This window comes from Enterococcus sp. C53 (assembly GCF_040887425.1).
Taxonomy (GTDB): Bacteria; Bacillota; Bacilli; order Lactobacillales; family Enterococcaceae; genus Enterococcus_B; species Enterococcus_B hirae.
This window is the reverse complement of the sequence record NZ_JBFOFT010000006.1, coordinates 1-57,671: the sequence shown is the minus strand read 5'-3', so window position 1 is coordinate 57,671 and position 57,671 is coordinate 1. Positions and strand designations below refer to the sequence as shown.

At 36.2% G+C, this 57,671-nt stretch carries 48 protein-coding genes and 1 pseudogene; 40 read left to right on the top strand and 9 right to left on the bottom strand.

What is annotated here, in order from left to right; all coding sequences use genetic code 11:
* Positions 1 to 624: 624 nt before the first annotated feature.
* The 10 genes from ylqF to AB3I42_RS08860 all read left to right on the top strand — a co-directional run bounded on the left by ylqF (position 625) and on the right by AB3I42_RS08860 (position 11,772).
* A complete protein-coding gene (ylqF, locus tag AB3I42_RS08905; protein WP_010719467.1) occupies positions 625 to 1,485 on the top strand; it encodes a ribosome biogenesis GTPase YlqF in 861 nt (286 codons plus the stop codon).
* Complete coding sequence (locus AB3I42_RS08900; RefSeq protein ID WP_010737378.1) at positions 1,478 to 2,245, top strand: ribonuclease HII; 768 nt, start codon at positions 1,478 to 1,480, stop codon at positions 2,243 to 2,245. The genes ylqF and AB3I42_RS08900 overlap by 8 nt, the downstream gene beginning before the upstream one ends.
* A gap of 61 nt (positions 2,246 to 2,306) precedes the next feature.
* Positions 2,307 to 3,164 (top strand): DNA-processing protein DprA, encoded by an 858-nt coding sequence (gene dprA, locus AB3I42_RS08895; RefSeq protein WP_368022444.1) that lies wholly within the window; start codon positions 2,307 to 2,309, stop codon positions 3,162 to 3,164.
* 120 nt (positions 3,165 to 3,284) lie between these two features.
* Entirely contained in the window at positions 3,285 to 5,363 is a 2,079-nt protein-coding gene (topA, locus tag AB3I42_RS08890) for a type I DNA topoisomerase (RefSeq protein ID WP_010719464.1), read from the top strand.
* Positions 5,332 to 6,705, top strand: coding sequence for an FADH(2)-oxidizing methylenetetrahydrofolate--tRNA-(uracil(54)-C(5))-methyltransferase TrmFO (trmFO, locus tag AB3I42_RS08885; RefSeq protein ID WP_051092533.1), 1,374 nt, complete (start codon positions 5,332 to 5,334; stop codon positions 6,703 to 6,705). Before topA ends, trmFO begins: the two co-directional genes overlap by 32 nt.
* A 281-nt stretch (positions 6,706 to 6,986) precedes the next feature.
* On the top strand, positions 6,987 to 7,886 hold the full coding sequence (xerC, locus tag AB3I42_RS08880) for a tyrosine recombinase XerC (protein ID WP_010737380.1): 900 nt from the start codon (positions 6,987 to 6,989) through the stop codon (positions 7,884 to 7,886).
* A gap of 39 nt (positions 7,887 to 7,925) precedes the next feature.
* Positions 7,926 to 8,474, top strand: a complete 549-nt coding sequence (hslV, locus tag AB3I42_RS08875) for an ATP-dependent protease subunit HslV (RefSeq protein WP_010719461.1) — start codon at positions 7,926 to 7,928, stop codon at positions 8,472 to 8,474.
* Positions 8,475 to 8,486: 12 nt separating this feature from the next.
* On the top strand, positions 8,487 to 9,887 hold the full coding sequence (gene hslU / locus AB3I42_RS08870; protein WP_010719460.1) for an ATP-dependent protease ATPase subunit HslU: 1,401 nt from the start codon (positions 8,487 to 8,489) through the stop codon (positions 9,885 to 9,887).
* 15 nt (positions 9,888 to 9,902) lie between these two features.
* A complete protein-coding gene (gene codY, locus AB3I42_RS08865) occupies positions 9,903 to 10,694 on the top strand; it encodes a GTP-sensing pleiotropic transcriptional regulator CodY (RefSeq protein WP_368022443.1) in 792 nt (263 codons plus the stop codon).
* Between the two features lie 202 nt (positions 10,695 to 10,896).
* Positions 10,897 to 11,772 carry an aldose 1-epimerase family protein gene (locus AB3I42_RS08860; protein WP_368022442.1) on the top strand — a complete coding sequence of 292 codons (876 nt, stop codon included), beginning with the start codon at positions 10,897 to 10,899 and terminating at the stop codon, positions 11,770 to 11,772.
* 163 nt (positions 11,773 to 11,935) lie between these two features.
* On the opposite strand, the gene plsY is transcribed toward AB3I42_RS08860, so the two are convergent.
* A complete protein-coding gene (gene plsY / locus AB3I42_RS08855; RefSeq protein ID WP_010719457.1) occupies positions 11,936 to 12,574 on the bottom strand; it encodes a glycerol-3-phosphate 1-O-acyltransferase PlsY in 639 nt (212 codons plus the stop codon).
* 103 nt (positions 12,575 to 12,677) lie between these two features.
* Between plsY and AB3I42_RS08850 the strand changes: the two genes are divergently transcribed.
* The 5 genes from AB3I42_RS08850 to pflA all read left to right on the top strand — a co-directional run bounded on the left by AB3I42_RS08850 (position 12,678) and on the right by pflA (position 21,222).
* A complete protein-coding gene (locus AB3I42_RS08850; RefSeq protein WP_010719456.1) occupies positions 12,678 to 13,112 on the top strand; it encodes a CoA-binding protein in 435 nt (144 codons plus the stop codon).
* A 199-nt stretch (positions 13,113 to 13,311) separates the two neighbouring features.
* Positions 13,312 to 15,336, top strand: a complete 2,025-nt coding sequence (gene parE, locus AB3I42_RS08845; RefSeq protein WP_010737383.1) for a DNA topoisomerase IV subunit B — start codon at positions 13,312 to 13,314, stop codon at positions 15,334 to 15,336.
* 11 nt (positions 15,337 to 15,347) lie between these two features.
* The gene (gene parC / locus AB3I42_RS08840) at positions 15,348 to 17,798 is read left to right on the top strand and encodes a DNA topoisomerase IV subunit A (protein WP_010719454.1); all 2,451 of its coding nucleotides are present in this window, start codon (positions 15,348 to 15,350) and stop codon (positions 17,796 to 17,798) included.
* Positions 17,799 to 18,071: 273 nt separating this feature from the next.
* The gene (pflB, locus tag AB3I42_RS08835) at positions 18,072 to 20,303 is read left to right on the top strand and encodes a formate C-acetyltransferase (RefSeq protein WP_010719453.1); all 2,232 of its coding nucleotides are present in this window, start codon (positions 18,072 to 18,074) and stop codon (positions 20,301 to 20,303) included.
* Positions 20,304 to 20,454: 151 nt separating this feature from the next.
* Entirely contained in the window at positions 20,455 to 21,222 is a 768-nt protein-coding gene (gene pflA / locus AB3I42_RS08830) for a pyruvate formate-lyase-activating protein (protein ID WP_010737384.1), read from the top strand.
* Between the two features lie 178 nt (positions 21,223 to 21,400).
* On the opposite strand, the gene AB3I42_RS08825 is transcribed toward pflA, so the two are convergent.
* Complete coding sequence (locus tag AB3I42_RS08825) at positions 21,401 to 21,625, bottom strand: hypothetical protein (protein ID WP_014834732.1); 225 nt, start codon at positions 21,623 to 21,625, stop codon at positions 21,401 to 21,403.
* 9 nt (positions 21,626 to 21,634) lie between these two features.
* On the bottom strand, positions 21,635 to 22,402 hold the full coding sequence (locus AB3I42_RS08820; RefSeq protein ID WP_306690469.1) for a DeoR/GlpR family DNA-binding transcription regulator: 768 nt from the start codon (positions 22,400 to 22,402) through the stop codon (positions 21,635 to 21,637).
* 465 nt (positions 22,403 to 22,867) lie between these two features.
* On the opposite strand from AB3I42_RS08820, the gene AB3I42_RS08815 reads away from it, so the two are divergent.
* A complete protein-coding gene (locus tag AB3I42_RS08815) occupies positions 22,868 to 23,779 on the top strand; it encodes a cache domain-containing protein (RefSeq protein ID WP_088771438.1) in 912 nt (303 codons plus the stop codon).
* Positions 23,780 to 23,796: 17 nt separating this feature from the next.
* Positions 23,797 to 25,101, top strand: a complete 1,305-nt coding sequence (locus tag AB3I42_RS08810) for a helix-turn-helix domain-containing protein (protein ID WP_151345265.1) — start codon at positions 23,797 to 23,799, stop codon at positions 25,099 to 25,101.
* Positions 25,102 to 25,377: 276 nt separating this feature from the next.
* Here the strand turns inward: AB3I42_RS08810 and AB3I42_RS08805 are convergent, their stop codons facing one another.
* The 4 genes from AB3I42_RS08805 to AB3I42_RS08790 form a co-directional block, all read right to left on the bottom strand.
* Positions 25,378 to 26,682: an alpha-L-fucosidase gene (locus tag AB3I42_RS08805; protein ID WP_081129376.1), complete on the bottom strand. Its 1,305-nt coding sequence runs from the start codon at positions 26,680 to 26,682 to the stop codon at positions 25,378 to 25,380.
* A 10-nt stretch (positions 26,683 to 26,692) separates the two neighbouring features.
* Entirely contained in the window at positions 26,693 to 27,178 is a 486-nt protein-coding gene (locus AB3I42_RS08800) for a hypothetical protein (RefSeq protein ID WP_034867543.1), read from the bottom strand.
* 15 nt (positions 27,179 to 27,193) lie between these two features.
* The gene (locus AB3I42_RS08795; RefSeq protein WP_368022441.1) at positions 27,194 to 29,062 is read right to left on the bottom strand and encodes a beta-N-acetylhexosaminidase; all 1,869 of its coding nucleotides are present in this window, start codon (positions 29,060 to 29,062) and stop codon (positions 27,194 to 27,196) included.
* A gap of 422 nt (positions 29,063 to 29,484) precedes the next feature.
* A complete protein-coding gene (locus AB3I42_RS08790; protein ID WP_010737390.1) occupies positions 29,485 to 30,129 on the bottom strand; it encodes a DUF624 domain-containing protein in 645 nt (214 codons plus the stop codon).
* Positions 30,130 to 30,385: 256 nt separating this feature from the next.
* Here AB3I42_RS08790 and AB3I42_RS08785 point away from each other — a divergent pair, with 256 nt between their 5' ends.
* The 8 genes and pseudogenes from AB3I42_RS08785 to AB3I42_RS08750 all read left to right on the top strand — a co-directional run bounded on the left by AB3I42_RS08785 (position 30,386) and on the right by AB3I42_RS08750 (position 39,320).
* Positions 30,386 to 31,732 carry an alpha-L-fucosidase gene (locus tag AB3I42_RS08785; protein WP_368022440.1) on the top strand — a complete coding sequence of 449 codons (1,347 nt, stop codon included), beginning with the start codon at positions 30,386 to 30,388 and terminating at the stop codon, positions 31,730 to 31,732.
* A 33-nt stretch (positions 31,733 to 31,765) separates the two neighbouring features.
* The gene (locus AB3I42_RS08780; protein ID WP_034867549.1) at positions 31,766 to 32,719 is read left to right on the top strand and encodes a sugar ABC transporter permease; all 954 of its coding nucleotides are present in this window, start codon (positions 31,766 to 31,768) and stop codon (positions 32,717 to 32,719) included.
* Between the two features lie 13 nt (positions 32,720 to 32,732).
* On the top strand, positions 32,733 to 33,641 hold the full coding sequence (locus AB3I42_RS08775) for a carbohydrate ABC transporter permease (protein ID WP_081125439.1): 909 nt from the start codon (positions 32,733 to 32,735) through the stop codon (positions 33,639 to 33,641).
* 32 nt (positions 33,642 to 33,673) lie between these two features.
* Entirely contained in the window at positions 33,674 to 34,978 is a 1,305-nt protein-coding gene (locus AB3I42_RS08770) for an extracellular solute-binding protein (protein WP_368022439.1), read from the top strand.
* Between the two features lie 54 nt (positions 34,979 to 35,032).
* Positions 35,033 to 35,296, top strand: coding sequence for a hypothetical protein (locus AB3I42_RS08765; RefSeq protein WP_306690464.1), 264 nt, complete (start codon positions 35,033 to 35,035; stop codon positions 35,294 to 35,296).
* A 302-nt stretch (positions 35,297 to 35,598) separates the two neighbouring features.
* A pseudogene (locus AB3I42_RS08760) lies at positions 35,599 to 37,009 on the top strand (glycoside hydrolase family 1 protein).
* 274 nt (positions 37,010 to 37,283) lie between these two features.
* Positions 37,284 to 38,210, top strand: a complete 927-nt coding sequence (locus tag AB3I42_RS08755; protein ID WP_010719439.1) for a manganese-dependent inorganic pyrophosphatase — start codon at positions 37,284 to 37,286, stop codon at positions 38,208 to 38,210.
* 228 nt (positions 38,211 to 38,438) lie between these two features.
* Entirely contained in the window at positions 38,439 to 39,320 is an 882-nt protein-coding gene (locus tag AB3I42_RS08750; protein ID WP_010737396.1) for a DUF1803 domain-containing protein, read from the top strand.
* Positions 39,321 to 39,485: 165 nt separating this feature from the next.
* Here AB3I42_RS08750 and AB3I42_RS08745 read toward each other — a convergent pair whose 3' ends face one another.
* Positions 39,486 to 40,106, bottom strand: a complete 621-nt coding sequence (locus tag AB3I42_RS08745; protein WP_010719437.1) for a hypothetical protein — start codon at positions 40,104 to 40,106, stop codon at positions 39,486 to 39,488.
* A 527-nt stretch (positions 40,107 to 40,633) separates the two neighbouring features.
* Here AB3I42_RS08745 and AB3I42_RS08740 point away from each other — a divergent pair.
* The 5 genes from AB3I42_RS08740 to AB3I42_RS08720 all read left to right on the top strand — a co-directional run bounded on the left by AB3I42_RS08740 (position 40,634) and on the right by AB3I42_RS08720 (position 45,219).
* Positions 40,634 to 41,023, top strand: coding sequence for a hypothetical protein (locus tag AB3I42_RS08740; RefSeq protein ID WP_010719436.1), 390 nt, complete (start codon positions 40,634 to 40,636; stop codon positions 41,021 to 41,023).
* A 4-nt stretch (positions 41,024 to 41,027) separates the two neighbouring features.
* Complete coding sequence (locus AB3I42_RS08735) at positions 41,028 to 41,792, top strand: alpha/beta fold hydrolase (protein WP_010737397.1); 765 nt, start codon at positions 41,028 to 41,030, stop codon at positions 41,790 to 41,792.
* A 521-nt stretch (positions 41,793 to 42,313) separates the two neighbouring features.
* On the top strand, positions 42,314 to 43,261 hold the full coding sequence (locus AB3I42_RS08730; RefSeq protein WP_034700335.1) for a LacI family DNA-binding transcriptional regulator: 948 nt from the start codon (positions 42,314 to 42,316) through the stop codon (positions 43,259 to 43,261).
* 98 nt (positions 43,262 to 43,359) lie between these two features.
* Positions 43,360 to 44,094, top strand: coding sequence for a hypothetical protein (locus AB3I42_RS08725; protein WP_010737399.1), 735 nt, complete (start codon positions 43,360 to 43,362; stop codon positions 44,092 to 44,094).
* Positions 44,095 to 44,166: 72 nt separating this feature from the next.
* Positions 44,167 to 45,219 (top strand): zinc-binding alcohol dehydrogenase family protein, encoded by a 1,053-nt coding sequence (locus tag AB3I42_RS08720; RefSeq protein WP_010719431.1) that lies wholly within the window; start codon positions 44,167 to 44,169, stop codon positions 45,217 to 45,219.
* Positions 45,220 to 45,258: 39 nt separating this feature from the next.
* Here the strand turns inward: AB3I42_RS08720 and AB3I42_RS08715 are convergent, their stop codons facing one another.
* Positions 45,259 to 45,924 carry a YitT family protein gene (locus AB3I42_RS08715; RefSeq protein ID WP_368022438.1) on the bottom strand — a complete coding sequence of 222 codons (666 nt, stop codon included), beginning with the start codon at positions 45,922 to 45,924 and terminating at the stop codon, positions 45,259 to 45,261.
* Positions 45,925 to 46,051: 127 nt separating this feature from the next.
* Here AB3I42_RS08715 and AB3I42_RS08710 point away from each other — a divergent pair, with 127 nt between their 5' ends.
* The 10 genes from AB3I42_RS08710 to AB3I42_RS08665 all read left to right on the top strand — a co-directional run bounded on the left by AB3I42_RS08710 (position 46,052) and on the right by AB3I42_RS08665 (position 57,612).
* Positions 46,052 to 46,339: a hypothetical protein gene (locus AB3I42_RS08710; RefSeq protein WP_010737402.1), complete on the top strand. Its 288-nt coding sequence runs from the start codon at positions 46,052 to 46,054 to the stop codon at positions 46,337 to 46,339.
* A 450-nt stretch (positions 46,340 to 46,789) separates the two neighbouring features.
* On the top strand, positions 46,790 to 48,328 hold the full coding sequence (locus AB3I42_RS08705) for an ABC transporter permease/substrate-binding protein (protein ID WP_010737403.1): 1,539 nt from the start codon (positions 46,790 to 46,792) through the stop codon (positions 48,326 to 48,328).
* Positions 48,325 to 49,290, top strand: a complete 966-nt coding sequence (locus tag AB3I42_RS08700) for an ABC transporter ATP-binding protein (RefSeq protein ID WP_034700339.1) — start codon at positions 48,325 to 48,327, stop codon at positions 49,288 to 49,290. The genes AB3I42_RS08705 and AB3I42_RS08700 overlap by 4 nt, the downstream gene beginning before the upstream one ends.
* On the top strand, positions 49,277 to 50,599 hold the full coding sequence (locus tag AB3I42_RS08695) for an NAD(P)/FAD-dependent oxidoreductase (protein WP_368022437.1): 1,323 nt from the start codon (positions 49,277 to 49,279) through the stop codon (positions 50,597 to 50,599). Before AB3I42_RS08700 ends, AB3I42_RS08695 begins: the two co-directional genes overlap by 14 nt.
* Positions 50,600 to 50,990: 391 nt before the next feature.
* Positions 50,991 to 52,475 carry a helix-turn-helix domain-containing protein gene (locus tag AB3I42_RS08690; RefSeq protein WP_034867558.1) on the top strand — a complete coding sequence of 495 codons (1,485 nt, stop codon included), beginning with the start codon at positions 50,991 to 50,993 and terminating at the stop codon, positions 52,473 to 52,475.
* A 381-nt stretch (positions 52,476 to 52,856) separates the two neighbouring features.
* Positions 52,857 to 54,329, top strand: coding sequence for a helix-turn-helix domain-containing protein (locus AB3I42_RS08685; RefSeq protein ID WP_181914557.1), 1,473 nt, complete (start codon positions 52,857 to 52,859; stop codon positions 54,327 to 54,329).
* 247 nt (positions 54,330 to 54,576) lie between these two features.
* Complete coding sequence (locus tag AB3I42_RS08680) at positions 54,577 to 54,915, top strand: LPXTG cell wall anchor domain-containing protein (protein WP_258924853.1); 339 nt, start codon at positions 54,577 to 54,579, stop codon at positions 54,913 to 54,915.
* Positions 54,916 to 54,970: 55 nt separating this feature from the next.
* Positions 54,971 to 55,600 carry a hypothetical protein gene (locus AB3I42_RS08675; RefSeq protein WP_010737408.1) on the top strand — a complete coding sequence of 210 codons (630 nt, stop codon included), beginning with the start codon at positions 54,971 to 54,973 and terminating at the stop codon, positions 55,598 to 55,600.
* A 304-nt stretch (positions 55,601 to 55,904) separates the two neighbouring features.
* Positions 55,905 to 56,411, top strand: a complete 507-nt coding sequence (locus tag AB3I42_RS08670; protein ID WP_010737409.1) for a hypothetical protein — start codon at positions 55,905 to 55,907, stop codon at positions 56,409 to 56,411.
* A gap of 289 nt (positions 56,412 to 56,700) precedes the next feature.
* Positions 56,701 to 57,612, top strand: coding sequence for a plasmid recombination protein (locus tag AB3I42_RS08665; protein WP_306690491.1), 912 nt, complete (start codon positions 56,701 to 56,703; stop codon positions 57,610 to 57,612).
* Positions 57,613 to 57,671 lie beyond the last annotated feature (59 nt).

Genomic DNA, 57,671 nt, shown 5'->3' with positions numbered 1-57,671 from the left:
AAAAGGATAATCGATAGTTGATGATTCCAAAATTCAGAATCGATAATAAAGTGAAAAAATATCTAAAATTATATTGAGTAATGGATCACGAAGAAGTCTTAAAGGATGTGTTATCTCACCAATTTGTAGCATGGAGGAATTAAGAACCCAGAGAACGGAAAATGCCAAAATGAGAGTGCGATTAGTAGGGAAATATGATAAAATACGGAACAGGCGCCTTTTTGTTATTTATAATGATGTATTTTCTTTTTATTAATAGTAATAAAAGTACAAAATATGTTTGATAAAGAAAAATACCCTAAGGCGTTGAGATTTAGTATCATGATAGAAGGATTATTCTGCCGAACCACTGATGAATAAAAAGCGGTATCCACTTTAAAAAATTGTAAAGTCAGGATAAATGCATAAAAATAATCGCTGATCTTAGGTTCATGGTAGTATGGATAGTTGCAGAGCTGCTTTTGAAAGAGTCTACCCAATAATTGTTTTGAATAATATAAGGAAAATGAGCCTAATCAACTTACTTGATGGTAGTAGACTTGTATGCATAGATTTACTAAGGTTAAATATGATAATGTAAGAATAAGGTTTGAAATCCTTATATGAAAGGAATGAATTTATTCTATGACGATCCAATGGTTTCCAGGGCACATGGCAAAAGCCCGTCGTGAAGTTTCTGAGAAAATGAAATATGTCGATATCGTCTTTGAATTAGTCGATGCACGATTACCTTTGTCTTCACGTAATCCAATGCTTGATCAGATCATCCAACAAAAGCCAAGGTTGGTATTATTAAATAAAGCTGATCTAGCAGACCCCCAACAAACGAAGTTATGGCAAACGTATTTTCAACAACAAGGTCATCAAGCATTAGCGATTACCGCTCAAGAGAGTAAAGGGATCAAAGCGTTGATTCCAGCAGCCAAAGAAGCACTGAAAGAAAAAAGAGCACGTGATGCCGCTCGAGGGATCAAACCACGAGCAATCAGAGCCATGGTTTTAGGTATTCCAAATGTCGGGAAGTCAACATTGATGAACCGCTTAGTTGGGAAAAAAATTGCGCAAACAGGTAATAAACCTGGTGTGACAAAAGGACAACAATGGTTGCGCCTAGGTAGCGAATTAGAGTTATTAGATACGCCAGGAATCTTATGGCCTAAATTTGAAGATGAAGAGATCGGTAAAAAACTAGCACTAACCGGAGCCATTAAAGACCAGTTAGTTCATTTAGATGATCTCGCTATCTATGGCTTAGATTTTTTCGCTCGTTACTATCCAGGAAGAATTGCGGAGCGCTATCAGTTGCCAGAAGAAGCAGAACAACAATTAGCACCTGAATTATTGATGACGATTACTGCAAAGCGTGGCTATAAAGATGATTATGATCGTGGTAGTGAAGTGGTAGTCTTCGATATCCGTCAAGGAAAACTTGGGCGCTACACGTTAGATCGATGTGAAGAAATGGGGAAAACAAGCGATGAGTGAATCGATCCAAAGTATCAAGGAACGATTAAAAACAGTGACGTCGTTAACTGATCCCTTCATTGCCGAACTAAAGCAAGATCAGCGAAAAGGGGTACAACAAGCGCTTCGATCCTTTGAGAAACAAGTAAAAAAAACGGCATTGATCCAAGAAAAATATTTGGAAATGTCATTATTTGAGAAGCAGGCATATGAACAAGGATATGAATGGATTGCGGGGATTGATGAAGTAGGGCGTGGGCCTTTAGCAGGGCCAGTAGTAGCGGCCGCTGTCATCCTACCTAAAGACGAACCGATCCTTGGATTAAATGACTCGAAACAATTATCAGAAAAAAAACGAGAACTGCTTTATGACCAAATCCAACAAAAAGCACTTGCTATCGGTATCGGCATCATTGATGAAAAAAAGATTGATGAGGTCAATATTTATGAGGCAAGTAAACTAGCAATGATTCAAGCTGTAGAAAAGCTGGCGATACGTCCAAATTATCTCTTAATTGATGCCATGACACTGGATTTGCCAATCCAGCAAGAAAAATTGATCAAGGGAGATGCTCGTTCAGTTTCTATTGCGGCAGCAAGTATCATTGCAAAAGTTTATCGTGATGATTTAATGAAAAAATATGATGAACTATATCCAGGTTATGGTTTTGGCCATAATGCTGGTTATGGAACGAAAGAACATCTACAAGGCTTAGCAACACAAGGAATTACCCCTATTCATCGACGCTCTTTTGCACCGATAAAAAATTATTTATCTTAAGATGTTTGACCGTCTCTTGCGTATTTTATTTAAAAGTAACTTCGAGAGGCGGTTTTCGTTCATGGATCAGATTGAAGGATTTTTACTTAAATTAGCTTATGCGAAAGGAATTAGCAGTCAAGGAAAATGGGCGGTTGTCCAGGCTTTATTGGAAGCTCAAACAAGCGAGTTGTCTTCTTATGAAATCATTGAAATCGCAAAAATTGTTCGTCATCGAGAAAAATTTCAAGAAAGTTGGCGGCAAATCAATCAAAATTTTGCGAAATTTAAAACAGCTCAGTCATTCATTACTTGTCTTGACCCGTGCTATCCCCCGCAACTTTTTCATCTTGCGACACCACCGATTCTTTTATTTTATTCTGGTGATCTTTCTCTACTAAAACAAAAGATGCTCAGTGTGGTTGGGGGCAGGAAAACCTCGGTCTTGGCAAAAAAAGTTGTACATGAACTTTTAACTCCGGTCATAGATGCTAACTATGTCATCGTTAGTGGCTGTGCCAAAGGAATCGATACATACGCACATTTGGCTGCGATTAAAAATACTGGAAAGACGATTGCGGTAATCGGTACAGGAATTAAAAAAGCCTACCCAAAGGAAAACCAATTTCTTCAAGCAGAAATTGGAAAGAATCATCTTTTACTTAGTGAATATCCACCATACGAAGGACCAAAACAATACCGCTTTCCCATGAGAAATCGAATCATTGCTGCTTTGTCACAAGGCACTTGTGTCATTGAAGCAAAGCAAAAGAGTGGTTCTTTTATAACAGCACAACAAGCGTTAGAAATCGGTCGAACTGTTTTTTCTGTACCTGGAAATATTTTGACACAATACTCAACTGGCTCCCATCAACTAATTCAAGATGGTGCTGTTTGTGTGATTTCTGGTGAAGATTTATTGTTCGAGTTGAAAGAATAACAGGAACTTCTCATTTGATTTTCTTGACAAACGTTTTCTGAATGGATATGATAAGCTACGATTTGTATGAGTCCGCTTAATATAGTAGGAACATGTCAATGGAAAGGAGTCCATTCAGTAATGGCATATAAATATTTAGTGATTGTGGAATCACCTGCAAAGGCCAAAACCATTGAAAAATATCTTGGTCGTAATTATAAAGTAATGGCCAGTGTCGGTCATATACGTGATTTACCTAAAAGTAAAATGGGAATTGATGTCGAAAACAACTATGAACCCCATTATATTTCAATTCGCGGAAAAGGCGATGTGATCAAAAGTTTAAAATCAGCAGCAAAAAAAGCGCAAAAAGTTTATCTTGCAAGTGACCCGGATAGAGAAGGGGAAGCAATTGCTTGGCATTTAGCCTATTTACTAGGTTTAGATTTATCAGAAAAAAATCGTGTGGTTTTTAACGAAATTACTAAGGAAGCGGTAAAAGCAGCTTTCAAGGAACCAAGAACGATCGACGTGGATTTAGTGGATGCCCAACAAGCAAGACGGGCGTTAGACCGCTTGGTGGGCTACTCCATCAGTCCAATCCTATGGCGCAAAGTCAAAAAAGGATTAAGTGCTGGAAGAGTACAGTCTATTGCATTAAAAATTATCATTGATCGTGAAAAAGAAATCCGTGATTTCATTCCAGAAGAATACTGGAGCATTGACGGTAATTTCAAAAAAACACGTAAAAAATTTAAAGCAAACTTTTGGGGAATTGATGGCAAGAAAAAGAAATTGCCTGATGCCCAATCCGTAAAAGAAGTTACTGATCGTATTGATGGACCAGATTTCACCGTTCAAAAAGTCGAAAAGAAAGAACGGAAACGAAATCCAGCAAACCCATTTACTACGAGTAGCCTACAACAAGAAGCTGCTAGAAAATTGAATTTTAGAACACGGAAAACGATGATGGTTGCGCAACAATTATATGAAGGGATCTCCTTAGGTAAGCAAGGGACTGTAGGTTTGATCACATATATGCGTACCGATTCAACACGGATCGCTGAGACTGCGAAAGCAGAAGCGGCTACCTTCATCGAAGAAACTTACGGGAAAGAATTTTCTAGTCATGCACAACGTAAAATCAAAAATGCGCAAGGTGCGCAAGACGCCCATGAAGCAGTTCGCCCGACAAGTGTCCTACGTACTCCTGAGGAAATCAAACAATATTTAGACAAGGACCAATTAAAACTCTACACCCTTATCTGGTCACGATTTGTTGCTAGTCAAATGACACCAGCGATATTAGATACCATGAAAGTTACCTTAGAACAAAATGGCGTACTTTTTATTGCGAATGGCTCTAAAGTTAAATTTAAAGGGTTCATGCAAGTCTATGTTGAAGGCAGAGATGATGGGAAAGAAGATAAAGAAAATATCTTACCAGAACTAGCACAAGGGGACATTGTTCAATCAGTGGACATTGAACCGAAGCAACATTTCACACAACCGCCAGCAAGATTCAGTGAAGCAACTTTAATCCGTGCTTTGGAAGAAAATGGTGTGGGACGTCCTTCCACTTATGCGCCAACGCTGGATACGATCCAACGACGTTACTATGTCAAATTGACACAAAAACGCTTCGAACCAACTGAATTGGGTGAAATCGTCAATTCTTTGATTTGTGATTTCTTCCCCCAAATCGTCGATATCCATTTTACCGCTGAAATGGAAGGTGATTTGGATAAAATTGAAGAAGGAAAAGAAGCATGGATCGAAGTGGTGGATCGTTTCTACAAACCATTTGAAAAAGAATTGACCAATGCAGAAGAAAAAATCGAAAAAATTCAAATCAAAGATGAACCGGCTGGATTTGACTGTGATATTTGTGGGCATCCGATGGTTATAAAATTAGGAAAGTATGGTAAATTTTATGCATGTAGTAATTTTCCTGATTGTCGAAATACGAAACCAATTGTTAAAGAGATCGGTGTGACTTGTCCAGTTTGTCATGAGGGTCAGGTGATTGAACGCAAGTCTAAGAAAAACCGAATCTTTTACGGGTGTTCACGTTTTCCAGACTGTGACTTTACTTCTTGGGACAAACCAGTAGGACGAAATTGTCCGAAATGTGACCAGTATTTAGTTGAAAAGAAAGTCAAAGGCGGAAAACAAGTCGTATGTATCAATGGCGACTATGAAGAAGACATTCAAAAATAAAATGAGAAGAGGTCTTTATTTGAAAACTGTTAATGTAATAGGTGCAGGATTAGCTGGAAGTGAAGCAGCTTGGCAAGTCGCTCAAGCAGGTGTTCCTGTTCGTCTATACGAGATGCGCCCAGTGAAATCAACAGAAGCACACCATACAAGTAATTTTGCAGAGTTAGTCTGTTCCAACTCCTTGAGAGGGAATAGTTTAGCAAATGCAGTAGGTTTATTAAAAGAAGAAATGCGACGGTTAAATTCAGTCGTGATCACTTCAGCTGATGAAACAGCTGTTCCAGCTGGCGGTGCCTTAGCAGTGGATCGGGATTCTTTTTCTGAGACGATCACACGTAAAGTCAAAGAACACCCGCTAGTAACAGTCATCAATGAAGAAATCACTGAAATTCCAGAAGGGATCACGATCATTGCTACTGGTCCCTTAACCTCTCACCCGTTAGCTGAAAGTATTAAAGCATTCAATGGTTCTGACGGATTCTATTTTTATGATGCAGCAGCACCGATCGTAGACAAAGCAACGATCGATATGGATAAAGTCTATTTAAAATCACGCTATGATAAAGGGGAAGCAGCTTATCTAAACTGTCCAATGACTGAAGAAGAGTTTAAAGCATTCCACGAAGCTTTAACAACAGCTGAAGTAGCCGAACTTAAATCATTTGAAAAAGAAAAATACTTTGAAGGCTGTATGCCGATCGAAGTGATGGCTCAGCGTGGATTTAAAACAATGCTGTTTGGTCCAATGAAACCAGTTGGATTAGAAGATCCAAAAACCGGTAAACGCCCTTATGCGGTGATCCAGTTACGTCAGGACAATGCCGCTGCCTCATTGTATAACATCGTTGGTTTCCAAACGCACTTAAAATGGGGAGAACAAAAACGGGTTTTCCGTATGATCCCAGGTTTAGAAAACGCAGAATTTGTCCGTTATGGTGTAATGCACCGCAACAGTTTTATGAATTCACCAGAATTATTGAAACCAACTTATCAATCAACGAAGCGTGAAGACTTGTTCTTTGCAGGACAAATGACTGGTGTGGAAGGTTATGTTGAAAGTGCAGCTAGTGGTTTGCTTGCAGGGATCAATGCTGCTCGTTTAGCTAAAGAAAGTGAGCCGATTGAGTTTCCACGAGAAACAGCGATTGGGAGTATGGCGTATTATATTACACATGCTGAAGGAAAACATTTCCAACCAATGAATGCGAATTATGGTTTGTTCCCTGAATTACCAGAGCGCATTCGTGACAAAAAAACACGTTATGAAGCGATTGCTCAAAGAGCACTTCAGGCAAATGAACAAATAAAAAAAGAATTAATTGATGAAGTAACAGCTCAGTAACATGAAGTGAGCCCGGGACAAAGGTGTTCCGGGCTCTTTACTAGGCATAAAACAAATATACAACGCATCTTTTATTTGCAGTGTTCCAAAAGGATTTTTTCTTTTGGTAAAAAATGAGTAAATATCAGATTAAAAAAAAGATCGTAATCTAAGAAATTTGTCAAATTAATTGTTTCAATTGTGAACAAACTTAGAAATATTGATTAAATTCTGACAATTTATTTGTTTTTTTAATTTTGCTATGCTAAATTTATCTCTGGGATTAAAAGGAAGGTGATAAAATGCTAGAACAAACGTGGAAAGATAAGTTTTTGCGTTATTTAATCGTGGAACGTGGTTACTCTGAAAAAACACGAGAAGCATACGAGGAAGACCTCACTAATTTTGAAAGATTTCTTACAGAATCAGGAGAGGATGATTTATTAAAAATCAATCACTTAGATGTTCGAGTGTATTTAAGTTACCTAACTGATGAAAGATATAGCAGAAATTCGATCAGTCGTAAGATTGCAAGTCTGCGCTCTTTTTATCAATACCTTTTAAAAGAAGAAGTGATCAAAGAAAATCCTTTTTCTTATGTCCACCTAAAAAAGAAAAATTTGAAACTACCTCGCTTTTTTTATGAGAATGAAATGCAAGTATTATTTGACAGTGTCAAAGGAGAAAAACCTTTAGATTTGAGGAACCAAGCGCTATTAGAAGTTCTTTACGGTTCGGGGATTCGATTAAGCGAGTGCAGTAATTTGAAACTAGCAGAAATCGATTTCGACTCCGAAGTCATGTTGATTCATGGTAAAGGGAATAAAGAACGGTATGCACCACTTGGTTCATTCGCACAAGATGCCTTACAAGAGTATTTTGAAAAAGGGCGAAAGGTGCTGATGGATAAATACCACAAGAGTCATGACTATGTTTTTGTGAACCATCATGGTGAACCAATTACGCCAACAGGGATCGAGTATGTATTGAATCAAGTGATTAAAAAGAGTAGTTTAGATAGTTCGATCCATCCACATATGCTGCGGCATACCTTTGCTACACACTTGCTGAATAATGGTGCAGATATGCGGACAGTTCAAGAGCTGTTGGGTCATGCTAATCTATCTACTACACAGATCTATGCTCACGTGACAAAAGAAAGTTTACAAAAAAATTATCGCTCGTTTCATCCAAGAGCGTAATAGAAAAGGATCAGTAATCTTAATTGGGAGGAAATAACTATGGTAGAATCACAATTTCATTCAACGACGATTTGTGCCGTTGAAAAAGATGGAAAATTTGCAATGGCAGGTGACGGTCAAGTTACAATGGGCGAATCCGTGGTGATGAAAGGAAGCGCAAGAAAAGTCCGTCGAATCTATAATGATGAAGTCATCGTAGGATTTGCTGGAAGTGTCGCAGACGCATTTACATTGGAAGAAAAATTTGAAGGCAAATTAAATGAATACAATGGTAATTTACAGCGAGCTGCAGTGGAATTAGCGCAAGAATGGCGGACACAACAGTCCATGCAAAAACTAGAAGCAATGTTGATCGTAATGAATGAAAAAGAAATGTTATTAGTTTCAGGTACTGGGGAAGTGATTGCACCAGATGATGGAATTTTGGCTATTGGTTCAGGAGGGAATTTTGCATTAGCTGCTGCTCGAGCAATGAAGAACTACGCACAAAACGACATGAGTGCCAAAGAAATCGCAGAGAATGCATTGAATATTGCAGCAGACATTTGTATCTTTACAAATCATAATATTATTGTGGAAGAATTATAGAGGTGAAGAAGAATGTATGAATTAAAACAAACACCAAGACAAATCGTTAATGAATTAGATCAATATATCATTGGACAACAAGCAGCTAAAAAATCAGTTGCGGTCGCTTTGCGCAATCGCTATCGCCGTTTACAATTAGATGAAAAAATGCAACAAGATATCACACCTAAAAATATGCTGATGATCGGACCAACAGGGGTAGGGAAAACAGAGATCGCTCGCCGATTGGCAAAAATCGTCAACGCTCCTTTCGTGAAAGTAGAAGCAACGAAATTTACAGAAGTAGGTTATGTTGGTCGAGATGTGGAGTCGATGGTTCGTGATCTAGTAGAAAATGCGATCCAGATCGTTGAAAAAGAACAATATAGTCGTGTATATACTGAAGCTAAGAAAAGAGCAGAAAAACGATTAGTAAAAGTGCTGGTTCCTGGAATTAAAAAAGAACAAAAACAAACAGGAAATCAATTTGAACAAATGATGAACATGTTCAATGTTGCGCAACAAAATACAGCAGAACCGCAAGAAGAAGTGACTGAAGAAATCCGTGTCAATCGGAAAACGGTTCTAGAACAATTACAAAAAGGTTTACTTGATAACCGTCAAGTAACAATCGAAATAGAAGAACAAAAGAAACCAGCTCCAATGATGAACAATGGTTTGGAACAGATGGGCATTGATTTAAATGAAACATTAGGGGCGCTAACACCGAAGAAAAAGGTTGAGCGCACGTTAGCAGTAAAAGATGCACTTGAACTGTTGATCAAAGAAGAATCAAGTAAACTAGTCAAAGATGCTGACATCCATAGTGAAGCCATTCAATTAGCACAATCAAGCGGGATCATTTTTATTGATGAAATCGATAAAATCACTTCAAAATCACAACAATCTGGTGAAGTATCACGTGAAGGCGTCCAAAGAGATATCCTGCCAATCGTTGAAGGTTCACAAGTGAACACGAAGTATGGAGTTATCCAAACGGATCACGTCTTATTTATTGCTTCTGGTGCCTTCCATTTATCAAAACCAAGTGATTTGATTCCAGAATTGCAAGGACGTTTTCCAATACGTGTAGAATTAGATGATTTAACTGCAGATGACTTTATTAAAATCTTGACTGAACCAAACAATGCACTAATCAAACAATACGTAGCATTAATTGGTACAGAAAATGTTTCAGTTATCTTTACGAAAGAAGCAATTGAGAAAATCGCTCAAATCGCTTATGATGTGAACCGCGATACAGACAATATCGGAGCTAGACGTTTGCACACGATCTTAGAAAAATTGTTAGAAGACTTATTGTTTGAAGCACCTGACATGCAAATGGGAGAAATCACGATTACGGAAGCTTATGTAGAAGAAAAATTAGGTTCGATTGTAGCAAATGAAGATTTAAGTCGTTTTATTTTATAAAATCGGAGGAAGAAAATGACGGATTTATTAACAAAAACCCGCAATATCAACAAATTATTACAACAAAAAAATACTTTCGATCTGCGAGCTGATTTACCTTACGATAAAATGGCTGTGACATTAGGTGCTATTTTAGATAGTAATGTCTATATCATTAGCAGTGAAGGAGTTTTATTAGGCTATGATGAACGTCATGATGTCAACAATGAACGGATAAAAATGATGTTTGTTGAAAAGCAATTTCCCGATTCTTATACTGACACAGTTGATCAATTGAACAAAACGGAAGCCAATATTCCGATCAGTAGTGAAATGACTGCTTTTCCTTTTGAAGCAAAAGAAAAATACCCATTTGGTTTGACGACAGTAGTCCCTATTTTTGGTGCTGGCGAGCGGTTAGGAACCATTATTTTATCAAGGATGGAACAAGCCTTTACCGATGAAGACCTAGTGTTAGCTGAATATGGTGCGACGGTAGTCGGCATGCAGATCCTTTATCAAAAATCACGTAGTATTGAAGCGGATGTCAGAAGTGCAACAGCTGTCCAAATGGCGATCAATACTTTGTCTTATAGCGAATTGAAGGCAGTTCAAGCGATTTTTGATGCCTTAGAAGGCGATGAAGGACGTTTAACAGCATCCAATATTGCGGATAAAATTGGGATCACTCGCTCAGTGATCGTCAATGCATTACGTAAATTAGAGTCAGCTGGGATCATTGAATCACGCTCCCTTGGGATGAAAGGGACGTATTTAAAAGTTCTAAATTCCAGATTCAAAGAAGAATTAACAAAACACAGTTACTAAAAATCTATGACCGATTGATTAGATGAATCTATTCAGTAGGAACGAAGTAAACAAAAAGAGTCTCCTTTGGGTTTTCTTTTCGCTGAAACACACGAGTAATGCCAAGGATGATTCGGATACTTCTTGTTGGAAAAAATAAGAATAGCTTAGGACCTGAGACTAGCTATCTCAGGTCCTAAGATTTAACGGTGGAGGAATTATAATGACTGTAATCATTCAAAATGATCAATTGATTGCTGAAATTGCTGAACATGGAGCAGAATTGGTCAGTTTAAAATCAAAGGATAATAATCTTGAGTATATTTGGCAAGCTGATCCAGCGTATTGGGGAAGACATGCGCCCGTTTTATTTCCATTTGTTGGAAGATTAAAGGATGACCAATACACGTACCAAGGAAAGACTTATTCAATGGGGCAACATGGCTTTGCGAGAGATATGGATTTTGAAGTAATCGAACATGGTCAAGAATTAGCCAGCTTTTTGTTAAGAAGCACATCCGAGACCAAAAAAAATTATCCTTTTGATTTTGAATTAGTGATTTCTTATGAATTAGGTGGAGATGGGATCACTGTTCATTATCAAGTGGCTAATACTGGAGAAGAAGAAATGTTCTTTTCGATTGGGGGTCACCCAGCCTTTAATGTTCCTCTGGAAGAAGGATTGACTTTTGATGATTTTTATCTTGCGTTTTCACCTAAAAAATCACGTTTGCGTTTACCTTTAAGTGGGCCATATATCGATATGGAACAAAAAACACTTGGACAAACAAATACCAACCTTGCATTAGTACACGATCTTTTTGAAAATGATGCACTAGTATTTGAAACGAAAGGATTGAACGCTTATGCCATCCGTAGTGAAAAATCTAGCCACAGTGTGACATTGAGTTATAAAGATATGCCATATGTTGGGATTTGGTCACCTTATCCAAAAGAAGCGCCTTTTGTTTGTATCGAACCTTGGTGTGGTATCGCAGATACAGTAAGCAGCTCGGGAGAATTGATGGAAAAAGCTGGAATCAATCAACTAGGCGCACATGAAATTTTTCAAACAAAATATTCGATTACGGTAAAATAGTGGTTATCCTAAAGTTGTTTGATTTCAATTAATCAGAGGAAATCAGGTATAATGATTCATGTTCCCTTTATTTTGCTAATCGTTTCTTTTCGCTTCTTAACGAATCAATCATTTAAAAGCTAAAAAAACAGTTGGCTGATTAGTCAACTGTTTTTCTCTCAGGTCAATTTTTTTTCTTACTACTATTCAATCCGAAGGGGATACGACTTTCTGTATGGTTTTTGATTCGTAGGATATTCTCTTTATGGCGATAGAAAATAAAGGCAGAAACTAAAAATGCAATGATCGTCAATAGCCAGTTTTGCTTAGGTAAGATACCAGGTGCGATGTAAGGAAGGATAATCGTTGATAAAGTGATCAAAGTTGCACTGATCATACTTGTTAAACTTACCATACTAGTACAAAAGAGCGTAACAACGAAGATGATACTGGAATAGATAAAAAATAGAGGATTGAATCCAAGTAACATTCCAGCACTTGTTGCAACTGCTTTGCCTCCTTTGAAGCCAGCGAAAATAGGGAATGTATGACCTAAGATCGCACAAACACCAAACCATAGGGGATTAATGGTTGTAACGTGGAAAATAACTGGTAAGCAAGTTGCCAAGGTTCCTTTCAAGATATCCATGAACAACACAATTGTACCTGCTGTTTTTCCTAAAACTCTAAAAGTATTGGTGGTGCCAGTATTTCCGCTACCATGTTGGCGGATGTCTTTTTTGAAAAATAATTTACCTATCCAAACCCCCGAAGGAATCGAGCCTAGAAGATAGGCAAGTACCAATAATAAAATTAATTTCATTGTTCTACCTCTTTCAATTTGAAACTAATATTTATTTTATCATGAATAAAGTACGTGAACAATTGGAAATACTTGAAAGAGTGAAGGAAAGGGAGTATTATTTATGTCATTTGAAAATCCAACACAAGAAAAAATCTTCGATTATTTAAAAACAGCAAAAACGATTGCAATTGTTGGTTTGAGTAACAAGGAAGAACGAACAAGTTACCAAATTGCTCGATTTCTGCAAGAACGGGGATATCGTATCATTCCAGTGAACCCATTATTAGCAGGAGAGATCATTTTAGGCGAAAAGGTCTATGCATCGCTACAGGAAATCCAAGAACCGATCGATATCGTGGATATTTTTCGGCGTAGTGAATTTTTGCCAGAGGTAGCTGCTGACTTTTTACAGACTCAAGCAAAAGTATTTTGGGCGCAATTAGGTATCGCAAATGAAGAAGCAGCAAACAAGCTTCAATCAGCAAATCGCAAAGACATCGTCATGGATCGTTGTATAAAAATCGAGTGGAACAATATGAACGAAAAAGATAACTAAATGTTTGCATTTTAAATAACGTGAAATATTTAATCGGCAAGACAAAAGCGAACAATAGAATAAAAAAGATGGTATTCTCAAAGGTTAGTTAGTAATTAAGTTTTAATTCTTTCCTAACCTCTTTTTTTTCATGCGTATTTCTAGTATGATTATCGTGATGCGGTTTTAACCGTAAAGTATTATTGAAGGAGCGTTTGCCTTGGCAAAAAAAGTAAAGAACGAATATAATGATGCATCGATCCAGGTTCTTGAAGGATTAGAGGCAGTTAGAAAACGACCAGGAATGTATATCGGGTCAACGGATAGCCGGGGCTTACATCATTTAGTCTATGAGATCGTTGACAATGCGGTTGATGAAGCTTTATCTGGATATGGAAATGAAATTGATGTAACCATTCATGAAGACAATAGTATCACTGTGACAGATAGCGGTCGTGGTATGCCAGTTGGGATGCATGCTTCTGGTATCCCCACAGTTGAAGTGATTTTTACTGTACTACATGCCGGCGGAAAGTTCGGTCAAGGAGGATACAAGACCTCAGGGGGACTACACGGTGTCGGAGCAAGTGTGGTCAATGCTTTATCAAAATGGTTGGTTGTTACAATCGTCCGTGATGGGATTGAATACCAACAAAAATTCAGCAATGGTGGTAAGCCTGATGGTACACTGAAAAAAATCGGGAAAACCAAGAAATCCAATGGAACGACAGTTCATTTCTTACCAGATGACACGATCTTTTCCACTACTAAATTTTCTTATGATATTTTATCTGAACGTTTGCGAGAATCAGCTTTTCTTTTAAGAGGAGTAAAAATCACACTTTCTGATCTGCGTGGTGAAGAACCAATCAAGGAAGTTTTTCACTACGAAGAAGGAATCAAAGAATTTGTTGACTACCTAAACGAAGAAAAAGATACGTTGACACCAGTTGTTTATTTTTCTGGTGAAAAAGACGGTATCGAAGTCGAAGTTGCTTACCAATATAATGATGGATATTCAGAAAACGTGTTGTCATTTGTGAATAATGTCCGAACGAAAGATGGAGGCACCCATGAAGTCGGTATGAAGTCAGCGATGACGAAAGCCTACAATGAATATGCCCGAAAAGTGGGCTTGCTGAAGGAACGAGATAAGAATCTCGAAGGTAGTGATTTTAGAGAAGGTTTAGCAGCTGTTCTCTCCATTCGAGTACCTGAGAATCTCTTACAATTTGAAGGACAGACAAAAGAAAAATTGGGTACACCAATTGCCCGTACGGCAGTAGATAATGTCATTGGAGAACAAATGGGCTTTTATTTACAGGAAAACAGTGAAATGAGCCAAATGTTAGTGCGAAAAGCAATCAAAGCCCGAGAAGCTCGTGAAGCTGCCCGAAAAGCTCGAGAAGAAAGCCGTAATGGGAAAAAACGTAAAAAAGGTGAATCATTACTCTCAGGAAAACTGACACCTGCTCAATCACGAAATCCGAAAAAGAATGAATTATACCTCGTGGAGGGAGACTCTGCTGGTGGTTCAGCAAAACAAGGAAGAGACCGTAAATTCCAAGCCATCTTGCCTCTTCGTGGGAAAGTGATCAACACTGAAAAAGCAAAAATGCAAGACATCTTGAAAAACGAAGAAATCAATACGATGATCTATACGATCGGTTCAGGTGTTGGACCTGAGTTTTCAATTGAAGATTGCAATTATGACAAAATTATTATCATGACCGATGCGGATACCGATGGTGCACATATTCAAGTGCTATTACTGACGTTCTTTTATCGTTACATGAAACCATTGATTGAAGCAGGAAAAGTGTATATCGCATTACCACCGCTTTATAAGGTTTCTAAAGGTCAAGGAAAAAAACAAGTGGTCGAATATGCTTGGACAGATGATGAATTAGCAGCGACCATCAAAAAAATTGGTAAAGGCTATATGTTGCAACGCTATAAAGGTCTTGGAGAAATGAATGCAGAACAATTGTGGGAAACTACCATGGACCCAGCCTCTCGAACGTTGATTCGCGTGAGGATAGATGATGCTGCTCAAGCGGAACGTCGCGTGACGACATTAATGGGGGACAAAGTTGAACCTCGCCGAAAATGGATCGAAAATCATGTGCAATTCACGTTAGAAGAAGATGGTAGTATCTTAGATAAAAAAGAAGATATTGAAAATACAGCTACGTCTAATGAATTGTTCGATGAAGAGAAACAATCTGAATTAGTAGAAGAATAGGAGGTCACCTAATGGAAGAACGTCAAGAAGTCCAAGAACTAACCCTAGAAGAAGTGATGGGTGACCGCTTTGGACGTTACTCAAAATATATTATTCAAGAAAGAGCATTGCCAGACATCCGAGATGGATTGAAACCCGTTCAAAGACGAATTTTATTTGCGATGAATAAAGATGGCAATACTTTTGATAAAGGATTCCGTAAATCTGCCAAATCTGTCGGAAATATCATGGGGAATTATCATCCTCATGGGGACAGTAGTATTTATGAAGCCATGGTTCGGATGAGTCAGGATTGGAAGCTAAGAGAAGTACTTATAGAGATGCACGGAAATAACGGTAGTATGGATGGTGACCCACCAGCTGCTATGCGTTATACAGAAGCACGGCTCTCCCAATTGAGTGGTGAAATGTTGGCAGATATTGAAAAAAATACGGTTGATCTTGTATGGAACTTTGATGATACTGAAAAAGAACCAACTGTGTTGCCAGCGAGATATCCAAACCTATTAGTCAATGGTTCAACGGGAATTTCCGCTGGTTATGCTACGGAGATCCCTACCCATAACTTAGCAGAAGTCATTGATGGTACGATTTACCTCATTGATCATCCCCAAGCGAGTTTAGAGAAACTAATGGATTATATCCCTGGTCCTGATTTTCCTACTGGGGGAATCTTACAAGGAAAAGCAGAGATCAAAAAAGCTTATGAAACTGGACGTGGAAAAGTCATTCTGCGATCAAAGACTAAAATTGAAGCGATTAAAGGGAACAAGCAGCAAATCGTGATTTCCGAGATCCCTTATGAAGTAAATAAAGCCACATTAGTGAAGAAAATGGATGAAATCCGTTTAAATAAAAAAATCGATGGCATTGCTGAAGTTAGAGATGAAAGTGACCGCACTGGATTACAGATCGTGGTTGAATTGAAAAAAGATGCTAACGCACAAGGTATCCTCAATTACCTGTTTAAAAATACTGAACTACAAATCAATTACAACTTCAATATGGTAGCTATTGATCACATGACACCGCATCAAGTGGGGTTAAAAGATATTTTAAGTAGTTATATTGATCATCGAAAACAAGTAATCACGAAACGAAGTCAATTTGATTTAGAAAAAGCACAAAAGCGCCAGCATATCGTAGAAGGTTTAATGAAAGCTTTGTCGATCTTGGATGAAGTCATTGCCACGATTCGAGAAAGTAAAGATAAGAAAAACGCGAAGCAAAATTTAGTCGAAGTTTTTCAGTTTACGGAAGAACAAGCTGAAGCAATCGTGACGTTGCAACTATATCGTCTAACAAATACGGATATTACGGAATTACGTAAAGAATCAGAAAGCTTAATAGCACAAATCACTGAATTAAACAAAATTCTATCTAATGATAAAGAATTATTCTCAGTCATGAAGAAAGAACTTCGTGAGGTCAAGAAAAAGTATGCTAATGCACGTTTAACGACAATTGAAGACGAAATCGAAGAAATCAAAATTGATACAAAAGTGTTAGTAGCACAAGAAGATGTGATTGTCAGCGTAACGAAGGAAGGTTATGTGAAACGGACTAGTCTACGTTCATATAGTGCTTCTAAACCAGAGGAAATCGGCATGAGAGAAGGGGACTATCTCTTGTATTCTGGTGAACTAAATACCTTGGATCATGTGTTGTTGATCACCAATAAGGCAAATGTCATTTATCGTCCTGTCCATGAATTGCCAGATTTAAAATGGAAAGATGCTGGAGAACATATTTCACAAACGATTGTCAATCTTTCGGTTGATGAATCGATTCTAGCTGTTTTTCCATACAAAAAAATCGAAGCAGAAAAAACATTGGTCTTCATCAGTAAAAATGGCTGGGTAAAACAAACTCGAATGACTGAATTTGAACCATGGCGTACTTATAAGAGTCGTCCGTTAAGTGGCATGAAACTCAAAAGTGACGATGATGAATTAGTTGCGTCTTACTTGGTAGAAGGTCAAACAGATTTAGATCTCTTTTTAGTCACCTACCAAGGGATGGGGTTACGATATCCATTAGAAGAAGTACCTGTGGTAGGAGCAAAAGCTGCTGGCGTTCGTTCAATCAACCTCAAAGACGAAGATACTGTCGTTAACGGGTTACTCGTTTTGACAGAAGGAGATACGCCAATCATCATCGTCACTCAACGTGGTGCGGTAAAACGGATGCTTGCGCAAGAAATTAGTCAAACCTCTCGAGCAAAACGTGGTGTTACGGTTCTACGTGAACTAAAGAAAAACCCACATCGAGTTATTCATATGTCTGAAGGAAACGCCAAAGAAATAATGATCATCAATCAAAAAGGTCAAGAGCTAATGATTGACCCAACGGATTATCCGATTGGCGATCGAACCTCTAATGGCTCATTTGCAGTTGACGAGAAAAAAGGTGGCGAAGTGATCAAAGTCATTGAGCCACCTGAAGTAGCCATTACCGATTAACTGTTATAGTTTTTTTGAAAGAAGGTAGATCTGTTTTAATACAGAACTACCTTCTTTTTTCTGATTATTAAAAAATTATAAATATTAAGATAAAAAATATGAAAGTGTTCACAATTGCTAAAGCTTGGTATATTAGCGTTTGTTGATATAAGCGAATAAAAACGCCATCTTTTGTTAAATAAAAAACAAGAAAACCCTTGCAAAGATGCTCGTCTGTGTTATACTAATCACGTAAAAACTGTTACATAAAACAGATAACGGGAGGTCCATACAATGGAGCAATGGAATGGATTTAAAGGAACGAAATGGAAAGAAGGCGTAGATACAAGAGACTTCATCCAAAATAACTACACTGAATACCGTGGAGACGACAGCTTTTTAGAAAAACCAACTGAAGCAACAGAAAAGCTTTGGGCAGAATTACAAAAACTAAATGATATTCAATTTGAACGCAATGGCGTTTATGACATGGACACAGAAATCGTTTCAACGATTACCTCACATGATGCAGGTTATTTAGACAAAGATCTTGAAAAAATCGTTGGTTTACAAACAGATAAACCATTGAAACAAGCATTTATGCCATTTGGTGGTATCAATATGGCTAACAATGCATTAACAAGTAATGGTTACACACCTAATGATGAGTTGACACATATCTTTAGCGATTGGCGTAAAACACATAACCAAGGTGTATTTGATGCCTATACAGCTGAAATGCGTGCAGCACGTAAAAACAAAATCATTACAGGCCTTCCAGATGCTTATGGACGTGGACGAATCATTGGTGACTACCGTCGTATCGCATTGTATGGTATTGACTATTTGATGGAACAAAAGAAAAAAGACCATGATATGACAGGTTTCCATACAATGGATGAAGAAGTCATTCGTCTTCGTGAAGAAATTACAGAACAATATCGTGCTTTAGCACAAATGAAAGAAATGGCTGCAAAATATGGCTATGATATCTCTAAACCAGCTGCTAATGCAAAAGAAGCAGTACAATGGTTATACTTCGGTTATTTAGCAGCCATCAAATCACAAAATGGTGCAGCAATGTCAATCGGACGTATCTCTGCTTTCCTAGATATCTATATCCAACGTGACTTAGATAATGGCGTGATCACCGAACAAGAAGCACAAGAATTGATCGATCACTTAGTCATGAAATTACGTATGGTGAAATTTGCCCGTACACCAGAATACAATCAATTATTCTCAGGATTCCCAATCTGGGCGACTCTTTCAATCGCTGGAATGGGCTTAGATGGACGCTCATTAGTAACTAAGAATGATTTCCGTCTATTGCACACATTGACTAACATGGGTCCTTCTCCTGAACCAAACTTAACAGTTTTATATTCAGAACATTTACCAGAAGGCTTCAGAACTTATGCAAGTAAAATTGCGATCGAAAGCTCATCTATCCAATTTGAAAATGACAATCTTCTTCGCGAACAATGGGGTTCAGATGATTGCGCTATTGCATGTTGCGTATCTGGAACAGTTGTTGGAAAAGATATGCAGTTCTTCGGGGCTCGTGCGAACTTAGCAAAAGCATTATTATACGCAATCAACGGTGGGGTTGATGAAGTAACTGGTGCCCAAGTTGCTCCTGAATATCGTCCAATCACAGCTGATGTATTAGACTTTGAAGAAGTAAAACACAAATTTATGAATGTGATGGACTGGTTAGCTGAGTTATATGTGAATACATTAAACATCATCCATTATATGCATGATAAATATTCTTATGAAGCAGCTCAACTAGCATTGATGGATTCAGATTTGAAACGTACATTTGCAACAGGGATTGCTGGAATCTCTCATGCAGCGGATAGCTTGTCAGCAATCAAATATGCAGATGTGAAACCAATCCGTAACGAAAAAGGAATTGCCGTTGATTTCGAAGTAACTGGCGACTTCCCTAAATACGGAAATGACGATGATGCAGCAGATGAGTTAGCAGAATGGATCTTAGAATACTTTATGACACAAATCAAACGTCATAAAACATACCGTAACTCCACACCAACAACGTCATTATTAACAATCACATCAAACGTGGTTTATGGTAAAAACACTGGTAACACACCTGATGGACGTGAAGCAGGTAAACCTCTTGCTCCTGGGGCAAACCCAAGTTACAATGCAGAACAAAATGGATTGTTGGCAAGTCTTAACTCAACTGCTAAAATCAATTATGGGTATGCACGTGACGGGATCTCTAATACGCAAACGATCAATCCTTCCGGTCTTGGAAAAGATGAAGAAACACGTATCGGCAACTTGCGTAATGTATTAGATGGTTACTTCTCTAAAGGAGCGTACCATTTGAACGTCAATGTATTTAGTAATGATCTATTACGTGATGCTATGGAAAATCCAATGAAATACCCTAACTTGACGATCCGTGTCTCAGGTTATGCTGTTAAATTCCGTGATCTAACGAGAGAACAACAATTAGACGTATTGATGAGAACATCACACGATAGAATGTAAAGCGGAATAAATAATACGATCTATCATTAAAAAGAACGATTGAAAAAGGTTGAGGGCAAGGCGGAGGTCTTTGCCCTCGTCTTTTCCTAGCAATCGGTTGATTCAAGTGTCTTTTGAAATAAAATGAAATCAAAGAAAAGAAGTGATCCTTATGGAAGAAAAAACAATTGGCTATGTTCATTCGATCGAAACGTTTGGTTCTGTAGATGGACCAGGCGTTAGATTCGTCGTTTTTATGCAAGGTTGTCGCATGCGTTGTGAATTTTGTCATAATCCTGATACATGGAATATAGGCGGAGGAAAAGAATATACGGCGGATGAACTATTAGACCAAGCAGAGCGCTATCGTTCCTATTGGGGTTCAGAAGGCGGTATCACTGTTAGTGGAGGCGAACCTTTATTACAGATCGATTTTTTGATCGAACTGTTCAAGAAAGCGAAAGAGCGTGGTATGCATACTACGCTAGATACTTGTGGGAAGCCTTTCACGCGTGACGAACCATTCTTTTCTCGTTTTCAAGAATTGATGAAGTATACTGAATTGTTACTGTTTGATATCAAACACATCGACAACGAAGAGCATAAAAAGTTAACACGTTGGGATAATGAAAATATTCTGGAGATGGCGCAATATCTTTCTGAAATCAATAAGCCAGTGTGGATCAGACACGTATTAGTTCCTGAACGCAGTGACTATGATGAATACTTGATTCGGCTAGATGACTTTATCAAGACATTGAACAATGTAGCTAAAGTAGAGATTCTACCTTACCATACGATGGGGAAATATAAGTGGGAAACACTTGGCTTAGATTATCCACTAGAAGGTATTGAACCGCCAACAAAAGAAAGAGTCGAGAATGCCAAACGACTACTTCACACAGAAGACTATCGAGGATATCTCAGCAATAAGAACTGAGTAGCTGTGTAAAATCAAATCTGGGTCAGAATGAATCATATTCTGTCTCAGATTTTTTGTTTCGCACAAAGCGCACGAAAATGTGACTGAAGAATCCTCCAGTCACATAAATGATAGAGACAATTAAGCAATGGCCTCAATACTGTATGTTCATTTTTTAGCGATACCAAAACACTTTTTATAGCGGATTGTCTTGTTTGAGGATCTGTGATTTCAGGTCAACCAATAGCTTGATGTAGGTGTGCTGTTTCTTTTGATGAAGCAAATAAGTGCTGTTTGATTCACCTGCTTTTTGAGAAGAAAAAGGGTGAGTAACAAGGGCGTTTATTTGGCTGGTTGCAAAAGTTCTATCGACAAGTTGGACAATGAGAAATATTGGATGCTCCAATCGTTTTTTGTCCATTTATATTTCTCATTCAGTGGGATACACCAAGTGAATGTCATTTTTTTCAATGATTCTATGATAAATCTTAGGCGGTTTTTTATTGGTAACAATCGCATCATAATCATAATAATCACCTATCTTGAAAAAATGAGTAGAGTCAAATTTCGTTTCGTCAGCCAATAAAACAATCTCTTGTGCTTTATTCATCATTTCTTTTTTGATTTGTGCTTGATTGAAGTTTGCTTCATAAATCCCTTCATGGTCGAGCCCGCGACAAGATAAAAAGGCAGCATTGAAACGAAAGAAACTGGTAATGGGATCAAGTGTATTTGAAATAACTGTACTAGCATTAAGTTTGACTTCACCGCCAGTCAAATAAATTTTTAAAGATTCGTTCTGACATTCACTTAACTTTAAAGCTGTACGCAAACCATTGGTAATGATAATTAAGTTAGGTATCTTAACAAGTAGTGGAATAAGGTGTAGAACCGTACTGCTGGAATCTAAAAAAATACACATACCTGGTGCAATAAAATCTCGTGCTAATTCACTGATGATCTTTTTTTCCGGGATATTACTGGCTTCTCTTTGAAGATAAGTATATTCTATGTTTGTCGTTTCGTTCAAGATCGCTCCGCCCCAAGTTCTGCGGATCAATTTTCGTTTTTCTAGCTCAAGTAATTCTCTGCGAAGTGTACTTATACTACAGTGAAGGTGAGTACAAAGTTCTTTGGAAGTTGCTTGTTTCTTTTTTACCAAATAGCTTAAAAGATCGCTTGTACGTCTAGTCTCCATTTTTTTCTCCAAGTTTTTCTTTTATTATAGCGCTTTCTTTTTGCGAATAAAATGCTTTTGAATAAAAATGAATGAGTTGAACAAAAATCTTGCTAATTTTTGAACAATGATCAAAATTTTAAGCAAGGATTTCCTTTGTTTAGAAAGCGCTTTATAATCGAGGCATACATACGTTGGAATAAAAGGAAACGATGGAAGAATAACAGATAAAAATTAGATTTGTGATATATGTAAATAAAATGTGGCGGCAAAAAGCTGGGTTGTCAGGATAATGAAAATGGTTCTATGAAGTTGATGGATCAGCTTTTTTAGGTATTTTCATCGGGATCAGCAGCCTGTAGATATCTATTCATTGACCAGTGCGGATGGAATTGTGAGGAGTAATTATAGAAATGAAAAGTTGCTATTTATAACTAAAGCCCTAGATAACACGACAGGATTAGCTAAAGAATCAAGGAGGGACATATGGTACGAGAAGTTGCTACTAACGGGAAAAATAAACAGCACAGACAGCTTTCTAAGTCGATTTTATCTTATCTTTTTGTCTTTCTAGTGCCATTTTTTATGGTATCGTTAATTTGGTTTCATACGGCTAAAGAAAGCATTAATCAGCAAGTTGTTTTGACAGCCAAAAATCAGTTACTCCAATTGAAGTACTCATCTGAAAATAAGTTTTTGCAATTGGATAATATCACTCAACATATTCCTTATAACACTAATCTTTCACCTGGAAGGCTTTCCCATAGTTATTATGCTCGTGAAGGACAGCTTAGCTTGCAACAATATAAGCTAAGTAATGATTTTGTTGAGGAAATTTATCTTTACTACAAAGAAAAACCAAATACATTGTTTTCATCTACCGGTAGCTTGTCAGTGGACAATTTTTTGCAACGAAAAATCAATAATCATTCGCTTGATAAAAAAGAGCTGCTTTCACATCTTGATAACGATATTCCAACTGGACTAACCCTGAAAAAAGAACCTAATTCCACACAACTTTTTTACATTGTTCCAATTAAAGATGCAGAAATGCATTTTTATGGCGCAGCAATCTATTCAATCAATCTTTCGATTTTGAATAAGCTGTTGAATCTTTCCAATAGTGATGGTATCAGTACCAACTATCTGATTGATGACTCGTATCGTATTCTAGCAGCAGATACCAGTAATAACAAACTAACGGCGCATTTGCATCAGCCGAAGCAAATTCAAATGATCTTGCAACAGGATAATTTTTACTACAACCATCGAAACTATCTTGTCCAGTCTTTGAATAGCAGGGATTTGAATATGTCATTTGTTTCTGTAATGGATCCATCACAAGCTTTGACAAAGATCAATACCATCCACCAAAAGTTTTTAAAACTTTTTTTGTGATATTTGTGTTTGGTCTAGTGCTTGTAGTGATTATAGGTACTCGTTTTTCACAGCCAATCCGCAACATTGAAAAATTGATTGATCAATATTATCGAAATAAAATCGGTGTAGCTGTTTCCAACGGGAATGTCTATGAAACGTTGGCGCAATTTTTGAACGAACATGAAGAGCTACATAAAGAAATTAAACGACAGACTCCCCATGCGAGAGAACAGGTCCTTAGAAAAATTTTAGGAGGGAAATTTAAGTCTCCAGAAGATTCATTAGTTCTACTGAACTCTGTCCAAGTACATTTTACCGGTACTTGCTATTTTGTCGTCGTAGTTGATTATCCTATCCAGAGCATTGACGACACAGCTAATGAGTTACCGCTGAAAGTAAGTGGAAAGAACTTTTCGGGATATGGTACAGAGATCCTATCTGCAGGAGTGACCGCCTATATCTTTAGTACCTATGAAAAAACTAGTCACAAGAAAGTTGTAATAGAGATGATTCAGCAACTAAAAAAAGCGTGTTACGGTACTTTTAGGATAGGAGTAGGAAATAGTACTGAAAACCTTACGAAGATCAATGCTTCTTATATTGAAGGTTTGGCCGCATTAGACTATTCAACAGTAGAAAATAACTTTGTTTTCTATAATGAAATTCCAGGTGAAGAGTCTTCAACCAGCATTAATTACCCAGATGGAGAAAAACTGAAATTGATTCAAAGTCTGCGTCAAGGAGACTTAACGATCGCTGCGGAAACGATAGAATCGTTGATTGAGCGGGGGATTAAAGAACATTTTTCTTATAGTGGACAAAAAATGTATGGTTTTTATCTATTAAATGCAGTTGCTAAAGTAAGTAGTAATTTGCAAAATAAAACAATTTTGAAAAAAGCAGAAAAAAGTGCCAAGTTTAGTAATTTACTCGAATTGAAGCAACAACTATTAATGCTCGCAAAAATGATCTGTGAGGTTATGCAAGTTAAGCCACAAAATCAAGAGTCTGTGCTGAAAAAAGAATTGTTCGAATATCTTCACAAAAACTATGCTTCTTCCCAATTATCTATGGAAAAGTTGGCAGATGAATTTCAACTTTCAGTTTCATACCTTAGCCGTTTTATCAAAAAAGAAACAGGTACTACTTTTTCAAAATATCTGCAAGAATTGCGGCTAGAAAAAATCAAGCAAGACTTAATAGAAACTGATTTGCCAATAAAAACGATTATTCAAAAGAATGGTTATTATGATGTTTCAAACTATACGAGAAAATTCAGGACGAACGTTGGTGTGACTCCAGGTCAATACCGAACAATGAATAGAGAAGGAACTTTATAAGCAATAAATAGGAGTAAACTAAGGGGGGCATCGAACTGGAGCAGGACGAAGAAGTCATTTTATTTCCAGTTTTGAGCTTCTAACTAAAAAAACAAAAGCAAATAATTGTAAAAGACTGAAATAACTACCCAAATTGTTGCTTTTTCAGCATATAACTTGGGTAGTTATTCAAATGTTTTACTATATTTCTCACTAAAAGTATGTTTTTACAAGCTTTCGATGCCAGTATTTTTTGTGAATCGACGAAGGAAGTATCATCTGCTTTATATTTGTTCTTTAATCGTCTTTCAAGGTAATTTCAATTACTGGGATCAGCACATCAGGCTTGATGATTGGCAAGGTGATGACAAGATCTTCTGGAGCAATGACTGCTTCTGTAGAAGTAATCACTTCGTCCGGATCAAATCCTCGATAAAAAATTTCCGAGCCATCATTGAGCAGACGAATAAACTCAACTTTACCTGCTAATCCTTTAAGACGAAGGTTGCGGTAAGGATAAGAAAAGAGATGCAGATAAAGCTTGTTTCCATTTTGTGTATATCGGCAATCGTCAGGAGCTTCAAAGGCGCTATATGAACAGCCAATGACAGATGCTTTGTGAAGGGTCATCCAATCCCCGATAGCATGAAGCCGTTCCAACGTTTTCGTATCAATCATTCCTCGTGGATTAGGACCAATATTCATCAAGAAATTCCCATTTTTTGAAACGGTATCAATCAGCATTTTCAAAAGCATCTCACTACTTTTCCATTCCATATTGTCACGGTCATACCCCCAAGTGCCATACATTGTCTGACAGGCTTCCCAGATAACAGGCATGCCGTTTTTCTCTAATGGTTTATCAGGTTGAAACTGTTCTGGAGTAGTGATGCCATGGCCTAAATCAAGCCGATCATTCAATAGGAGATGGGGTTGCAGTTCTAAGCAGAGCTTTTCTAGTGCTTCGCTATCCCAATCAATGTGCCCTTTTCCTTTTGACCAACCCCAATCGCGGTGGCTGTAAGAAAAATCGAACCATAAATAATCGATTTTTCCATATTCTGTCAGTAGTTCTTTGACTTGTTCGCGAAGATAGCGTTGATGAATCTTGATATCTCTTTCGGAATTTTTTTCTCGCAGTTTCTGGTTCTCTCTTTCAGGATGCAGTCCGTCCAGTGGGAAATGTTCATGGCGCCAATCGATCAGTGAGTGGTATAACCCGATTTTGATCCCGACTTTGCGAAAAGCCGGGAGTAGCTCTGCCAGAAGATCTCGTCCAAAAGCAGTATTGGTGATTTTGTAATCAGTTTGTTTCGTATCCCATAAGGCAAAGCCTTCATGATGTTTTGTTGTGAATACCATGTATTTCACCCCACAGCGAGCGGCTTCTTTTGCCCAAGCATCTGCATCAAACAAATCAGGGTTAAAATGCTGAAAATATTTTTTTGAATATTCCTTTAAAGAGACTTGTTCTGTGGTCATAAACCATTCGTGTCTAGCTCCCACACTGAACAAGCCAAAATGGATAAACAAACCAAAACGATCATGGATAAACCAGTTAGGATCAGGATAGTCGGTAGGCCAATTATTGAATTTTTTCATATGAACACTCCTAATTTAAAAATTGTGTATTTGTCATTGTTGTTTCTTTGATTTTCCATTTATTCTCTTCAAAAATAAAGGTGTGATATGCCGTTGTGATATGATCTCGATATGCCTTCTTCCCATGATTCACTGTTTTTTGTTCTGCCACTACTAACATCGATTGAGGTGCTTGTTTGATTACTTCGAAAGAAAGCAGTTCATGACTGACATCATAGTCTTTAAAAAATTGCTGCATTTCTTTTGTGGTCGCTTTATGTGCATCTTTGACTAGTGTTGCTAAATAGTCGTTCAGATTTTTATCCGTTGCAGCCTTTAAATTTTGTTGTAAAAGCTGATGGCAGATGTTCGCAGTTCTTTGATTATTGATTTTCCCAGTGATTTTAGTAGATGTCTGTTTTGCTTCGACACGAGGCACGTTTCTGACAAGCTGAGAAGCAGCAGTGACCAACAAAAAAATACTCAGAATGACCAAAAAAAGAGTTCTCTTTTTCATTTTTTATCCCTGCCTTTAGATATCTGATAGTTTACTAGCACTATAAATTCCATGGAACAAGTTTCGCCCGACACCGCTTGCTGTTTTGAAAGGAGCATCGAAGGGTAAAGGCGTTTGCTCAAGCTCAGGCAATTGCTTGATTTCTCCTGTTAAAAATTTCTTCAGTCGCCAAACGGTTGTTTCTATCCGACTTTTTAAGGCACCGTAACGAAGATCGATAATTTCATAGCCAAAGGGTTTATTCCATTCAAACCATAGCTGGCGATGGAGGTGTTGCAACTCATTGATCTTTTTGGTGAGAACTTCCAGTTCGTGAAGGATTAGTTGTAACTGGTCATTCCTTTTTGATTGGTAGGCTCGATAAGAGCGACCGATCAAATTTGTTTTTACAAAAAGGACTTGTGCTAATTTCTGATAAAAAGTAAACATCGTTTGTGTGTCCTCATTAGCTGTTATGCTAGATAGTTTCTCACTTAAGTCCTTATAATGCGAAGGAAGTTCTAAATTTTGCAGATCAACATCGTAAAGACCGTATAATAGATCTTGATAAAGTGCCAACTTACTACTATTTGATCCATCAGGGTTATTTTTTGCTACACCTTTCGTCTGATCAAAAGCATCTAGCAGTAAAAAATCATCAGCCTCAAGATGGTGGAAGAGACGGAAACGCTCTTTAATCAGTTCCAGGCTTACTTCAGGAGCAAATTGTTCCTCGCTGAATTGTTGTAATCCTAACAAACTTGCGATGATCGGTGTTTCAGCACTATCATCGCCCCATAAAGTAGCATAAACTTCGTTGATTTTTTCCTCTTTTGCGACAGAAAGGCTAGCACTGGTCGTTTCAAACGATTTTCCATAATTTGGTGCAAGACCATTCCACGTCCAGATACCGCCCGCAAAAACGATCGGTCGTTGCAATTTTTTATGATTTGAAAAATGCAATTGGTATTCTTCTTTTGAATGATGGTAATAATCCCAATAAACCATACTAATTTCAGGAATCTTTGCAATCAAATCTTCTGGAAAATATACGTCTTTATCGTAATAGTCTCCTGACTTTGAACCGATTCTAAAAAACATATCGCTCCACATCATGGGCTGTAACTGATAGTTCCTGCAAATTTCCATTACTTTTTTCAGATGCTTTTCCATAATATCAAAGCGATCGATCAAACCATGCTGGGTTAAATAATGACCACGTCCCAGATCATGAGCTTCGTCCATCCCGATATGAATTTTTGACGTTTTAAAAGCGGCTGCGATCACAGAAATTGCACGATCTAAAAATTGATATGTTTTTTCCTCTTCCACAAGGAGAATATCACTTGTATCTCTCATGCCATTGGCAAATCCCCATTTTAGCGGATTAGTTAAATGAGCCAGCGTTTGAATACAAGGAATCAGCTCGATTCCTATTGTGTCTGCAAAAGCATCCAACGCCTTTAATTCCTCAAGAGAATAGGCACCACGACAATAACCAAAATAAGTATAATCAGGGATTTGATACGTATCTTCCATATAAAGCATGCAGCTATTTAATCCCATCTTGCTACAAAGAACAAAAAAGTGTTTCAGCTGATCAACAGTCATCACAGCATTTCTAGAAAGATCTACCATGGGCCCAATTTTTTCAAATTGCGGAAACTCTTCATAAACAAATTCTTCTTCACAGCGATCTAACCAGAGTGACAGCGCTCGAAAAAGATGGGCTTTTTCCTGAAAATAGATAAACGTTTCGTTTTCTTTAATTTCAATTTTTAATGAACCGTTACGCTGAATCAGTTGGAGTGGTTTTCCATTATCTGAAATAGTTAACGCTAATTCGTTTGTCGCAATTTCAAAAAAATCACGTATGACATCTGTAAGTTCGATTGAAACTTGCATAATAACCTCCTTGAAGTAATCGTTTTCATTTTCAGTATATAGCACTTGTAAAAAAAGAAAATAACTAGCTTGAAAGTACATAATCTGTTTATTTGACATAGTGAAAGTTGATGAATATACATAGCCAATCAGCTTCTGGAAAATAATAAATGAAAGAAAAAGCTAAAGGGATAAGTAACAGGTAGTAGCCTTAGCAAAAATTGAAAAAAGGCTTGAGTCAACGATTGGCAGAAGGTTCCCTTTGATGGCGACAATTATGAATAAGGAGTGAAACAGACATTTGACTTTTACCTAAAGGGCTGACGAATCGCATTGTAGATTGTAAGTTAAAAAAAGAGCTATTATTGAGGTTTCCTTGTAAAATCTCCTCGCAGTTCTGTTACAGCTTTTAGCTGTTTGTTTGATTTAAGGTTTGTTTTTTGTTATTGCGTTAACGTACGATTTTTTTCTTCAATTTTAATCATTGATTGCAAAGAGAACCAACTTAATGGCAAACAGAATAAAGGCACAAAAGCCACGATTGTCAAAATTGGGAAAAAGGTAGAGACAGCCGTCACGACAAAGATCCCCAGAATAATCGCTACGGTTTCAATCAAGCTACACAAAGATAGAAATAATGCTTGTTTGAAATATTGTGTGAATGACAAATCATAACGTAAAAATACTGGGAATAAATAAAGAATGACTATGACAGTTGCGATAAATAATAATAAGATCCCCATATGAATGAAAGGGTTTTGTAAATACACAGCTGCAATTCTCAGATCCATCCATAGAAATCCTAGTAACATGCCAGCAGCATAGCCTAGTTGATTTGTTGAAATAAACAGATTATTGAAGCTTGTTTGAAAATCTGAATATAAGACTTGCGGAATTTGTTTTTCTTCAAATAAATGATAGAAAAATTTGAGAACGGTAACACTTGCGGGAAAAGTTCCTAGTAGAATACAACCTTTTAATACCGATAAAAACCAAAATACTTGGAGCTTGATGAGAAAAAGCAAGAATTTTCCTAAAGAATAGGTGAAATCAAAAATAGAATGTGGTGATCGTTTATGTTGATTCATAGCTAAAACCTCCTTGTATTAGTCATACAGCTCTTTTTATTATAGTTAGGTTTATTTATGTTTTCTATCAGTATGCGATTATTACATAGCTTTTTCTACTTTTACATAGTTACTTTCCGACTAAGAGATAAGATATAGATATCCTCTAAATAAGTTACGCTTTATGCTGTTTTTACATAGCTTATGCTTTTTACATATTGCTGTTGCCTTGCTTTTTTTGTAAATTTAAAGCACAAACATGAAAGGGGTTTCATAAATGGCGATACGCGGAGATATCGAGGTACCTAAAGAGGTTGAATTAGATCATAGGACTTATCCAGAAACAGAAATGCTAAAAGAACGATTAGAATGGTTTCAAGATTTAAAACTTGGCGTGATTTTTCACTACGGACTTTATGCTCAAGCAGGAATCGTAGAATCTTGGCAACTTTCTGAAAAAGACCTTTGGTCAAGAGAAGGGCGTGAGTTTCGGAAAGATTTTAAACAACTGCAACTAGACTACTGGAATTTGATTAAAGAGTTTAACCCAGAAAAATTACAGGCAAAGAAATGGGCAAGTATATGTAAAGAAGCAGGCTTTAAGTATTGTATTTTTACAACGAAACATCACGATGGGTTTAATATGTACAATACTCTTGAAACAGAATATAAGGTTGGCGGTAAACAAAGCCCGTTTAAAAGAGATATTTTAAAAGAAGTTTTTGAGGCTTTTCGTAAAGAAGAAATAGCAACAGGAGCCTACTATTCAAAAGCCGATTGGTATTCGTCGTTTTATTGGTTAGATGACGATACGATCAAGGGGCGTCATGCGAGCTATGATACGGAACGTTACCCAGAAATTTGGCAACGTTACGTAAGTTTTGTTCATAATCAGATTAAAGAAATCACGCATAACTATGGTCATGTGGATCTTTTATGGTTAGATGCTGGTTGGTGTGGACAGAAAAAAGAAGACCTGGAAATGGATCGATTAGCAGAAATCGCTCGTGAGAAGCAACCGGAATTAATTATTGTGGATCGTATGATGGGGGGCAGACATGAGAACTATGTGACCCCTGAACGAAAGGTGCCAGAACTAGCTGAAATTCCCAATAAAGTTTGGGAAAGTAATATCCCGATTGGTGATGATTGGGGCTATGTACCAAATGATCGCTTTAAGAGTTCCCAAGAACTATTGAAAACTTTTGTCGATGTGGTCAGCAAAGGTGGGAATTTGATCTTAGGAGTTGGGCCAAAACCAGATGGTACCTTTACTGATGAAGAAACCAAAATCTTACAGGAAATTGGGAATTGGCTAAATATCTATGGAGAAGGAATCTATGAAACTCGCTCACAACCTAAAGAATGGCAAAATCAGTGGAAATTGACATACAGCAAAGATCAAACCATACATTATGCCTTTCAAAGTATTCGCTTTACACAAGAAAAAATATTTTTAGCTGACATTGAGGCCGATAAACATCATGTGATTAAAGATTTATCTACAAAAAAAGAATTAGAAGTATATACGGAAGAAGATCAAATATATATCCTCAGCAGTGAATTAGAGAAACCAGCAATTGGGCTGATTGGTCTTGAAATTTTAAAAAAGCCACAAGGATAGAGATGAGTGAACTTCATAAAAGGAGGTTAAAAAATGGCTGATGCATTACTTGATGTCAATAAAGAGAAAGAGAAAACAAAATGGTCAGAGATCAAAAAAAAATTATATAAAAGCCGACAGCTGTATGTTTTTGTCATTCCAGCATTGGTGGTGGTTGCTGTTTTTTCTTACGGTCCCATGTACGGCGTGATTATAGCATTCAAGGATTATATCCCATCATTAGGAATTTTTGGAAGTCCTTGGGTAGGATTTAAGCATTTCCAACGTTTTTTTGATTCCTACTATTTCTGGGATTTAATTAAAAACACGTTAGGTATCAGTATATATTCTTTGGTCGTAGGATTTCCGCTACCGATTATTTTAGCATTAGCACTAAATGAGTTGAAAGATGGAAAATTTAAAAAGTTTACGCAGACAGTGACTTATGCACCTAATTTTATTTCAGTCGTTGTCGTATGCGGTATGTTAATTGCTTTTTTGACGCCTTCCACCGGTATTATTAACCATCTATTGGTTTTTCTAGGTTTTGAGCGAATTAGTTTCATGACAGATCCTCGTTGGTTTAAAACGATCTACGTATTATCTGGGGTTTGGCAAGGAACAGGATGGGGTTCAGTGATTTATTTAGCTGCATTATCTGGTGTTGATACACAGCTTCATGAAGCTGCAACTGTTGATGGTGCAACGAGATGGCAAAGAATCTGGTATATCAACCTACCGACTATCATTCCTACTATGGTTATTTTACTGATCATGAATGTGGGGAGTTTGATGTCATTAGGTTATGAAAAAATCCTGTTGATGCAAAATGCGTTGAATATGGATTCTTCAAATGTGATTGCCACGTTTGTTTACAAACAAGGGTTGCTTGATGCACAGTACAGCTATGCATCAGCTGTCGGACTGTTCAATGCAGCAATCAACGCATTTTTATTGATCACAGTAAATAAAATTTCGCGTAAAGTCAGCGAAACAAGTTTATGGTAATGGAGGGAAAATAATGTATTCAAAAGCGATCCGATCATCGAAAGGTGACAAATTTTTCATGTTTCTCATCTACTTGTTTATTGCCATTGCCCTTTTGTTGGTTATTTATCCGTTGATTTATGTTATAAGCGCATCTATATCTAGTCCGACCTCCGTCAATTCTGGAGAAATGTGGTTATTGCCAAAAAAGATCACTTGGGATGGTTACAAAACGATTTTTACGTATAAAAGTATCTGGCAAGGTTACCGGAACACGATTTATTACACATTACTAGGAACATTTATCAATTTATTATGTACACTTCCTTGTGCATATGCTCTAGGAAGAGCAGAATTTTATGGGAAAAATCTATTTATGAAGTTTTTGATGGTTCCTATGTTTATCAGTGGCGGTTTGGTACCTACTTATTTATTGATTAAAAATCTAGGGATGAATGATTCGATTTGGGCGTTAGTTATTCCAGGGGCCGTTTCAGTTTATAATATTGCAATTACACGTACTTTCTTTCAATCCACCATTCCTAGAGAAATGGAGGAAGTGGCATTGATTGATGGATGTTCTGACTTTCAGATATTTATGAAGATTGTTTTACCTTTATCAATGCCAATTATTGCAGTAATGGGACTATTTTGCGGAGTGGCCCATTGGAATAGTTATTTTAGTGCGTTAATCTATTTAACAAACAAATCAATGTATTCGCTTCAATTAATCCTGCGAGAGATTTTAGTGAATCAAGATTTAACAAAAGGAACAACAGAGATGACAGCAGCGGCAGCAGAAGTAGCTTATAGTAAACAACAGCTTGCACAAGTCATTAAATATGGAGTAATGATCGTTTCGACATTACCAATCATTATGATCTATCCGTTTTTACAAAAGTACTTTGTTAAAGGTGTCATGGTTGGTTCTTTGAAAGGCTAACTAAAAAATAAATAAGAGAGTGAGTGGAATGAATGAAAAAATGTTATTTAGTAATTGCATCATTAGTGTTGACAACAACTCTTTTGGGTGCTTGTGGGAACAAGGGAAATACTGCTGGAAAAGAAGAAACTATTGCCGTTGAAAAAACCGGAATGCCAATCGTCAAAGAAAAAATCAACATGACGATGATGGCTCCTGGTGGAGAAGCAGAATGGGATGAGTTAGCTTCGGCTAAAGCGTTAGCGGAATTAACTGGAATCAATTTTGATTATATTACTCCGCCAAGTACAGATTTTGAAGCGAAATTGAATTTGGCTTTTGCTTCTGGTGAGTTACCTGATGTTATTTTTGGTGCAGGAAGTGGTCTTTCAAATGCCAAACAATCAGATTATGGATCACAAGGAATTTTAATTGCCTTGGAGGATTTGATTGATGACTATGAGCCAAATTTAAAGAAAATCCTTGATGAGAACCCAGAGTTCAAAAAATCAATTACTGCACCAGATGGTCACATTTATTCTTTACCACGATTATATCCAGAAGATACCTCTAGCCCTCTTTATATCTCACCTTTATGGTATAACGGCGAGTGGCTAGAAAAATTAGGGGTAACCGAATTGCCAAAAAACACGGATGAGTTATATAAATTGTTGAAGCGATTCAAAGAAGAAGACCCCAACGGTAATGGCAAACAAGATGAGATTCCGTTATCAGACGGCAACAAGTTGGCCATTATTCGTACGTGGTTGCTACCTGCTTTTGGTATGAAATCTCTAGGAATCGAAGAAGTTAAGGGAAAAGTGCGTTATGCTGCTGCATCGGCTAACTATAAGGAATATTTAACGTATATGAATAAACTTTATTCTGAAGGATTGCTGGACCCAGAAGTCTTCTCGCAGTCAGAAGAAAAGTATCAAGGAAACACACAAACAGATAAAGTCGGTTTATTTGGCGCGTATGCTTCATACATGGCTACTGGTAAAATGCCTGAGGATTCTTTATCAGATCCAATGTTTTCACCAGTTACTTCAAGTATTCAAAATACACCTTTAGCACCGGGTCATCCTCGTGTAACAACTGGAACGTTTGCGATTACCAATAAATGTAAAAGTCCAGAGGCAGCAATGCGATGGGCGGACTATCTTTACACAGAAGAAGGCCAAGATTTAATGACAAAAGGTCCAGAAGGGGCATTTTGGAAATATGAAACAAACGATTCTGGAGAAAAAGTTCGGGTATATACAGGTGAAAATAAACAAAAGATGGAAGAAGACCGTGGGAAAATTGCAATGGATTATGGCTTAGTCGTACCGGGATTAGAAGACGATTATGCCTAAAGTGTTTTAGCTAATGTCAACGATCCTGATCCTAGTGTATGGACGGAATTTCGCATGAAAGAAATCAATGAGAAAATCATGCCCAATACCGAGGTACCTTTCCCAATTGTTTATATGACGAAAGATGAAGCAGATCAAATTGCGATCAACGCGACGGACATTCGGACTTATGTAGAGCAAATGGAAGCTAAATTTATTACAGGTGTGGAAAGTTTGGCTAAATGGGATGAATATGTCAGTACATTAAAATCAATGGGATTAAATGACTTTGTCAGCACTTATCAAAATGCATATGATCGTTGGGCTAAAACCGAATAATCATCTTTAACATCAAAGTGGACGTTTGGGATGTTCCTAGCGTCCAGCTTTGTTTGAACAAAATATCAAGAGTTTGGAGAAACCAAAATGAGATCATTAGCAACTAGCATAGCGATGATGGTCAAACAAATGGTTTCATGATAAAGATCAAAGAGAACGAGTATCACACTGACTAAATAATTTTGCCAAATCATGGTAAATATAAATGAGAAAAAGAATGAACCAACATAAACGATGATCATTGGGTTCACTGACTGAAGGGAATCAGTGGATAAAACGATAGAAAAGGAAGGAAATTTTAAATGGATACATTTCCACAAAACTTTCTGTGGGGAGCAGCGGCTTCTGCCCCTCAGACAGAAGGAGCTGCTTTGGTTGATGGCAAGAGCCCATCAACTTGGGATAAGTGGTTTGAAATAGAACCAGAATTGTTTTATAACGGAACAGGACCAGAAAATACCTCTAATACGTATTATCAATACAAAGAAGATGTTGCCTGTATGAAGGCAATGAATTTAAATTCCTATCGGACATCGATTGCTTGGACTCGTCTTTTACCGGATGGCAAGACATTAAATCCGCAAGCTGTTGATTTTTACCGAGCCTATTTTCAGGAAATGCTGGATAATGGCATTGAGCCGATCATCAATTTGTTCCATTTTGATATGCCTTGGTGGCTGATGGAAAAAGGTGGCTGGGAAGTTCGTGAGTCAGTTGATCATTTTGCATTTTACGCAAAGACTGCGTTTGAAGCTTTTGGCGATTTAGTAAAAAAATGGGCGACGTTCAATGAGTCTCTTGTACACATCGAATGTGGGTATATGGGAGATGCACATTGGCCCAAGGTGCATGATTTTAAACGAGCTATACAAGTTGCCTATCACACACTACTAGCGCATGCGAAAGCTGTAAAGGAGTACCGGCGCTCTTCTTTTAATGACGGACAAATTTCTATCATTCTCAATTTAGCACCCGTTTACTCTAAAAGCGAAGAAGCTGAAGACGTGGCTGCTGCAAAGTGGGCAGACCTGTTTTATATTCGCAGCTTTCTGGACTGTGCGGTACGAGGTACTTTTCCAGAAGAGCTGGTAGAGGTATTACGAGAAAGTGATTTGCTTCCTAAAACAGAAACAGGTGATAAAGAAATTTTTGCGGAGAATACAGTAGACTTTATTGGTTGTAATTATTACCAGCCATTACGTGTTCAAGTACCTCAAGAAAAGAAACGACCAATCACAGGACTAAGAGATTTATTCCGAGGTTATGATTGGCCGGAGAAACGAATTAACCCACATCGTGGCTGGGAGATCTATCCGCGGGGAATCTATGATATTGCGATGCGGTTAAAAAAACAGTTATAGCAATATCCCTTGGTATATTTCAGAAAACGGGATAGGTGTGTCGCAAGAAGAACGGTTCAACAATAAAGAGAATATGATTGACGACAACTACCGAATTGATTTTTTATTTGAACATTTGACGCAACTGCAGCAGGCAATTTCAGAAGGTTCTCCTTGCTTTGGGTATCATATGTGGACATTTGCTGACTGTTGGAGTTGGTTGAATGCCTATAAAAATAGATATGGTTTTTATCGTGTCGATCTGGACAATGGCTATAAACGGTTACCGAAACAATCAAGTTTATGGATGGCACAGGTAATCGCTGAAAACCGCTTAGTTGAACCGTTTGCTCAAAACTCAAGTAGTCATTAAAGGCTAGTAAAGAAAAAAACGATAAATGATTTACTTTTTCCAACTTTTTCTTTCAGTGCGAAGAGTTCTGCAATGAAATAAGTAATGGCATGGCCAACTTTTTAAATGACTGTTCCATGGTACTTCGCGCTATCAAAAATTTTGTTTACGATTGTTTGATATAAAAGTAAGGTGGATCGGAATATCTTCCATTCTAGAAATTATAGCGTCAGTATTGCTTCTTTCGGTTTTTTTGCTATTATTAAGTAGGAGAAACCATAAAGGAGCGAGACAAATGTCAAAAATTTTAGTTTTTGGTCACCAAAATCCAGATACAGATGCAATTGGAGCGGCAATCGCCTTTTCGCACTTGCAAAATCAACTAGGAAAAGAAACTGAAGCTGTAGCTTTAGGTACACCTAACGAAGAAACACAATATGCATTAGATTACTTTAAGTTATCTGCCCCACGTGTCGTTCAATCAGCAAAAGAAGAAGCAACACAAGTGATGCTAGTGGACCATAATGAATTTCAACAAAGTATTTCTGATATTGCAGAAGTAGAAATTTTAGCGGTCGTTGATCATCATCGGATTGCAAATTTTGAAACAGCAAATCCACTTTATTACCGAGCTGAACCAGTAGGTTGTACAAGTACAATCATTTTGAAGTTATATAAAGAAAACCAAGTAGAACTTCCTAAAGAGATTGCTGGCATTATGCTTTCTGCAATTTTATCTGATACATTGCTATTCAAATCACCAACATGCACATCAGAAGATGAGGCAGCTGCAAAAGAACTTGCAACAATTGCAGGCGTTGATTTGACAAGCTATGGGTTAGATATGTTAAAAGCCGGTACAAATCTTAGCGATAAATCAGCTGCAACCTTACTTGATCTTGATGCCAAAAGCTTCCCAATGGGAGAAGCTAATGTTCGTATTGCACAAGTGAATACAGTCGATTTAAGCGAAGTAATGGCTCGTCAAACGGAACTGGAAGAAGCGATGACTGAAGAAATGGCTAAAAATGGATATGACCTCTTTGTCCTAGTGGTAACGAATATCCTAGATAGCGATTCGGAATTATTAGTGGCAGGTCAAGGATTAGATAAAGTCGAAGAAGCTTTCCAAGTTAAATTAACGAACAATCGTGCCTTATTAAAAGGAGTTGTTTCTCGTAAGAAACAAGTCGTTCCTCAGCTAACAGCAGTTTTTAACTAAGCTAGCTAAGGGGTTGCTAACACCTTTTATTCGATAGTTATTAAAGAGCCTGACAGCTATTTGTTCCAGGCTCACAATGCCAGCCTAGCTTGTTCGATCAAAATGAGGTTGGAACAGAAGTGATCCAGCTTTAAAAAATAAGCCGAAGAATCCGAAAATAGTTGCTCGTATTTTTGGGATTCTTCGGCCTATTTCCAATTGAGCTAGGGAAAACGAGAAGGGGAAAAAATGAACTATTTTTATTCACAAAATCACCAGCAGTTGCTTAGCAAACTAGTAAACAATGCTGTTTTTCCAACTTTGATTGAGTATTTGCATCATCATCAAGAAGAAGACATTATTTTGAGAGAGTTGAAAAAAAATTTTGATCAACCGAAATTTGAAGCTTTTCTTGATCAGTTGATTGATGAAAATCTAATCAAGCGGGAAAATCGTCGTTATAAGTTGAATTTTCCAATATTTGAGGAAGAAACTTATCAAAAAGAAATTGAAGAAGCTGCAGCCCAGATTTTACAAGCTATTAGTCATTTGTCGCAAACGGAAAAACAGTTGGTTATGGGAAATGAATGTTGGCAAGAATGTTTCGTGTCTAATTCAACCTATTTTTATGCAACCTTAGAAGATCTTATTCCTGTGACGAGACAGGTTGCTGGCAATGAGAATTATCGATTTGTTTCTTTAAATTATCATAACAAGTTATCTTATTCTCTTGCCAATTATTTTTATTTACAAAAGAAACAATTACCTGTGCCATCAGAATTTTTAAAACTTGTAGAACTGATCGGTGACGTCAACGAAACTTATTATTTTGATCAAGTTGAAGTAATCATTGAGCGTATCCAAGCTCAAAAATATAAGAATCGTCGTTCCAGTATCTTCTTTGATTCACTGATCTTGTCGAATACTGTTAAAGTTGTGAAAACTGATGATCAGCTCAACTATCAATTAGCATTGCCGTTGGTTAAAACGGCAAACAGCAGAAGACAACTACCCAAAATCGCTGCTGGAAGAACCGTGGAAGAGCATGCTTATATTGCTAGAAAAGTCTATGATCGTCTTATCAAGGAACTAAATTTAGCAGATTTTTCTTATATAGAAAAAATCAACTGAAAAATTTTTAGACTCAACTGTTAATAATCCTCAGACATCAAAGTTATCAGAAATGACTAGCTTTGATGTTTTTTATGTAAAGTTCAATCATTTATGTCTATTGTAAAGGATTCTTTATTAGCAATATCATCCGAAAAATAAAAAAACAGTTCAAGGCACTTAGACTTACTTGTCCTGAACTGTTTTTCTTATTTGCCACATCATCATTCCTAAACACGAAATGAAGAGTAATTCAAGAAAATTACTAGTGATTTGAATATTTGCTGGATCAAAAGTTGGCGCTAACGCTAATACAAGAAAAGAAAAGACACTATAGACAAAGCAGAATAGTGGGATTAGTTGCATTAAAAGTGGCAAGCGTAACTTTTTGAATATTAGTGAAAAAATAAAGTAAGTAAAGATGGATAAAATGATAACCAGTCCATTCAGTATAAAAAAGAACAATGAATTTTGGTTAAAGGAATAGAATAAAACGGTCAGCAATGCGAGCAACCTAGATGCAACAAAAATTGTAGCAGCTTCATCCATCTTTTTGGGGATTTGTTTTTTCACATATGTTCGAAAAGCCAATGAAAAAATAAAACCACACAAAGATGAAAGAATTAGCAAGAAGAGGCTCTCATCTACCTGACTTAAACCGGGGTGATCTAACAATAACCAGCCAAAGGCATTACATGGTATATCGGAAGATCTGAAATAGGAATAGCATAAGAACAAAAAAAGTGTCAATAGGGCGAAAAGCGTCCCTATGTGCAAAAATGTACTTGTCTGTCGTTTCGTTTTCATATATTCTCCTGATAAAAATAGTGTTAATCAGATATATGATAACAAAATGATGAGTATATGTCGATGCTTTTTAATGGAAATAAAAAATAAAGGCTTTTTTTATATGGTAAATTTCATTTTAACTTCAATTACAAGTTTTCAAACTAATTTAATTAAAGGTTTTACTAATGATGTGCCTCACTTAAATGTTTTTATTCACAAAGAATTTTAGTGAAAACATTGATTATTACTTATGAGTTAATAATAGATCAGTTTGATGTAGATTTTCCCAAAAGTATATTTATTCTCTATTTTAAAAAAGGAGAAGTTTGAACATGAAATGCCTGAAAAAAGAATTAAATTTTTTCAGAACTAGACAGACAAAATGAGGAGCATGACAAAAAAACAAGAGGTACTTATAGGTTGTTAGGTCATTTTGATTGTGAACAATTATTTGGAAAAAAGAAAAAATTAAAATTTAAGCCTTTTTTGTTCTAAATGATGATAAAACGATTATAATAGAATTATAAAGAGAGTTGGTGATACGAATGAAAATAATAAACCGAGCCATAGGAGTCACTCATGTTCTCAGTGTTGCCTCTTGTGGATATTTAGATTTATATTCACTTCAGCAGCCCATCGTAGCCAATAATAATATCTTTCAGATATCATTGACCGATAGCTTGCTTTTAAGTATTTTTTTATTTTCCGTGATCTTTATCGGAAATATTTTTGGCAGCTTTGCTAGTTTTTTTAATTTCACAATTTATCCACTGCTTACCTTAGGATTAGGACTAGCTGGTCTTTTAGCATTATTGCTCTTTTCAAGAACGATGAGCTTATTTTTGATTTTGTTTGGTACGATTTGTTTATTTCAAATTGTGGTTAGTGGATGGGAAATATTTCGTTCGACTATTTTGATGAAGATCGGAGACTAAAGAAGTGAATCCAATTATATTAAAACGTAAAGTAAATAATATTCCATTATTAGAAGTTGTCCTAACCGAATTAAGAGCTGAAAAAATTCCGATAATTATTTATTATCATGGTTGGCAAACGAGTAAAGAATTAGTTTTGACACAAGGAAGAAAGTTTGCTAAACAAGGATTTCGTGTCTTACTACCAGATGCAATGAACCATGGTGAAAGAAAGCAAGTAGTTTCTGCTATTCCTTCCTTTACCTTTTGGAATAGTATTTATGGAAATTTATTTGAATTTGAGACTTTATTGAAGCACTTAGAAAAACGAGATGTTCTTCATGAAAAAGTAGCTGTAGGTGGCGTTTCAATGGGGGGGATGACAACTTGTGCGTTGTTAACAAAACATCCGCATTTGGTTGGTGGTATTTGTCTGATGGGTTCCCCTGCGCCTGAACAGTATGCTAAAGAAATTTACAAAAGAGCTCATCAGTACCAATACATACTGCCGAACGATTATTTTGATTTAATTTCTTGGGTCGAAAAATATGATTTATCTTTGCAGCCAGAAAAACTAGCTGGGCGACCTTTATATTTTTGGCACGGTGAAAAAGACGAGAAAATTCCCTTTCAACAAACCAATGATTTTGTGAAAAACAATCAAAAAGAACGTTATGGTCAAGGAATTGTTTTTGATTATTCGCAAACCGAAAAGCATATGGTAAAAATCCCATTGATGGATACAGCAACCAAATTTTTGGTGCAAATGATGAATGAATCCAAAGAATAGAAAAGACAGGTGTATTCTGATTTTTTATAACAAATTAAATAGATAAAGAAGTAAACAATGCTATGAAATAAGCAAAGTTGAGGTTGAGAAAAAATCGTTTAGCATCAAGAAATACGAAAGAATATCCAAAAATTGACAAGAAACACAAACACTGGTTTTTGCTATTGATGGATACTTACTAGGTGTTTCTCAAATTTTTAGTCAATTTCGGCAAATTTTTTGAAGTTGTTGCTCCTTAAACACCGTTTATTCGTTTTAGAGATACTAGAAGAGGAGGCTATTTTTGGCTTAGTCTCATTCTTTGCTATTTTTCTAGTTCATATCTGAAACTAGAAAATAGATGGAGATAACGTACATTTTTCTAATAAAATGGAGTAACTGGCTTTCGATTCTAGTGAACTTTTATTAAAAAGATGCTGGCGTGCAGATGATTTTTACGATATTTCTACATTTTATCGCTTTCAAGTTTGCTATAATAATAGAAAACAGAAAAAAGTTTTCTATTGTGAAAGGAGCAATCTATGCCAACATTAGCTGATGTTGCTAAAAAAGCAAATGTATCCAAAATGACGGTGTCTCGTGTCATCAATCACCCGGAACAAGTAACGGATGAGTTAAAAGAATTAGTTTTTTCTGCGATGGCAGAATTAGATTATCGCCCCAATATTGCAGCAAAAGCACTCGTTTCTAATCGGTCACAAATCATCAAACTTTTCATCCTTGAAGAGATTGATACAACAGAACCGTATTATATGAATTTATTGATGGGAATTGCAAAATGTATTGGAAAAGCGCACTATTCTTTGCAGTTGGTAACCAATGATGCATTTGACGTAGGGTCTTGCGACGGCTACATCATTACAGGGGTGAGAGAAAAAGATTTTGACTGGATCGACCGATTGGAAAAACCAGTCGTCCTTTTTGGTGAAAATCGTTTTGGCTATGATTATGTAGATAGCGATAATCATTATGGCACAGCAAAGGCTTCACAATATGCTATGGAATGCGGTTACGAGACCATTATTTATATTGGGATTGACGAGGATGAGCCATTTGAGTTATCAAGAGAAGCAGGCTACCTTTCAGTTATGGAAACAGCCAACATGAAGCCGCAAATATTACGTTTCCCAAATCATTCGACAATGGCAGAGAAATATCTTGCCGATCATTGGTCAACTATTAAACCAAAGACTTGTTTTATTTGCAGCTCTGACCGACTAGCTTTAGGGATTGTAAGAGGTATTGCTAAAGAAAAGGGAAAAATTCCTGAAGATTTTGGAGTCATTGGCTTTGATGGTGTATTTTTAGACCAAATCAGTTCACCCAAATTAACTACGGTAAAACAAGACATCGTACGAATGGGTGAAGTTTGTGGTGAAATGTTGTTAAAAAAAATTACCGAAAAAGGAGAAAGTCAAGGATATCGTCGATTTTTCCCTGAATTGGTCATTCGAGAAACGACCAGATGACTGTCGAAAGAGGTTAAATTTAGTTATGGTTACTATGGAAAATGAAAAAATTATGCTATGATTGAGAAAAGTTCCATTTATGAGAAGGATGGTTTAAAATGAATGAAATTAGACGGAAACATTTTCGTTTTCCTGCCTATGATGACGAAATTGGCGTCAAACTAGCAAAAAACCAAAGGCGTGTTTTATTTGATGGACAGGATGATCTATTAACCGAAAACAATAATCAACCAATGTTTGAGCAAATGCAAGAATTTCACTTTGCTCAAGGCGATGCTAGAGAACAACGCAAACGTCGAAATTTGAGCAATTCAAAAAAATCAACAATTCCAAAAGAAAATTTAGTCAGACACAAAGAACAGCTTCCTGATTATCATACGCATCAAGCAAGTAATCGCCCATTGACTAATCAGCGGACGAGAAAAGCGGCTGATTCAATGAATAGTCAGAAGAGTCAAGAGCAGCACACAAGTACCAAAGCCTATACATCGAACCAACAAAAAAATGGTCGTGGGCGTTCTTACTTTGTACCTAAGTATGTGCCAGCATCAATTATTCCTGATCCAAAAGTATCTAGTATTTCTGACGCAGAACTAGTTGATTCAATGAAAAAAATGAAAGATTCATATTTGTTATTTGATAATGAACCGGTACCTTACCAAACAAAAAAAGCCGGCTCTCCTTCTGTACAACCTTTTAACAAAGCTGAGAAAGAACCACTCAGTGCGACATCAAAAAGAAAAGATAAAAATCATGGTGTTTTAGAAAGATCATTAAAAGGATTGATAGAAGAACAAGGGAATTCTTTGGGAGAAAATAGCTATTTTAAATAATGGAAAGCCTGGATAACTCCTTTCGTGGATTGATCCAGGTCTTTTTGTATAAAGAAAGAAGGAAAGGTTTCTATGAAAAAACAAATGAAGCAAATAGGGTTTTATGAGGGATTACCATTGACTGACAAAAATAGTTTTTTAGAAAAGTTGGCAGAAACTCCGGTTCCTAAAAAAAGGGAGTTATTGGTGGAGATTTCAGCGGTTTCAGTGAATCCAGTGGATGTAAAATTTAGAATGCAGACGCCAAAACAAGAGTCTTTTACTGTTTTGGGATTTGATGCGGTAGGGAGAATAGTTGCAAAAGGTCCCCAATCTGAAAACTTTGAGATAGGAGACCGTATTTATTATGCTGGTTCAGCAAAACAACCAGGTAGTAACCAAGAATATCAGTTGGTAGATGAACGAATTGTGGCAAAAGCACCAGAAAATCTCACGGACGAAGCTAGTGCAGCATTACCGTTAACTGCGATCACCGCCTATGAACTCTTATTTGAGAAATTTCAATTGATTCCTAAAGAATCAGCGAATAAAGGTAAAAAAATATTGGTCATCAACGGTGCTGGAGGTGTCGGTTCGATTCTCACACAATTAGCAAAATGGAGTGGGTTAGAGGTGGTTGCGACAGCCAGCCCCAAAAACTTTCAATGGTTAAAAGAAAATGGGGTCGATCATCCAATTGATTACCATCAAGAGTTAAAGCCTCAACTAGAAAAGGTTGGGATAAGCACCGTCGATGTCGTAGCGGTTTTACATGATATCCGTCCCTATCTAACTGAGCTGGCAGAAATGATTCAACCTATGGGGAAAATTGGGATGATCGTAGGACTTGATGGACCAATCGATATTGCAAGTTTTAAAAATTTATCTGTTTCATTTGAATGGGAGTATATGTTTACTAAAACGGATTATGGTCAACTAATCGAGACACAAGGGGAAATATTAAAACATTTGACAGCATTGGTAGAAGAAGAAAAAATCCATACTACTTTAGGAAAAGTATACAGAGAAGGCATCAGCAAAGAGACTTTAAAGCAGGCAACGAAAGAAGTAGAGACTGGAAAAGTACATGGTAAAGTAGTGATTACTGGAGGTTTTGCTAGTAACGAAATAGCGACTGAAAAGTAGAAATATACTTTTCAGTCGCTAACCAATCATTTAAGAATGTTATTCAAATTGTTCTGCAGAATCAAGAGTATCAAAAGGTTCTTTTGAACGATTTGCAGAAAAAGGATTGAGAGAACCTTTTACTTCGAGATATTTCACTTTGTTTAACGTATAAGATAAGATGGAGCAACTGAGTAAGGTATAAACAAAATGTGTTACATCCAGATATAATAAAGAAACAACCAAGATACCAAATGTAATCAAGAATAGACTTTTACCGATCTTGATATGGAAATATTTTTCAAAGGCTTGGTAAATAATGTCTGTTCCGCCAGTGCTTCCACCAAAGCGAAAGACCAGACCACAACCGATACCAGATAATACACCAGTCATCAGGCTATTGAGTAAAAGACTGTGGACAGCAAAATGGACGTTTAAACCTTCCCACAAATGTAAAAAGAACACTAAGGCAAAGGTTCCGACAATCGTTCGCAGAAAAGACTGCTTACCAAAAATGAATAATGAAACCAATAGCAATGGTAAATTGATAATAAGTGATGTAATGGAAGGAGCAAAACCGAATAAATTATTAAGTAAAAGGGCAATTCCTGTTACACCACCATCTGCTAATTTAGCAGGAACATTGATCCCGGTCACAGCTAAACCATAAAGTGCAGCGCCAAAACTGATACCAACCAGATCAATTAATAGAATTATTTTTTTCATTCTCAAACCTCTTTTCTTTTGAAAATTTTCAGCAACTTCTTTATTATACTTATTAGTTAAGAATCTTCAATAGATAATTTGAAAATTTTTTTCAACATTTAAAGGATGTTCAAGGAAAGGAGTAACTATGCGAGCAGCTGATCTATTAACACTCATCACAACTTCTCCAACGAAAAGAGAATATAAAGGCATCTATTGTGATCTTCATGATAATCTGCAGGCTTTGACGAGCATTCGAAGAAAAGGTGAGACTCAATGTGTGTTTTTATTTGAACCAAATAAACCCAATCTGCCGATGAAAGAGTTGCTTATTTTCTTGATGAAAAATCGTGAAAAAGAAATTTTGTATCAAAAAGGTCAAGAATTTTACCCATTATACGGAGTGAAAGAAAGAGCAAACCAGCTAGTCATTTGAGAAAAAATAGGAATTTCGAGAAAAATTGAACGTTTATGACTCTAAAACGATCATTTATTACTTTTTTTTATCTTTGGACAAAACTTACAGTATAATAATTTATGAACAAGCCAGTAAAAATTATCTCCCCCACGAGGTTTCTGCTTTACTGGCTGTTTTTTTATATTCAAATAAATTAGACACATTTCTCGTTCAAATTCGTGAGATGTGTCTTTTTTTATATAAAAGAAATACATAGAGTTTGAAGAAATATATTTCTTCTTTCTTTCCATTTTCTTTCCATTTATTGATTAAGGACTTTATTGCTAGTTTGAAGCATATTCAGAGAATTGCCGGGGTGTTGGATTTACAAATGATGAACTATGCATCTTTTTTGTTCTTTTCAGACAACTTAGTTGGGGATTTTTTCGTCTATGTTTATACTTAAATTAGAATGGAAAGGAAGATCCTATGAATAATTTTTTTCAAACGCTTGTTGAGCGAAAAGGAGAATTGATCTCCGCAACATTTCAGCACTTATCAATTTCATTAATTGCCTTATTGATTGCGATTGTTATTGCAATCCCATTAGCTATTTGGGCAGTGAACCATAAAAAAATGGCAGAAGTATTGTTGCAGATAACCAGTGTTTTACAGACGATCCCATCTTTAGCTTTATTAGGATTGTTGATCCCCTTCGTTGGAATCGGAACAGTGCCAGCGTTGATCGCATTAGTGATCTATGCGTTATTACCAATTTTTCAAAATACGTATATCGGACTTAGTGAAATTGATCCATCCATTGAAGAAGCAGCAGTTGCTTTTGGTATGTCACGCATGAGACGGTTGATCAAAGTGGAATTGCCAATCGCGTTACCTGTTATTATTTCAGGTATTCGGACAGCCCTTGTCTTGATCATTGGAACAGCAACGTTAGCAGCATTGATCGGTGCCGGTGGCTTAGGAACGTTTATCTTATTAGGAATTGATCGAAATACGCCAGTTTTGACTCTGATCGGTGCAATCAGTTCAGCTTTGTTAGCGATTATTTTCAGTAGTTTAATCAGACTTCTTCAACATTTGAAACCTCGATATACAGTTATCACTTTATTGCTTATCTTTTTGGGAATCGGTGGAATATCTTTGTATCAAAGCGGACTCTTTAAAGAAGATAAGGTGACAATTGCTGGGAAATTAGGTTCAGAACCAGATATTTTGATTCAAATGTATAAAGAATTAATTGAAGATAATTCAGATGTTGAAGTTGAATTAAAACCGAACTTCGGCAAAACCAGTTTTCTTTTTAGTGCATTGGAGAATCAACAGATCGATATTTATCCGGAATTTACAGGAACTGTTTTAGAAAGCTTAGTTAAAGTACCTGATGACTTAAAAAATAAAGAATTGAATGAAAAAGAAACCTATAATCAAGCGAATCGCTTATTAGGTGAACAATTTGAAATGACACTTCTTCAACCAATGGCGTATCAAAATACCTATGCTTTAGCGGTGAAGCGATCATTTGCCAAAGAAAATGGGCTAAAAACCATTTCTGATTTGGGAAAGATTGAAGATCAGATAAAAGCCGGTTTCACATTAGAATTTATTGATCGTTCGGATGGCTATAAAGGAATCCAAGAACTTTACAAGCTTAATTTTCCAAGTGTCCAAAGTATGGAACCAAGTTTACGCTATCAAGCCATCGATAACGGAGATGTCAATGTAGTAGATGCTTATTCGACGGATAGTGATCTAAAACAATATGACCTTGTCACCTTAGAAGATGATCAGGGATTATTTCCAGATTATCAAGGAGCTCCTTTGATGACCAAAGCCTTTGCGAAGGAACATCCAGAAATCGTTGCAGCTCTAAACAAGCTCGCTGGCAAAGTAACAGAATCTCAAATGATTGAAATGAATTATCAAGTGAATGTAGAAAAACAACAACCTGCGGAAGTAGCGCATGCATTCTTGGAAAAAGAAGGACTACTGAAGGAGGGGAATAAATGAATAATCTGATAGAATTCAAGCAAGTCCAAAAGAAATTTGGCGAAAAATATGCAATTAAAGAACTAAACTTATCGATTGAACAAGGGGAAATCTTTGTTTTGGTGGGTCCCTCTGGTAGCGGGAAGACGACCTCGCTTAAAATGATCAATGGTCTATCTCAGCCGAGCGCAGGGGAGATATTCTTCAAGGGTAAATCGTTAAAAGACTATGATTTACAAAAAATGCGGTGGAAAATGGGCTATGTTTTACAACAAATTGCGTTGTTTCCAACTATGACTGTCCAACAAAATATCGAAGTTATTCCAGAAATGCTAGGATGGGAAAGAAGAAAAAGAGAAAAAATAGCTGACCAATTACTTGAGAAAGTCGGACTTGATCCTACAATCTATCGAAATAGAATGCCGCAGGAATTATCCGGTGGAGAGCAACAACGGATCGGTATCGTCCGTGCTTTGGCAGCTAGCCCAGAAGTTATTTTGATGGACGAACCATTTAGTGCTTTAGATCCTTTGTCTCGAGCTTCTTTACAAGACCTTGTACTTTCCTTACATCGAGAATTAGGCACAACGATCGTCTTTGTGACGCATAATATGGATGAAGCCATAAAATTAGGAGATCGGATCGCTGTCATGAAAGAGGGCGAATTAATTCAATGTGACCAACCCGACCAGTTGTTGACTCAGCCTAAAAATGAATTTGTACGGAGCTTTTTTGATGAAACGATTCAACAAAAACAACAAACAGTAAAAGAGCTGATCGTAGCTGACGATTACAGCAAAGGACTTCATCAAGCGGATTTTCCAGATGTTTACTTAAGTACACCGCTGACTGAAGTATTCGAATTATTGATCCAACATGAAGCAGTAAATATTCGAGAAAATGAGGAAAATCTAGGGGAGATTACAAGAAAAGATATCTTCACTTATTTATCTAGAAAGGAAAGGGAAAATGAAAGAATATGATGAAGTTGTGATTGGTTCTGGCGTAGCTGGTATGAGCGTGGCTTATGGGTTAAAAAAAGCAGGGAAGAACGTCTTGATCATCGAAGAAAATCTTTGGGGTGGTACTTCTCCTAATCGAGGATGTGACCCTAAAAAAATTCTACTAAATAGTGTGGAAGCAAGAAAACGAATTGAACAGTTGTTGGGTAAAGGATTCAGCGAAGTACCAACTGTTGATTGGCAAGAACTACAAGCATTTAAGCGCAGTTTTACAGATCCAGTTTCAAAGAATCGTCAAAAAGAATTAGCAGCAGCTGACATTGATTATCTAGCTGGAACAGCACGCTTTATCAATGAAAATACGATCATTGTAGGAGAAGAAAAAATTTCAGCTGAACATTTCATTCTTGCTACTGGTCAACGACCATCGATTTTACCTATTGATGGGAATGAATTTTTACAAACAAGTACTGACTTTTTATCATTAAGTGAATTGCCTCAGGACATTATTTTTATTGGTGCAGGCTATATTGCATTTGAATTAGCGATGATCGCTCATGCTTCAGGAAGCAATGTCACGATCGTTCACCATAATCAACGACCATTAAAAGAATTTGACGAACAATTGGTCAAACAATTAGTTAAACAAATGGAAGCAGCCGGGATTCGATTTGTTTTTGATTTTGAGTCACAGCGAATCATTCAAGAAGGAACGCACTATTCCTTGCAGTCAAACGATCAAGAACTACAGGCAGATGCGATTTTTTGTGCCACTGGAAGACAGCCAAATGTTGAGCGACTAGACCTGGAAAAGGCGAAGGTAGAAACAACGAAACATGGTGTTGTTGTTAATGACTATCTTCAAACGAGTAATCCAATGATTTTTGCTTGCGGGGATATCATCTCACGGACAGAGCCAAAATTAACGCCAGTTGCTACCTTTGAAGGAAATTATGTTGCAAACTATGTATTAGGAAATACTAAAGAAAAAATTAGTTACCCTTCCATCCCTACGATCGTTTTTACTAGTCCGAAATTGGCTCAGGTCGGGGTAACAAAAAAACAACTCACTGGACAAGAAGAAGTAGTAGAAATTGATATGACCAATTGGTTTACCTATCATTGTGTGAATGAACCACTTGCTAAATCCCAAATGATCTATGACAAAGCTGGGTATTTGATTGGTGCCAGTGTCCTTAGTGAACAGGCAGATGATTTAATCAATGATTTGAATTTATTGATCAGTCAACATACAAAAAAAGAAGAATTAGAGCAGTGGATCATGGGTTATCCAACGGTAGCGAGTGATTTATCCTATTTATTGAAATAAAAAATACAGTGTATTGATTATGTAAAAAAACGATTAAATATAAAAAAATAAACGCTTAAATCTGTGGCTGAAAATGTCCTCGAATTTAGGCGTTTTTTCTATTGTAGTGAAAATGATAAAAAGATTATTTTAGTGAAAGGCTCTTTATAGAGTTCTCTAAAAGATCCGGTAGTAAATATTTTAATAATAGATATCTTGAGTGTTATTTTTATTAAAATATTACCTCGCAGAAAAGCACGAATCTTATAGGTTGATCACTACTTTTTTAATATTATTATACTTATATTTTAATGAAATGGTAGACATACTTATTTTCGTACATTAAAATTAATAATAGAGGAGAATAGAGAAAACAAAGCGTTTGTAAATTTTGAGGGATTAGGAGGGGAAAATGAAGCAATTACTAACGAAACAAAGTTTAAGACAGCTAGCACTCTTAGAGTTACTCTGGAGCAACGAATGGCTGACGATTGCAGAGATCGTCAAAAAAATAGGTGGGGTTGAAAAAACGATCCGAACAGACATCAAACAACTGAATGAAATAATTGAACCTTTAAAAATAGAGACTTCGGTAAAATATGGCGTTTTTTTAAGTAAAGACTTAGGTGTTTCAAAATCATATGTTTATTCGCTTTTTTTACAAAAAAGTGTCGAATGTCAAATGTTGGAAATGATATTCATCAATCCCATGATGAAAAGAGGGGAACTATGCGATCAACTCTTTATTTCAGAAACACAACTCAATCGATTACATAATAAAATGAATATTTTAATGAAAAAATACGAAATAAAAATCACAAATGATTTGAAATTGATCGGACACGAAAAAAATATCCGTAAACTTTTCTCTAGTTTGTTCTATGAAAAATACCTTTCACCCGATTTACTTTTTAAAACAGAAGAATTTCAACTGATTGATACAGTACTTGATATTTTTTATAAACAAAATAAAGAGAAGATGGTTATGGATGATCAACATCATTTTTTATTGAATAAAATGCGAATGAGATTATGGGTGGCTGCCTATCGTTGTAAATCTAGCTCATTCTTTAAACAAGAGGAAGATTATTTTAATTATTCTATGATTACTGGAGATCGAGAATTAAACAAAAGGTGGCAAGCTGTGTTTGGTATCGAACTATCAGAAGAAGTTTTGTTTAACCTGTTTGAGTATTTTCATGCTCCATTCAAATTAAATGAAAGATGCTTACAACTAGGGACTAGTCAATCGATCTTACAAACAAGACTGGAAAATCTGATTTTGGAAGTTAGCTATGAATTTAAAATTAAATGCCAGAACAAAACAGCTCTACTTCAGGCCGTTATGTGGCGGATATTTCGTACGATCGGTCCAACGCATATTTTAAATAACGTTGAAGAAGATTTTGTCTGCGAATTAATGAATGATCGACAAGATATCGTTTTAAATTTGAAAGCTAAATTCAGTGAAATTTATGACGATCTAACCGTTCATTCTCTAGATAAAAAAAATATGATTTATCAATCCATTTATACTTTAGTTTCACAATGGTCTGAATTTCGTTCGGAAATACGTAAGCCAACGATTAAAATCCACGCTGCATTGCTATTAGATGCACCAGCCGGGCATTTAAAAATGCTAAAAGAAGAAATTGAATATCATTTTAGAAATACATATGAAGTTGATATTTTATTGCCAATAGCACAAAATTCTGTGAATCAGCTAAAACACTATGATTGTGTCCTAACCAATGGCTTTAATACTGGCGATCTAGGAGATGTGAAAATTATTGGTGTCCCTAATTATTTTGGAGAAGAATTTGTCAAAAAACTACATCATTTTTTGATCAACAAAAAGGAAGAATTACACGTTTTTAGAAAGAATATACTCATCTAAAAGCAAAACAAGTTGAATATACATATTGAGAAAGAGGCTGAACGATACAGTAACAATCATAGTAGTATTTCCGAATAAACATCCAAAGAGCAGTTATCGTTACATTAACTATAAAAAAAGTGAGCGTACTATTTAGTGAAAACGATTCTGTTTGTTGCATAGATCTACCTAGTAAAGGGACCCGAGATGAATGATTGTCTTTGGTCTCCTATTTTTTTACTTTGCATCACGAACAACTCAATGGATCGGTGGAAAAAATAAAAGATTATGAAAGATATTTTACCAAGGGCTCGGTATATTAAGGTTATTTTTAAAGATTGGGATATGCTAAAAATAAAACAAGGAGTATTTATCTGTTAGGAGAGGAGAGATGTAATAGAAATGAGAGAAATATTAGACGGGCGTTTGAGACGCCAATTGAATATTTTAGAAATCCTTTGGAATACGGAATGGATTACGACTGCGGAATTAGCTGAAAAAATTGATAGTTCAGAAAAAACCATTCGAAATGATCTATCTCAAGTCAACGAAATGATTGAGCCTCTATCAATTGAAACTTCTTTTAGAGCAGGAATCATTTTAAAGAAAGATATCACAACGCCTAAGTCATTTATCTATTCAAAAATTCTTGAAAAGAGTCTAGAATACACATTACTGGAAACGATTTTCCTAGGAAAAGTTACTTCTAAAGAAGAGCTTAGTGATTTGCTTTATATTTCAGAAACTCAGGTATCAAGGGTAATTAATCGAATCAATCAAGAAATCCGGTTTTTCGATTTTCAAATTACCAATCAAATCAAAATTATCGGAAACGAAGGGAATATCAGAGACTTCTTTTCAGTATATTTTTCTGAGAAATATCATTTGCCCGAAAAATTGATACAAAAAGAAGAAAGAAATTTGATTTCAGAGATCATTGATATATTCATCAAAGAAAATACGATATGGGCAATTGTGAACAATGACCATCATTTATTTTTGGGAAATTTAAAATTTCAATTGTATGTCTGTTTTACACGATTGAAGCAAGGCTATCAATTAGAAGTTAACGAGATACCTTTTCATTTTACACATCTAATGAACGAAAAAAAACTAGTAGAAAAAATACATAATGTCTTTGGCATCAAAAGTGTAAAAGAAAATCTTCAGCAATTATTTTATGAATTCCATCAGCCAATTAATCCAATCGCTCGCTTTCATTCAGAAGGAGTTGAAATCGATTCGGTCTCAATAAAGAAACAGATCGGCTATGTGATTACTTTGCTGGAAGAACGTTTTGGATTACTTTGCGAGAATCGAGATAAATTGATTCATGATATTTATTGGACGACCATGAGTTCGGTGCGACCTACTTATATTTTATACAATAAAAAAACGGATTTTTTTGAAAATACGTTGAAGGTAAGTCCTGAGTTAGTTATCGCATTAAGAGATGAATTTTTTGATATTTACTTTTCTCTTGGTAATCCATTTTTATCTTACTTAGATGAAATGATCCAGCAATCCATCTTCAAATTATTAACTTCTTGGTCTGAACTATGGGTACGCGTGAGAGAAAGTAAAGCAAGTATCAATGTAGCGCTTTTATTGGATAGCTCTTACGATCATATGCGGATGCTCAAAGAGGAAATTCAATTTTATTTTAGACATAATATCAAAATTGAGATACTCGATCCTACTACTCAAATACAAAAGGGCTATTTACAAAAGTTCGATTGCCTTTTAACAGATGTATATTCGCCTGACCATTTCGGTATTCCAACGATTGGGATGTCTAGTTATTTTGATGAAGATATCATTAATAAATTAGTTGATTATTACCATATAAAAGTTAATTCCAGTATGGATAGTTAGTTTGCACTATGACTATAAATTTCGGAAAAGTTTCCGCTTATCAACTGATATGGCTAAAAATTAAGTATTATTTTTTAGATGTTCTAAGCTAATCATCTTTTTGTTACATAACAATTACTAATGGAAAAGGTATTTACCAATCTATCGGTAAAACTTGGTTTTCATTCTATTTTATTTTTACGGATAATATTATTGTGGAGGTTGCGTCGTTAAAGTATTGGAGGTGAAGAGCGAAATAAAAAGAGTGATGTATTATTTGATAGGTGTTTTAATGGTTAGTCTTTTCATTACAACAAACTGTCATGCACAAACCACAAATGAACAAACGATTCAAGTTGAAGCAATAATAGGAGTATGGGATGCGGACGCAGATGCCAGTACAATTGATAACGTAAGTGACGCAGGAACCAAAGAAAAAGCAACTATAACGATCACACGATCTGATTCAGGTTCTTCAAAAAAAGTGAGACTTCCACAAACTGGTGAACAATTGAGCGTTTATATGATGTTACTTGGAACAATTGTATCCCTTTTCTCAACGGTTATGTTGATTGAGCTCAATCGAGAAAAAAACTATATCATGTAATTTTATTTTTATGGAAATGTTGTGAGACGTTTTCAGCGAGGAGAGAGACAGAATAATGAAGAAGTTGACAAATGTGTTACTAGTATCATCTATTTTATTAGGTGGATTTGGAATTGGAACAATGAATGCAAGTGCAGAAACAGTTAAAGATAATGAATTAGGCTGGATTCCTGGATTAAGTGACCCTGAGGATGACAGCGCAACTATTCAAGGAAAAGATAATGCACAAATTGGAGTGGATGGCTGGATTGGTCCATGGGATCCGGTCGGACCGGAAGATGTATCTTATGTTGACATCACTGTACCTACAAAAGTACGTTATGCAAATGCGGTAACAGATGATGGCCAGCCACTTCCTAATATCTTATCACCTATTTATACCGTAACAAATAATTCTAGTGCACGTAGAGTCAAGATTGAAATATCAAAATTTGAAGAAAAAAGTCAATCGGGTGTAAGACAAGATTTATACTTTACGCCAACAAATGAAGCGGGCGTCCGTTTACAAAGTGTTGCGGGTCAATTTCTTAATAGCCCTACTTATTTAACAGAATTAGATAAATCTTCATCTAAAACGTTAAAATTCGAAGGAAAAATCGCTGAAGGATTTAAAGAAAATCAAGTGGTTAGACCAAGTTACGAAATAACGTTTAATTTCACTGCTTTAAAAGATACTGAATCATAAAAAAGCGTGATTTGTTTCATTTATATCATATATTATTGGAATCCCCAGCAGAATAAACAGGGAATTTCGCACATAGTAACAATGACATGACTGTCTTAGAATACCATTTAGCAGGATTCCAAATAGTTGGAGTTCTGCTAATCATTGAAAGTATAAACTGTTGGAACGAAAGAAACTAGTTGATCAACAAAAAAACTTGTGGATTGTTTGAAAAAAAATAAAAGTAAATGCTTAACGAATGATTTTTTTATCCATCTGGTTGAGACGATTTGTTTTTGATTTTATCAGAAAGGGAGATTTTTAAATGGCACATAAAGCAAAACAAAGAAAAAAAAGCACATATATCCTGATAACCTTCTCTGTAGTACTTTTGATATTGGGGATCAGTGGATACTTCTATTTTAATCAATCTCCCCCTCAAGTCGTTACAGGATTGCCAGATTTTGATGAGAACATCACTCAGTTGAATAATGGCGAATTATTAAAAAAGATGCAGGAAGAAGTCGATAAAGACAATGTTCGGATTGTATTGAAGCATGAAATCGAATTAAATAAAGAGGGAAAAGCCCACGTGGATGTACGTAATGTGGGTGTCAACTCCTATAATATACAAGTAGAATACTATTTAGCATCTAATCAAAAAAAATTATATGTTTCAGGATTGATTCCACCCAACAATGGGATTGAATCGGTTGCTTTCAAGAATATGCCTTCCTCGGGTACGCATGGCATAAAGATATATTATAAAGTATATGATGAAAAAGAACTAATCAATACAACAACCATTGATGGAACACTCCGTATTGATTAACGAATCATAGCTAGTATAATAAAAAATAGTTATTTAGAGGCGGGCCAAAGCTTGCTTTATTATCTTAGTTCACTCGAAAATTCACGAAGTAGGTTTTGTTTTAACTGGTTTACTTGGGATCCTTTAAAGAGGGTCCTTTTTTATTTCACTAAAAGTACATAATTACCAAGAAATAGGAATTTTTCGGTTTGTTTTTTGGGATAGAATTAACTAAACTTTAGATGAAAACGTTGTTTATTTACTTGTTTGAAAGATTCACATAGTAAGAAGAAAGTAAGGAGGCAGAACTATTAAATCAATCAAATTAGAAAAAACGGATTATCGATTTTATGAATTAGAACAAGTCCAAAGACATAATCAAAGAGAAATAGTTGAATCAAGTATTGTACAACCAGATAAAACATCTTTAAATTATGATGTTTTAAATAAGAAATTTATTGACTATAAAAAGATCATTAGAAAATATTTGACCCATTTATCTTCAACAAAATCGATTCATTCTAATTGGACAATATTAATTGAATGGCGAATCATCTTTAAAGAATCGGCATTAAAAAAATTATCAGTAAGAGAAACAAAACTATTTTTTTTACAAATTGTTCAAACCTTTCAAAAACTATACGGTCTATCGAATATCATTTATGCACATGTTCATTTTGATGAAGAGAAACCACACTTACATATTGGCCTAATACCCATGAAAGAAGGACGTCTCAATTCTGCTTATATTATGTCCAAATATAAAAACTGTGAAATAGAAACAGAATTACTCAAAAAGTTAGAAGCAGTTCTTCAACAAAATAAGACATCCATCTATCGAAAGAAATCGACAAATGATCATATGAAAGAACAATTGAATGCTGAGTATCAGGAATACAAAGAACTGTATACTAAATTACTTCACCACTCGTTGTTGCCTTCTGAGGTGGGGATGAAGAAACCAGTAAGAGAAACAGACAACTACTCAAATCATATGACAGACGAAAAGAGTAAAACAATAGACGAATTACATAAAGAAAACAATTATTTGAATTCATTAGTGAAACGATTGAAAGCAGAGAACAACTATTTATTGAACGTCATGAAAGAAACAAAAAATAATTTTGAGCAGTTAGACAAACACAACTGTTCAAAAAACACGATGAACGAACCACCATTTGCCAAACTGGAATTAGAAAATCGAAATTACCAAAAAAATTGACAGAAAGGATACCATTTCTGCCAATTTTTTTCATTTACGCTTTGCTTAGTAAAAAAAAA

Bases quoted from the DNA above. Each gene is read 5' to 3' on its own strand.
- ylqF (WP_010719467.1), top strand. From the start codon at position 625: ATGACGATCCAATGGTTTCCAGGGCACATGGCAAAAGCCCGTCGTGAA.
- AB3I42_RS08900 (WP_010737378.1), top strand. From the start codon at position 1,478: ATGAGTGAATCGATCCAAAGTATCAAGGAACGATTAAAAACAGTGACG.
- dprA (WP_368022444.1), top strand. From the start codon at position 2,307: ATGGATCAGATTGAAGGATTTTTACTTAAATTAGCTTATGCGAAAGGA.
- topA (WP_010719464.1), top strand. From the start codon at position 3,285: ATGGCATATAAATATTTAGTGATTGTGGAATCACCTGCAAAGGCCAAA.
- trmFO (WP_051092533.1), top strand. From the start codon at position 5,332: ATGGCGACTATGAAGAAGACATTCAAAAATAAAATGAGAAGAGGTCTT.
- xerC (WP_010737380.1), top strand. From the start codon at position 6,987: ATGCTAGAACAAACGTGGAAAGATAAGTTTTTGCGTTATTTAATCGTG.
- hslV (WP_010719461.1), top strand. From the start codon at position 7,926: ATGGTAGAATCACAATTTCATTCAACGACGATTTGTGCCGTTGAAAAA.
- hslU (WP_010719460.1), top strand. From the start codon at position 8,487: ATGTATGAATTAAAACAAACACCAAGACAAATCGTTAATGAATTAGAT.
- codY (WP_368022443.1), top strand. From the start codon at position 9,903: ATGACGGATTTATTAACAAAAACCCGCAATATCAACAAATTATTACAA.
- AB3I42_RS08860 (WP_368022442.1), top strand. From the start codon at position 10,897: ATGACTGTAATCATTCAAAATGATCAATTGATTGCTGAAATTGCTGAA.
- plsY (WP_010719457.1), bottom strand. From the start codon at position 12,574: ATGAAATTAATTTTATTATTGGTACTTGCCTATCTTCTAGGCTCGATT.
- AB3I42_RS08850 (WP_010719456.1), top strand. From the start codon at position 12,678: ATGTCATTTGAAAATCCAACACAAGAAAAAATCTTCGATTATTTAAAA.
- parC (WP_010719454.1), top strand. From the start codon at position 15,348: ATGGAAGAACGTCAAGAAGTCCAAGAACTAACCCTAGAAGAAGTGATG.
- pflB (WP_010719453.1), top strand. From the start codon at position 18,072: ATGGAGCAATGGAATGGATTTAAAGGAACGAAATGGAAAGAAGGCGTA.
- pflA (WP_010737384.1), top strand. From the start codon at position 20,455: ATGGAAGAAAAAACAATTGGCTATGTTCATTCGATCGAAACGTTTGGT.
- AB3I42_RS08825 (WP_014834732.1), bottom strand. From the start codon at position 21,625: ATGGACAAAAAACGATTGGAGCATCCAATATTTCTCATTGTCCAACTT.
- AB3I42_RS08820 (WP_306690469.1), bottom strand. From the start codon at position 22,402: ATGGAGACTAGACGTACAAGCGATCTTTTAAGCTATTTGGTAAAAAAG.
- AB3I42_RS08815 (WP_088771438.1), top strand. From the start codon at position 22,868: ATGGTACGAGAAGTTGCTACTAACGGGAAAAATAAACAGCACAGACAG.
- AB3I42_RS08805 (WP_081129376.1), bottom strand. From the start codon at position 26,682: ATGAAAAAATTCAATAATTGGCCTACCGACTATCCTGATCCTAACTGG.
- AB3I42_RS08800 (WP_034867543.1), bottom strand. From the start codon at position 27,178: ATGAAAAAGAGAACTCTTTTTTTGGTCATTCTGAGTATTTTTTTGTTG.
- AB3I42_RS08795 (WP_368022441.1), bottom strand. From the start codon at position 29,062: ATGCAAGTTTCAATCGAACTTACAGATGTCATACGTGATTTTTTTGAA.
- AB3I42_RS08790 (WP_010737390.1), bottom strand. From the start codon at position 30,129: ATGAATCAACATAAACGATCACCACATTCTATTTTTGATTTCACCTAT.
- AB3I42_RS08785 (WP_368022440.1), top strand. From the start codon at position 30,386: ATGGCGATACGCGGAGATATCGAGGTACCTAAAGAGGTTGAATTAGAT.
- AB3I42_RS08780 (WP_034867549.1), top strand. From the start codon at position 31,766: ATGGCTGATGCATTACTTGATGTCAATAAAGAGAAAGAGAAAACAAAA.
- AB3I42_RS08775 (WP_081125439.1), top strand. From the start codon at position 32,733: ATGTATTCAAAAGCGATCCGATCATCGAAAGGTGACAAATTTTTCATG.
- AB3I42_RS08770 (WP_368022439.1), top strand. From the start codon at position 33,674: ATGAAAAAATGTTATTTAGTAATTGCATCATTAGTGTTGACAACAACT.
- AB3I42_RS08765 (WP_306690464.1), top strand. From the start codon at position 35,033: ATGAAAGAAATCAATGAGAAAATCATGCCCAATACCGAGGTACCTTTC.
- AB3I42_RS08755 (WP_010719439.1), top strand. From the start codon at position 37,284: ATGTCAAAAATTTTAGTTTTTGGTCACCAAAATCCAGATACAGATGCA.
- AB3I42_RS08750 (WP_010737396.1), top strand. From the start codon at position 38,439: ATGAACTATTTTTATTCACAAAATCACCAGCAGTTGCTTAGCAAACTA.
- AB3I42_RS08745 (WP_010719437.1), bottom strand. From the start codon at position 40,106: ATGAAAACGAAACGACAGACAAGTACATTTTTGCACATAGGGACGCTT.
- AB3I42_RS08740 (WP_010719436.1), top strand. From the start codon at position 40,634: ATGAAAATAATAAACCGAGCCATAGGAGTCACTCATGTTCTCAGTGTT.
- AB3I42_RS08730 (WP_034700335.1), top strand. From the start codon at position 42,314: ATGCCAACATTAGCTGATGTTGCTAAAAAAGCAAATGTATCCAAAATG.
- AB3I42_RS08725 (WP_010737399.1), top strand. From the start codon at position 43,360: ATGAATGAAATTAGACGGAAACATTTTCGTTTTCCTGCCTATGATGAC.
- AB3I42_RS08720 (WP_010719431.1), top strand. From the start codon at position 44,167: ATGAAAAAACAAATGAAGCAAATAGGGTTTTATGAGGGATTACCATTG.
- AB3I42_RS08715 (WP_368022438.1), bottom strand. From the start codon at position 45,924: ATGAAAAAAATAATTCTATTAATTGATCTGGTTGGTATCAGTTTTGGC.
- AB3I42_RS08710 (WP_010737402.1), top strand. From the start codon at position 46,052: ATGCGAGCAGCTGATCTATTAACACTCATCACAACTTCTCCAACGAAA.
- AB3I42_RS08705 (WP_010737403.1), top strand. From the start codon at position 46,790: ATGAATAATTTTTTTCAAACGCTTGTTGAGCGAAAAGGAGAATTGATC.
- AB3I42_RS08700 (WP_034700339.1), top strand. From the start codon at position 48,325: ATGAATAATCTGATAGAATTCAAGCAAGTCCAAAAGAAATTTGGCGAA.
- AB3I42_RS08695 (WP_368022437.1), top strand. From the start codon at position 49,277: ATGAAAGAATATGATGAAGTTGTGATTGGTTCTGGCGTAGCTGGTATG.
- AB3I42_RS08690 (WP_034867558.1), top strand. From the start codon at position 50,991: ATGAAGCAATTACTAACGAAACAAAGTTTAAGACAGCTAGCACTCTTA.
- AB3I42_RS08685 (WP_181914557.1), top strand. From the start codon at position 52,857: ATGAGAGAAATATTAGACGGGCGTTTGAGACGCCAATTGAATATTTTA.
- AB3I42_RS08680 (WP_258924853.1), top strand. From the start codon at position 54,577: ATGTATTATTTGATAGGTGTTTTAATGGTTAGTCTTTTCATTACAACA.
- AB3I42_RS08675 (WP_010737408.1), top strand. From the start codon at position 54,971: ATGAAGAAGTTGACAAATGTGTTACTAGTATCATCTATTTTATTAGGT.
- AB3I42_RS08670 (WP_010737409.1), top strand. From the start codon at position 55,905: ATGGCACATAAAGCAAAACAAAGAAAAAAAAGCACATATATCCTGATA.